35 protein-coding genes (1 of these 35 running past the window's edge) are annotated in these 46,675 nt (G+C 62.1%); 10 read left to right on the top strand and 25 right to left on the bottom strand.

Annotated features, from left to right (window positions below; translation table 11 throughout):
- The 3 genes from mapR to HX869_RS04375 all read right to left on the bottom strand — a co-directional run.
- Positions 1-113, bottom strand: partial view of a GntR family transcriptional regulator MpaR gene (mapR, locus tag HX869_RS04365; protein WP_003207510.1) — the 5' portion only. Its footprint begins 1,297 nt before the window's first position; only the first 113 of its 1,410 coding nucleotides appear in the window; its start codon is at positions 111-113; its stop codon lies beyond the left edge, outside the window.
- Between the two features lie 170 nt (positions 114-283).
- On the bottom strand, positions 284-1,699 hold the full coding sequence (gene ccoG / locus HX869_RS04370) for a cytochrome c oxidase accessory protein CcoG (RefSeq protein WP_178902788.1): 1,416 nt from the start codon (positions 1,697-1,699) through the stop codon (positions 284-286).
- 184 nt (positions 1,700-1,883) lie between these two features.
- Positions 1,884-2,123: a DUF3203 family protein gene (locus tag HX869_RS04375; RefSeq protein WP_003207514.1), complete on the bottom strand. Its 240-nt coding sequence runs from the start codon at positions 2,121-2,123 to the stop codon at positions 1,884-1,886.
- Positions 2,124-2,243: 120 nt separating this feature from the next.
- On the opposite strand from HX869_RS04375, the gene HX869_RS04380 reads away from it, so the two are divergent.
- Positions 2,244-2,738: an MgtC/SapB family protein gene (locus HX869_RS04380; RefSeq protein ID WP_087692384.1), complete on the top strand. Its 495-nt coding sequence runs from the start codon at positions 2,244-2,246 to the stop codon at positions 2,736-2,738.
- 86 nt (positions 2,739-2,824) lie between these two features.
- Here the strand turns inward: HX869_RS04380 and HX869_RS04385 are convergent, their stop codons facing one another.
- Positions 2,825-3,661, bottom strand: coding sequence for a hypothetical protein (locus HX869_RS04385; protein WP_178902789.1), 837 nt, complete (start codon positions 3,659-3,661; stop codon positions 2,825-2,827).
- Positions 3,662-4,220: 559 nt separating this feature from the next.
- Here HX869_RS04385 and HX869_RS04390 point away from each other — a divergent pair.
- From HX869_RS04390 to glgB, 3 genes are all read left to right on the top strand, one after another.
- Positions 4,221-6,218 carry an alpha-1,4-glucan--maltose-1-phosphate maltosyltransferase gene (locus HX869_RS04390; RefSeq protein WP_003207517.1) on the top strand — a complete coding sequence of 666 codons (1,998 nt, stop codon included), beginning with the start codon at positions 4,221-4,223 and terminating at the stop codon, positions 6,216-6,218.
- Between the two features lie 173 nt (positions 6,219-6,391).
- The gene (gene treS / locus HX869_RS04395) at positions 6,392-9,739 is read left to right on the top strand and encodes a maltose alpha-D-glucosyltransferase (RefSeq protein WP_008435160.1); all 3,348 of its coding nucleotides are present in this window, start codon (positions 6,392-6,394) and stop codon (positions 9,737-9,739) included.
- Positions 9,736-11,970, top strand: a complete 2,235-nt coding sequence (gene glgB, locus HX869_RS04400) for a 1,4-alpha-glucan branching protein GlgB (RefSeq protein WP_003207521.1) — start codon at positions 9,736-9,738, stop codon at positions 11,968-11,970. The genes treS and glgB overlap by 4 nt, the downstream gene beginning before the upstream one ends.
- A 129-nt stretch (positions 11,971-12,099) precedes the next feature.
- On the opposite strand, the gene HX869_RS04405 is transcribed toward glgB, so the two are convergent.
- The 19 genes from HX869_RS04405 to HX869_RS04495 form a co-directional block, all read right to left on the bottom strand.
- The gene (locus tag HX869_RS04405) at positions 12,100-14,685 is read right to left on the bottom strand and encodes an autotransporter outer membrane beta-barrel domain-containing protein (protein WP_178902790.1); all 2,586 of its coding nucleotides are present in this window, start codon (positions 14,683-14,685) and stop codon (positions 12,100-12,102) included.
- Between the two features lie 95 nt (positions 14,686-14,780).
- On the bottom strand, positions 14,781-15,542 hold the full coding sequence (locus HX869_RS04410) for a PIG-L deacetylase family protein (protein ID WP_003207524.1): 762 nt from the start codon (positions 15,540-15,542) through the stop codon (positions 14,781-14,783).
- Positions 15,543-15,729: 187 nt separating this feature from the next.
- Positions 15,730-16,389 carry a glycosyltransferase family 2 protein gene (locus HX869_RS04415; protein WP_008435152.1) on the bottom strand — a complete coding sequence of 220 codons (660 nt, stop codon included), beginning with the start codon at positions 16,387-16,389 and terminating at the stop codon, positions 15,730-15,732.
- Entirely contained in the window at positions 16,386-16,985 is a 600-nt protein-coding gene (locus HX869_RS04420) for an SAM-dependent methyltransferase (protein WP_008435150.1), read from the bottom strand. Before HX869_RS04420 ends, HX869_RS04415 begins: the two co-directional genes overlap by 4 nt.
- On the bottom strand, positions 16,982-17,740 hold the full coding sequence (locus HX869_RS04425; RefSeq protein WP_003207531.1) for a PIG-L deacetylase family protein: 759 nt from the start codon (positions 17,738-17,740) through the stop codon (positions 16,982-16,984). The genes HX869_RS04420 and HX869_RS04425 overlap by 4 nt, the downstream gene beginning before the upstream one ends.
- Positions 17,737-18,735 (bottom strand): acyl-CoA dehydrogenase family protein, encoded by a 999-nt coding sequence (locus tag HX869_RS04430; protein ID WP_178902791.1) that lies wholly within the window; start codon positions 18,733-18,735, stop codon positions 17,737-17,739. Before HX869_RS04430 ends, HX869_RS04425 begins: the two co-directional genes overlap by 4 nt.
- 1 nt (position 18,736) lies before the next feature.
- Positions 18,737-20,896 (bottom strand): glycogen debranching protein GlgX, encoded by a 2,160-nt coding sequence (gene glgX, locus HX869_RS04435; protein WP_003207536.1) that lies wholly within the window; start codon positions 20,894-20,896, stop codon positions 18,737-18,739.
- A 123-nt stretch (positions 20,897-21,019) separates the two neighbouring features.
- The gene (locus tag HX869_RS04440; RefSeq protein WP_003207537.1) at positions 21,020-21,286 is read right to left on the bottom strand and encodes a DUF2934 domain-containing protein; all 267 of its coding nucleotides are present in this window, start codon (positions 21,284-21,286) and stop codon (positions 21,020-21,022) included.
- Between the two features lie 23 nt (positions 21,287-21,309).
- Positions 21,310-24,066 carry a malto-oligosyltrehalose synthase gene (locus tag HX869_RS04445; RefSeq protein ID WP_177008558.1) on the bottom strand — a complete coding sequence of 919 codons (2,757 nt, stop codon included), beginning with the start codon at positions 24,064-24,066 and terminating at the stop codon, positions 21,310-21,312.
- A complete protein-coding gene (malQ, locus tag HX869_RS04450; protein WP_178902792.1) occupies positions 24,063-26,147 on the bottom strand; it encodes a 4-alpha-glucanotransferase in 2,085 nt (694 codons plus the stop codon). Before malQ ends, HX869_RS04445 begins: the two co-directional genes overlap by 4 nt.
- The gene (gene treZ / locus HX869_RS04455; protein WP_177028195.1) at positions 26,144-27,895 is read right to left on the bottom strand and encodes a malto-oligosyltrehalose trehalohydrolase; all 1,752 of its coding nucleotides are present in this window, start codon (positions 27,893-27,895) and stop codon (positions 26,144-26,146) included. Before treZ ends, malQ begins: the two co-directional genes overlap by 4 nt.
- Before the next feature lie 16 nt (positions 27,896-27,911).
- Positions 27,912-29,471: a glycogen synthase GlgA gene (glgA, locus tag HX869_RS04460; RefSeq protein ID WP_087692372.1), complete on the bottom strand. Its 1,560-nt coding sequence runs from the start codon at positions 29,469-29,471 to the stop codon at positions 27,912-27,914.
- Between the two features lie 438 nt (positions 29,472-29,909).
- Positions 29,910-30,863, bottom strand: a complete 954-nt coding sequence (locus HX869_RS04465) for a D-2-hydroxyacid dehydrogenase family protein (RefSeq protein WP_178902793.1) — start codon at positions 30,861-30,863, stop codon at positions 29,910-29,912.
- Positions 30,864-30,889: 26 nt separating this feature from the next.
- Positions 30,890-31,903, bottom strand: coding sequence for an alpha/beta fold hydrolase (locus HX869_RS04470; RefSeq protein WP_003207547.1), 1,014 nt, complete (start codon positions 31,901-31,903; stop codon positions 30,890-30,892).
- Between the two features lie 55 nt (positions 31,904-31,958).
- Positions 31,959-32,390, bottom strand: coding sequence for a YqaA family protein (locus HX869_RS04475; RefSeq protein WP_178902794.1), 432 nt, complete (start codon positions 32,388-32,390; stop codon positions 31,959-31,961).
- A gap of 3 nt (positions 32,391-32,393) precedes the next feature.
- Positions 32,394-32,840, bottom strand: a complete 447-nt coding sequence (locus HX869_RS04480; RefSeq protein ID WP_003207550.1) for a DUF411 domain-containing protein — start codon at positions 32,838-32,840, stop codon at positions 32,394-32,396.
- A 154-nt stretch (positions 32,841-32,994) separates the two neighbouring features.
- Positions 32,995-33,450 carry an SRPBCC family protein gene (locus HX869_RS04485; RefSeq protein WP_003207553.1) on the bottom strand — a complete coding sequence of 152 codons (456 nt, stop codon included), beginning with the start codon at positions 33,448-33,450 and terminating at the stop codon, positions 32,995-32,997.
- Positions 33,451-33,531: 81 nt separating this feature from the next.
- Positions 33,532-35,526: a methyl-accepting chemotaxis protein gene (locus tag HX869_RS04490; RefSeq protein ID WP_102368896.1), complete on the bottom strand. Its 1,995-nt coding sequence runs from the start codon at positions 35,524-35,526 to the stop codon at positions 33,532-33,534.
- Positions 35,527-35,691: 165 nt separating this feature from the next.
- Positions 35,692-36,687 carry an aldo/keto reductase gene (locus HX869_RS04495; RefSeq protein WP_102605556.1) on the bottom strand — a complete coding sequence of 332 codons (996 nt, stop codon included), beginning with the start codon at positions 36,685-36,687 and terminating at the stop codon, positions 35,692-35,694.
- 118 nt (positions 36,688-36,805) lie between these two features.
- Here HX869_RS04495 and HX869_RS04500 point away from each other — a divergent pair, with 118 nt between their 5' ends.
- Positions 36,806-37,723 (top strand): LysR family transcriptional regulator, encoded by a 918-nt coding sequence (locus HX869_RS04500; RefSeq protein ID WP_102368898.1) that lies wholly within the window; start codon positions 36,806-36,808, stop codon positions 37,721-37,723.
- Here the strand turns inward: HX869_RS04500 and HX869_RS04505 are convergent.
- Positions 37,714-38,619 carry an AraC family transcriptional regulator gene (locus tag HX869_RS04505; protein WP_178902795.1) on the bottom strand — a complete coding sequence of 302 codons (906 nt, stop codon included), beginning with the start codon at positions 38,617-38,619 and terminating at the stop codon, positions 37,714-37,716. The genes HX869_RS04500 and HX869_RS04505 overlap by 10 nt on opposite strands.
- A 102-nt stretch (positions 38,620-38,721) precedes the next feature.
- Here HX869_RS04505 and HX869_RS04510 point away from each other — a divergent pair, with 102 nt between their 5' ends.
- From HX869_RS04510 to HX869_RS04530, 5 genes are read left to right on the top strand one after another with little or no spacing between them, the layout of a single operon-like run.
- Positions 38,722-39,282, top strand: a complete 561-nt coding sequence (locus HX869_RS04510; RefSeq protein WP_178902796.1) for a carboxymuconolactone decarboxylase family protein — start codon at positions 38,722-38,724, stop codon at positions 39,280-39,282.
- Between the two features lie 52 nt (positions 39,283-39,334).
- Positions 39,335-40,396 (top strand): acyl-CoA dehydrogenase family protein, encoded by a 1,062-nt coding sequence (locus tag HX869_RS04515; RefSeq protein WP_003207563.1) that lies wholly within the window; start codon positions 39,335-39,337, stop codon positions 40,394-40,396.
- A complete protein-coding gene (locus HX869_RS04520; RefSeq protein ID WP_003207565.1) occupies positions 40,393-41,196 on the top strand; it encodes an ABC transporter ATP-binding protein in 804 nt (267 codons plus the stop codon). Before HX869_RS04515 ends, HX869_RS04520 begins: the two co-directional genes overlap by 4 nt.
- On the top strand, positions 41,183-42,382 hold the full coding sequence (locus HX869_RS04525; RefSeq protein ID WP_010171568.1) for an ABC transporter substrate-binding protein: 1,200 nt from the start codon (positions 41,183-41,185) through the stop codon (positions 42,380-42,382). Before HX869_RS04520 ends, HX869_RS04525 begins: the two co-directional genes overlap by 14 nt.
- A gap of 14 nt (positions 42,383-42,396) precedes the next feature.
- Positions 42,397-43,149, top strand: a complete 753-nt coding sequence (locus tag HX869_RS04530) for an ABC transporter permease (protein ID WP_172834573.1) — start codon at positions 42,397-42,399, stop codon at positions 43,147-43,149.
- 47 nt (positions 43,150-43,196) lie between these two features.
- On the opposite strand, the gene HX869_RS04535 is transcribed toward HX869_RS04530, so the two are convergent.
- Entirely contained in the window at positions 43,197-46,559 is a 3,363-nt protein-coding gene (locus HX869_RS04535) for a membrane-targeted effector domain-containing toxin (protein ID WP_256736747.1), read from the bottom strand.
- Between the last annotated feature and the right edge of the window lie 116 nt (positions 46,560-46,675).

Below are 46,675 nucleotides of genomic sequence, written 5' to 3' on the forward strand. Positions count from 1 at the left end.
ACACCGTAGGTCTGGCTGGCATAACGCACCGAAGGCACGCGCTGGCCGGGCCCGAGCACGCCGGAGCGGATCAGTTCTGCGATGTCGTCGGCGAATTTTTCGTAGCGTTTCATTGGGGCTCAGTGCTTTGAACAGATTTTGCTGATTGAACACAGATCAAACGGTGGGAGCGGGCTTGCTCGCGAAAGCAATCTTTCAGTTGATGTATCCATTGACTGGCACACCGCTTTCGCGAGCAAGCCCGCTCCCACATTTTGATCTCCAGTGTTGCTGAAAGCTGGGCTCAGCGATTCAATGGCGCCACAAACCGGCTGTCCGCCGCGCTGTAAATCCACGGCTCATCCACGTCCGAGACCTTGAAGCGGATCGTCTGCGAACTGCTGGCGGGCTTCTCTGCGGTCATCGCCACCGACACCGGCACATCGGTAATCTCACCTGGTGCCAGGCTGATCTCGGTCTTGCCCTGCAGCTGGAAGCCGTCGCCGTCCATCAGCTCCAGGCGGTAATCCTGGCGCTGCTGGGTCTTGTTGATGACCTTGAGGCTGTAGATGTTCTCGATCAAGCCGTCACTGTTCTCGCGAAACATCCCCCGGTCCTTGGTCACGTCCAGCGACACCATCGGGCGTTCTACCAGCGCCACCACCAGCGCGCCGATCATCACCAGCAGCACGGCACTGTAGCCGATCAGGCGTGGCCTGAGCAGATGGGTCTTGCCACCTTGCAACTGATGCTCCGAGGTGTAGCTGACCAGGCCGGGGGCATAGCCCATTTTATCCATGATCGAATCACAGGCATCGATACACGCGGCGCAGCCGATGCATTCCATTTGCAGGCCGTCACGGATGTCGATGCCGGTGGGGCATACCTGCACGCACAGCTGGCAGTCGATGCAATCACCCAGGCCGACGTCCGCCGGTTGCACGTCTCGTTTGCGCGGGCCACGGTTCTCGCCGCGGGCTACGTCGTAGGAAATGGTCAGGGTGTCCTTGTCGAACATCACACTCTGGAAACGCGCATACGGGCACATGTGCATGCACACCGCTTCACGCAGCCAGCCGGCGTTGATGTAGGTGGCGCCGGTGAAGAACAGCACCCAGAACAGGCTTACGCCACCCATCTGCCAGGTCAGCAGCTCCTCGGCCAGCGGCCGGATCGGCGTGAAGTAGCCGACAAATGTCAGCCCGGTCAGCACGCTGATCCCCAGCCACAGCGTGTGCTTGGCCGAGCGCCGCGCCAGCTTGTCCAGGCTCCAGGGCGCAGCTTGCAGCTTGATGCGTTGGTTTCGCTCGCCTTCAGTGACCTTTTCGCACCACATGAACAACCAGGTAAACGAGCTTTGCGGGCAGGTATAGCCACACCACACACGCCCTGCGAATACGGTGATGGCGAACAGGCAGAACGCGCAGATGATCAACAGCGCCGACAGCAGGATGAAATCCTGGGGCCAGAACGTGGCACCGAAGATGTGGAATTTGCTTTCAGCCAGGTCCCATAACACCGCCTGCCGTCCGCCCCAGTTCAGCCACACGGTGCCGAAAAATGCCAGGAACAGAAAGCCTGCGCCTGCCACGCGCAAGGTACGGAACAGGCCGGTAAAACTGCGGGTGTGAATCAGGTTGTCGCTGGATTTGGCCTTCATCTTCTTTGGATGTGCAGGCTCAAACACTTCTACGGTTCGGACGGGGATTCTATCGCTCATGGTCTTTCGCTCATCAGCCTCCATCAGGCAGATGAACTATGACCGGCGCTCTGTTTGCATAACAGACTCAGGTATGGCGATAAAAAGCGGATCAGATGGACCGCCCGTGCATGCCTGCGACAATGTGCTGCACCCGGTGGTGCGCGGGGTGCAGCGCTTTTGAGGCGGGGCTGATCCAGGTCAATCAAATCACCGAATCACCGTCGGTAGCTTTCAAGTGCTTACGGCCGTCTTTGGCACCCGCTACGGTCAATGCGTCGGCTTCGGCTTCGGTGATATAGGTGCGGTCACCGTTCAGCTTCACGAACGACATGGATTTCTCGCTGTCGGTTTCGACCGTGACATGGGTGGCTTCCAGTTGTTTCTCGTGGCCGTCCACATCGACGGTGAAGAAACATTGCTGACCTTCGATACGTACGGGCATATCGATCTCCTTTTTGTGGGCTATTACTGATTAGGGTGGGATGCGCAGGCAATGGTTCTGCGCAACTGACTGACGGTCGATGCTGTCCATGTTCTATCGACCCCCAACAAGGAAACGTCCATGGACGCCTGGTGGCATGAAGTCTGGGTAACCCTGCAAGCGGAATTTGCCGATATCGGCGATGCCCGGCAACTCACGCAAATCACCGTTCGGCTGCTGATTGCGGCGATATTGGGCGGGATCCTGGGTTACGAGCGCGAACAGAAAGGCAAGGCCGCCGGGGTACGCACCCACATGCTCGTGGCCCTGGGCGCCGCGCTGTTCGTGTTGGTGCCGAGCATGTCCGGCTCCCAGGCAGACGCCATGAGCCGTGTGCTGCAGGGCGTGATAGCGGGTATCGGCTTTCTTGGTGCTGGCACCATCCTCAAGGGCAAGGAAGACGAGGAGGGTCAGCACGTCAAAGGGCTGACCACCGCCGCCGGCTTGTGGATGACCGCCGCCATTGGGGTGGCGGCGGGAATGGGGCGGGAATCCACGGCGGTACTCAGCACGTTGTTGGCCTTGGCGGTGTTCAGTGTGATGCCAAGAATCGTCAGGCTATTGGAAAAGAATTAGTCGCCGTATGTTTCATCAGGTCGCGCGTGAATGGGCTGACAGCGTGATATCGAGGCGTGTGCAACTTCACGCTCCTGCTGGACTGATCACTGTACCGGAATGGTGATTTGATCTTCTTTGTGATACGCGAATATGCGTTGGTCTTGAGCGAGCAAGTCAACACGAACCACCGGAAGCAGGCGCTGCGTATAGCCGTAATACTCGCGCTGAAGTTTCTTGGCCGCATCTCTTCCTGGCAAGTTGGCAGCGTTATAGAAGAAAGCCTGGAAGGGGACTTTATCAATCTCGGACACTGTCCAGGCTGAGGTGACGACTTCATTCCAATCTTCAATATAGTTTGCCGGCATCAGTTTTCTGACAGTGATGCTTAGAGAAAACTGCTGCACCGATCCACGAAACGCACACATAAAAAAATAAGCCGGTTTGACTTTGTTGAAGTGGGCCAGCCAGGTGGCGCCATCCACCACGCCTTGCTCATCGCAGTGCCGGCTCCATTCACGCTGGTAGCCTGGCAGCTCCCTGGAAGTTTCGCCGCATCCATCCGGGCGGTCACCTGTCGCACCATTGGTGGGAAAAGAGCAGCGCACGCTGATTGGGCCCGCTGCGGTGGAGGGCAATGCCGACATTATTACGCCAGCGTCCCGTGCAAACAGCTTCCTGATACCCAGGTCGGCTCGCAGGTAAGAGAATGCGGCGGCATTGCGCTCAAGCTCGCCGGGCGATGCTATGAGGCTGTCAGTGACGCGAATAAGCACCCCATTGCAGTGATACAGGGCCAGGCCATCGGCACACTGAGCAGCGGTGTCCTGGTAGCGGTTGTTTAATTTGCTTGCGATTTCCGTATCGAACGGGCCGGAGGGTTCGGTGGTGCAGGCGGTCAAGGTGCAAAGGAAAAGCAGCAGGTAGGCGGCTGTTCTTTTCATGAGGTATCTCCGAGAGGTTTTATTGTTCTGTTGTTCGCGCGTCGCGCACTTTGATCATGGGCGGCGTTCGTCTCGGCTGATACTGTCGGTTTTGACAGTTCTTTATAATTTTTTGTGAATGAAGTTGCAGCTTATAGATTCAAGTAAACGCGGAAGCCTGAAGCTTCCGCTTTTTACTTCCTGTGATCGGTCTCTTCAGACAATCACCGGAGGCATGGTCGTCGGTGGTTCCTCCACCGGTGGTGGCTGTGTGCCTGGCGGTTCCTGCTCGGGAACCGGGTCGGGTTCGGTCGGCGGTAATGTGGGCTTATCTATATTGGGATCAGGCGTTTCAGCCGGAATAGGGATATTCATCGGTGTGGCCTCCTTTGTGCTTTGCTCTATCGGTGGACAATCGCGTGGTGGATTTGATTCCCCGCCCGATGGCGGGATATCCGCCTGAACTTTTCACTCGTCGGCATGCTCGGAACCTAGACGGCCCTGCTCAGGGAGAGTGGCGTCGTTTCAGAATTTGAATCAAGCACAAGAGCGTCCACTGGGCGTTAAGGGGAGATGCTCGATGACTGCTGAAACACTGACTCAAGACGATTCAACCTCCACATTACCGCTGTCCCAGGCACTGTTGCTGCCAAGGATCGCGATTGAAAGCACGACCCCGGTGATCGATGGCGGCGAGTTCGCGGTCAAGGCTGTGGTTGGCCAGCGCGTGCAGGTTGCCAGCAAGGTGTTCGCTGATGGCCACGACAAGCTTGCGGTGATGATCCGCTGGCGCCCGCGCAGTGAAGAAAGCTGGCACAGCGTGGTGATGACCGATGTCGGCAACAACGGCTGGGAGGGCGCATTCACCGTGACCGCCCAGGGCCCGCATGAGTATTGCATCGAAGCCTGGATCGACACGTTTGCCAGCTTTCGCTACGAACTGAGCAAGAAACACGAGGCCGGGGTGCCGGTCAGCCTGGAGTTGCAGGAAGGCCGCAGCCAGGTCCTGCAAGCCGCCGAGCGCAGTGACAATGAGCTGCGTGACCGCTTGATGTTGCTGCACCACGAACTCTCCGGTTTGCTGGAAACCGAGCAGGTTGCGTTGTTCCTGCACGAAGACAGTGCACACCTGATGACCCAGGCCGATCACCGCGCCTATTTGAGCATCAGCCCGGTGTATCCGATTGATGTAGAGCGCGAGGCTGCGCAATTTGCCAGCTGGTACGAGTTGTTTCCCCGCTCGATCACCGACGATCCCGCGCGCCATGGCACATTCAACGATGTGCACTCACGGCTGTCGATGATCCACGACATGGGCTTTGACGTGCTGTACTTCCCGCCGATCCATCCGATCGGTCGCAGCCACCGCAAGGGCAAGAACAATTCCCTGACCGCCGGGCCGGACGACCCGGGCAGCCCGTATGCCATCGGCAGCGAAGAGGGCGGCCACGAGGCGATCCATTCGCAGTTGGGCACCCGTGAAGATTTCCGCAACCTGGTCAAGGCCGCCGCCGACCATGGCCTGGAAATCGCCCTGGATTTTGCCATCCAGTGCTCCCAGGACCACCCGTGGCTCAAACAGCATCCGGGCTGGTTCAACTGGCGGCCCGACGGCACGATCAAATACGCCGAGAACCCGCCGAAGAAATACCAGGACATCGTCAACGTCGACTTCTATGCGGCCGACGCGATTCCCAGCCTGTGGGTCGAGTTGCGCGACATCGTGGTCGGTTGGGTGGAAGAGGGCGTGAAGACCTTTCGCGTCGACAACCCCCACACCAAGCCGCTGCCGTTCTGGCAATGGCTGATCAGCGATGTGCGTTCTAAATACCCCGAAGTGATCTTCCTCGCCGAAGCCTTCACCACCCCGGCGATGATGGCGCGCCTGGGCAAGGTTGGTTACTCCCAGAGCTACACCTACTTCACCTGGCGCAACACCAAGGCAGAGTTGAGCGAGTACCTGAGCGAACTGAACGAGTCGCCGTGGCGCGAGTGCTTCCGGCCGAACTTCTTCGTCAACACCCCGGACATCAACCCCGGCTTCCTGCATGAATCCGGCCGCGCCGGCTTCTTGATCCGCGCCGCGTTGGCCACCATGGGCTCAGGCCTGTGGGGCATGTACTCGGGTTTTGAACTGTGCGAAGCGGCACCGGTGCCGGGCAAGGAAGAGTACCTGGACTCGGAGAAGTACGAGATCCGCCCGCGAGACTTCACGGCGCCGGGCAACATCATTGCCGAGATCGCCCAGCTCAACCGCATCCGCCGGCAGAACCCGGCCTTGCAGACGCACCTGGGGCTCAAACTCTACAACGCGTGGAACGACAACATCCTGTACTTCGGCAAACGCAGCGAGGATGGCAGCAACTTTATCCTGGTGGCCGTGAGTCTCGACCCGTTCAACGCCCAGGAGGCCAATTTCGAGTTGCCGCTGTGGGAGATGGGCCTGCCGGACGACGCCCAGACCCAGGGCGAAGACCTGATGACCGGCCACCGCTGGACGTGGTACGGCAAGACCCAGTGGATGCGCATCGAACCGTGGCATCAGCCGTTTGGCATCTGGCGCATTACCGTTTCCTGAATCGACACCGATCTCCAAACCACTGGAGATCAAAGGTGGGAGCGGGCTTGCTCGCGAAAGCGGAGTGTCAGTCTCCGAATCGGTCCACTGATATACCGCTTTCGCGAGCAAGCCCGCTCCCACATTGACCGAGTTCCTTCAGGCAGAATTTTTCGAATTCCCAGGAGTTTCCAATGGCGAAGAAACCCAAGGCTGCCACCTTTATCAAAGATCCGCTCTGGTACAAAGACGCGGTGATTTATCAGGTTCACGTCAAATCCTATTTCGACTCCAACAACGACGGCATCGGTGATTTTCCCGGGCTGATCGCCAAGCTCGACTACATCGCCGACCTTGGTGTGAACACCATCTGGCTATTACCGTTCTACCCCTCGCCACGCCGTGACGATGGCTACGACATCGCCGAATACCGCGGCGTGCACAGCGACTACGGGACCATGGCCGACGCCAAGCGCTTTATCGCCGAAGCCCATAAACGCGGGCTGCGGGTGATCACCGAGCTGGTGATCAACCACACCTCCGACCAGCACCCATGGTTCCAGCGGGCCCGCAAGGCCAAGCCCGGCTCGGCGGCGCGGGATTTCTATGTATGGTCCGATGACGACCAGAAATACGACGGCACCCGGATCATTTTCCTCGACACCGAAAAGTCCAACTGGACCTGGGACCCGGTCGCCGGCCAGTACTTCTGGCACCGCTTTTACTCCCACCAGCCGGACCTCAACTTCGATAACCCGCAGGTCATGAAAGCCGTCCTGTCGGTGATGCGCTACTGGCTCGACATGGGCATCGACGGCCTGCGCCTGGACGCGATTCCATACCTGATCGAGCGCGACGGCACCAACAACGAAAACCTCCCCGAAACCCACGACGTGCTCAAGCAGATCCGCGCCGAGATCGACGCCAACTACCCCGACCGCATGCTCCTGGCCGAAGCCAACCAATGGCCGGAAGACACCCAGTTGTACTTCGGGGACAAAAAGGGCGACGACGGCGATGAGTGCCACATGGCGTTCCACTTCCCGCTGATGCCGCGCATGTACATGGCGCTGGCCCAGGAAGACCGTTTCCCGATCACCGACATCCTGCGCCAGACCCCGGAGATCCCGGCCAATTGCCAATGGGCAATTTTCCTGCGCAACCACGATGAACTGACCCTGGAAATGGTCACCGACAAAGAGCGCGACTACCTCTGGAACTATTACGCTGCCGACCGCCGTGCACGTATCAACCTGGGGATTCGCCGCCGCCTGGCGCCGCTGATGGAACGCGACCGCCGGCGCATCGAGCTGCTCAACAGCCTGCTGCTGTCGATGCCGGGCACGCCGACCCTGTATTACGGCGATGAAATCGGCATGGGCGACAACATCTACCTCGGTGACCGCGACGGGGTGCGTACGCCGATGCAATGGTCCATCGACCGCAACGGCGGCTTCTCCCGCGCCGACCCGGCCAGCCTGGTATTGCCGCCAATCATGGACCCGCAATACGGCTACCAGTCGGTCAACGTCGAAACCCAGACCCAGGACCCGCACTCGTTGCTGAACTGGACGCGGCGCATGCTCGCGGTGCGTAAACAGTCCAAGGCGTTCGGTCGCGGCAGCCTGAAAATGCTCTCGCCCAGCAACCGCCGCATCCTGGCGTATACCCGCGAATACGCAGGCGCCGATGGCAAGAATGAAATCATCCTGTGCGTGGCCAACGTGTCCCGCAGTGCCCAGGCCGCAGAACTGGACCTCTCGGCGTTTGCCGGCATGGTTCCGGTGGAGATGCTCGGTGGCAATGCCTTCCCACCGATTGGCCAGCTGAATTTCCTGCTGACCCTGGCGCCGTATGGCTTCTACTGGTTCGTGCTGGCGGCGGAAAACCAGATGCCAAGCTGGCACGTGGAACCGGCACAAAGCATCCCGGACTTCACCACCCTGGTGCTGAAGAAACGCATGGAAGAATTGCTCGAAGCACCGTGCCGCACCACCCTGGAACAGAATGCGTTGCCGGCGTGGCTGCCCAAGCGCCGCTGGTTTGCCAGCAAGGATACGGCAATCGACAGCGTGCACATCGCTTATGGCGTGCGCTTCGGCGACCCGCAGCATCCGGTGCTGCTCAGTGAAATCGAAGTCACCAGCGCCGGCCAGGTCAGCCGCTATCAACTGCCGTTCGGCTTCCTTGGCGAAGACCAGTTCACCAGCGCCTTGCCGCAACAACTCGCGCTTGCCCGTGTACGGCGAGTGCGTCAGGTAGGTTTGGTGACCGATGCCTTCAGCCTCGACACTTATATCCGCGGCGTGATCCAAGGCCTGCAGGCCAAAACCGTCCTCGACTCCACCGATGGCGAGATTCGCTTCGAGCCCACGGCGCAGTTGGCCAAACTGGAATTGAACGACGAGTCGGAAGTGCGCTACCTCGCGGCGGAGCAGTCCAACAGTTCCGTGGTGGTGGGCGGCAGCCTGGTGCTCAAGCTGATCCGAAAAGTCAGCGCCGGGGTTCACCCGGAACTGGAAATGGGCGCCTACCTGACCGAAGCCGGCTACGAGCATATCTCGCCGCTGTTGGGCTCGGTGATCCGCCACGATGCCGATGGCCAGGACAACCTGCTGATGATCGCCCAGGGTTACCTGAGCAACCAGGGCGACGCGTGGGGCTGGACCCAGAATAACCTGGAGCGAGCGATTCGCGACGAACTGGCCGAAGCCATGTCCGAGCAGGAACAGCACTACAACGCCCTCGGCGAGCTGGCGGATTTCGCCGGCTTGCTCGGCCAGCGCCTGGGCGAGATGCACCTGGTGCTGGCGGCGCCCACCACTAACAAGGCGTTCAAGCCCGAGGTCACAACCCTCAAGGACAGCCAGGGCTGGGCCAGGCACGTGGGCGCACAAATCGACCACGCCTTGCAGTTGCTCAAACAGCATCAAACCAAGTTGAACCCTGCCGATCAGGCGTTGGTCAGTGCTTTACTGGAGCAGAAAAAGGCCATCGCCAGTCACGTTCAGGACCTGGCGAAAGCCACGGTGGGCGGGTTGCGCATTCGCGTGCACGGCGACCTGCACCTGGGCCAGGTATTGGTGGTCAAGGGCGATGCCTACCTCATCGACTTCGAGGGCGAACCGGCGCGGCCGCTGCCTGAACGTCGCGGCAAACACAGCCCGTACAAGGATGTGAGCGGGGTGCTGCGCTCGTTTGATTACGCGGCGGCCATGGCGGTGAATGTGCAGGGCGTCGACCAGTCGCCCGAGGCCAATGCGTCCCGGCAACGTGTGGCGGATCGCTACTTGCATGAGGCCAGGCAGGCATTTATCCAGGCCTATCACGCTGCCACGACTACACTGGCCCATGACTGGCAGGATGCCAAAGGCCAGGACGCAGCGCTGGCGTTGTTCAGCCTGGAGAAGGCCGCGTACGAAGTGGCCTACGAAGCAGAGAATCGCCCGAGCTGGTTGCCGGTGCCGTTGCAAGGTTTGCACGGGCTGCTCAGCGGGTTGAAACCAATATCGAAAACTGCACGCGGTGGGGAGACGTCATGAGTTTTACAAGCAAAGAACCGCTGCAGGAAAAGTTGAGTGTGATGCCCAAGCCTGCTGATATCGAAGCCCTGGTGCGGGCCGAGCACCATGATCCATTCTCGATCCTGGGTCCCCATGACGACGAGCAGGGCGGCCAGTTCATTCGCGCCTTCCTGCCGGAAGCGCTGAGTGTCCAGGTCCTGGCCCGCGACAGCGGCGAGCACATCGGCAGCCTCGATGCGACTCAGGTGCCGGGCTTGTTTGTCGGGCATTTCGGCAGCCGTCAGGCGTACTTGCTGAAGATCCAGTGGGCCGGTGGCGAACAGATCACCGAAGACCCTTACAGCTTCCAGCAACTGCTGCTGGGGGAGATGGACCTGTATCTGTTTGCCGAAGGCAATCACCGCGACCTGAGCAGTTGCCTCGGGGCACAAGTGACCAGCGTCGACGGCGTCCAGGGCGTGCGTTTTGCGGTATGGGCACCGAATGCCCGCCGGGTCTCGGTGGTGGGCGACTTCAATATCTGGGACGGGCGCCGTCATCCGATGCGCCTGCGCCATCCGTCCGGTGTGTGGGAGATTTTCATCCCGCGCCTGCAACCCGGCGCGGCCTACAAGTATGAAATCCTCGGTGCCCACGGCATTCTGCCGCTCAAGGCCGACCCCATGGCCCTGGCCACGCAGTTGCCGCCGGATACTGCGTCCAAGGTCGCTTCGCCGCTGCAGGTCGACTGGCAGGACCACGACTGGATGCAATCGCGCAGCGAGCGACAAAAGCCTAGCGCACCCTTGTCGATCTACGAGTTGCATGCCGGTTCCTGGCAGTGCGAGCTGGATGAAGTCGGCGAGGTGTCCCGCCAGTACAGTTGGCGCGAGCTGACCGAGCGGTTGATCCCTTATGTACAGCAGTTGGGCTTCACCCATATCGAACTGATGCCGATCATGGAGCACCCGTTCGGCGGCTCATGGGGTTATCAGGCGCTGTCGCAATTTGCCCCGACGGCACGTTTCGGCTCGCCGGAGGATTTCGCGTTTTTCGTCAACGCCTGCCATCAGGCCGACATCGGCGTGATCCTGGATTGGGTGCCGGCGCATTTCCCCACCGACACCCACGGCCTGGCGCAATTCGACGGCACCGCGCTGTACGAATACGCCAACCCGCTGGAAGGCTTCCACCAGGATTGGGACACCCTGATCTACAACCTCGGCCGCACCGAAGTCCACGGCTTCATGCTGGCGTCGGCGTTGCACTGGCTCAAGCATTTCCATATCGATGGCCTGCGGGTGGATGCGGTGGCCTCGATGCTGTACCGCGACTATTCGCGCAAGGCCGGTGAATGGGTACCCAACCGCCACGGCGGGCGGGAAAACCTTGAGGCCATCGACTTCCTGCGCCACCTCAACGATGTCGTTGCCCTTGAGGCTCCCGGCGCGCTGGTGATCGCCGAGGAGTCCACCGCATGGCCGGGCGTAAGCCAGCCGACCCAACAGGGCGGCCTGGGCTTCAACTACAAGTGGAACATGGGCTGGATGCACGATTCGCTGCACTACATCCAGCAAGACCCGGTGTACCGTGCCCATCACCACAACGAGCTGAGTTTCGGCCTGGTGTATGCCTGGTCCGAGCGGTTTATCCTGCCGATTTCCCACGATGAAGTGGTGCACGGCAAACACTCGTTGATCGACAAGATGCCCGGCGACCGCTGGCAGAAATTTGCCAACCTGCGGGCGTACCTGAGCTTCATGTGGATGCACCCGGGCAAGAAGCTGCTGTTCATGGGCTGCGAGTTCGGCCAATGGCGCGAGTGGAACCACGATCAGCAACTGGACTGGTACCTGCTGCAATACCCCGAACACCGGGGCGTGCAGAAACTGGTGGGCGACCTCAACCGTCTGTACCGCGAAGAGCCGGCGCTGCATGACCAGGACGACGCACCACAGGGCTTCCAGTGGTTGATTGGGGATGACGCGATCAACAGCGTCTACGCCTGGTTGCGCTGGAGCAAGGATGGCAGGCCGGTGCTGGTGGTGGCCAACTTCACGCCGGTGCCGCGTGAGGCCTACAAGGTCGGCGTGCCGTTTGCCGGGCGCTGGAGCGAGGTGATCAACAGCGATGCCGACACCTATGCCGGTTCCAACTTCGGCAACGGTGGCGGGGCGTTTACGGAGGAGGAGCCCAGGCATGGGCAGCCGTTGTCGCTGTCGTTGAACCTGCCGCCATTGGGCGTGCTGATCCTGCGACCGGACGCCTGACTTCCAGACGATGAAGACCCCATGTGGGAGCGGGCTTGCTCGCGAATGCGCAGTACCAGTGCCAGATTTTTTGGCTGACACACTGCATTCGCGAGCAAGCCCGCTCCCACAGTGGGGATGTGTTGTGGCTTAGAAGTCGACCCTTATGCCAATCGTGCCTTTTCGCCCATTCAGCTGATTACTGTCCAGATTGCTGTTGTACCCCACCTCGCCATACACACTGACCGTACTCGATACCTGCAGCGTTGCCCCGGTGCTGACGTCCAGCGTGGTGGACTTCTGTTCGGTGTTGATGTCCGTGCTGTTATTGAACGTGACGGTGTTATTCCCGGCGCTGGCGTGCCACACGTTGGTACGCACATAAGGCAGCAGGGGCATGCCGCTCACGCTGTAGCTGCCCTTGAGGCGGACACCGAGACGGGTCACGACGTTAGTGTCGGCGCGGAATGAGACATCCGAGATTCCGTCGTTCTGGCTGTCCACATAGCTTCTATCGACAATCACCTGGGCCTGCGGCTCAACCTCCCACTGTTCCGACACCGCAAACGGCATTCCCACCTCCACAGACCCCAGCACGTTGTGGCCCTTGGTTGGGAGTTTGACGCCCCGGTCGGATTCACTGTGGCCATCGAACCGCGTGCCCATCAGCACGACATCGATATAGGCGCGGTTGGCGCCGATGAGCGTCCAATACGCGCCCAGGCTGTCACCGCGCAGGGTGGTGTTGCCGGCGTCCTTGCCCTGAAAACCGCCATTGAAACCCGCCACATTGCCGGTCAGGCGGCTGTGGCCGACAAAGAAGCCGAAGCGTTGGGTCAGGCCAGCGTCGTTGGTCCAGGCATACAGGTCAGTGCCAACCTGGAAACCGGACAGGGAGCTGTCCAGCGACGGGCTGACGGTGCCGGCGAATGATTGCCGCGTGCTGCTGCCATACACCCGGCCCCAACCGGCCGCTAAAGCGCCAGGTTGACGTTGCAGGCTTTGATCGCCCGTGCGTTCGTGGTAGGTGCCCAGCATGCCCTGGACCATCTGCTGCACGGCGGGAAACAACACGGCATATACCGGGACTTCCGGGCGATAGATGGGTATGGGTTCTTCTCCCGGGAAAATCCCCGGGAGGTCCGGCGTGCCATCGGCGGGGACGGGGGGGAGAATGCCCACTGGGTCGTCAGGATCCTCAGGGTTGGGTAGCGGCGGCGCCACCACCGAGGACCGCAGGAACCAGTTTTGCCCGGTGCCCGGCGTTACGCCTCCTTTGAACAGGTAGTACTCATAGGCGCCTGCGGAAACGGATCCACCGCGCAGGGTAAACGCCAGGTCGCTGCTCGTGGCACCGTTAAGCGCTTCAACCACCTGGATGCCGTTCTGCAGGGTCATGGCACCGGGGCCGGCAAGGTTGGTGACGGTGATGGTGGTGCCGCCTTGCAGCGTGCCCTGGCTGACTACCAGCTTGTCACTGGCCGAGCCGTCGGCGCCGAGTACCGATTGCAGCGCCAGTTCGCCACCATTGCCGGTGTAGTTGCCGTTGACCGTCAGGCTGTCGGTGGCGCTGGAACTGCCGGTGGTCATGTCGATCAGGCCGCCGTTGTTCAGGTTGGCTTGTTGCCCGGCCGTAAAGGGGCTGATGCTGCCCTGTGTTACCTGCAGGGCGGCGCTGCCAAAAATATTCAGGGTACCGGTGGCCGTAGCGCTGTCACCGAGCTTGAAGTCGCCGCCCAGGGTCAGGCGCGAATTGTTGTCCAGGTTGACGGTTTCCCAGTTGACATAGCGGGTTGGCGTGGCGGATCGGGTGTTGTCGAAGGTCAGGTTGTCGTTACCCAAACCACCATCCAGAAGCGGAGTGGAAGCCAGGGTGGTTTCGGTCAGGTTGAGCAGGAAACCCCTGTCAGCGCCATCACCCATGAGGATTTCCTTATGGATCAGACCGCCGCCTTCCCAAGTGAACTCATCGTTGCCAAAGCTGGCGAGGATCTGCCCACCTACTTCCCCTCCGCTGACGTTGATGATGTCGTCGCCGCCGCTGACGCTGATGTTGCCACCAACCGTTCCTCCGGAAACCAGGATGGTGTCGTTTCCGAAGCCAGTAACGAGGTTGCCGATGATCGCTCCACCCCGCAGGTCAAACAGGTTGTTGTCGAGCTTCATGTCGACCCGCCCGATGCTGCCACCGGTCATCAGCGCTACATCTCCATCTTCAAAGGCGCCGACAATCCTGCCACTGCTCATGGTGAACTCGTCACGGCCGTCGCCCTGAGCCAGTGAGGCGACGGTGCCACCGCTCTGGAAGTACTGGTCTACCCCGTCACCCTGGGAGATTGCACCGGAGCTGCCGCCGCTGATTTGCGCAATATCACCGCCCGCGCCTTGCGTCACCGTGCCGGAGATATTGCCATTGAACAGCTGGAAAATATTTCTTCCGTCACCTTGATTGATCGCACCGTTGATCGCGCCGGAATCCATCGTGACCCGATCATCTCCCGCGCCATAAGTCACGTTACCGACGATGATGCCGGTGCCGCCGACGGGGAACTCCAGGACGTTGCTTCCTTGTAAATCCGTCAGCGCGCCAGCACTGCCATCGCTGCACAGGGTGGTGTCGTTGCCTGCGGTTATGACCAACGTACAGGCGGCCTGCGCGGGGAGAGGCCAATTGAGCAACAGCGTCGTCACGCTGCAGACGCTCAGATACGTCACTGATGAAAACCGCGTGCTCATGATTCGCCCTCCCTGCAAGCCGGTGTTCCAAGCTAGCCACACAGAGAGAGCGTTCGCTACTGTCAGAAGTTACAGGTATAGACGAGTGGGTGCGCCTACAAAAATACAATCTCATAGGGCTCGCGCATGCGCTCCAGCAGCACCTGCGCCAGGATCGGCGCCAGGCCGATTTCCGGGTCGCCTGCCAGTTGGCTGGCATAGGCGTGGGCGGCGTGCAGCTTGCGGGCGACGCTCCAGGTGTCGAGCCGCACCTTGCGCGCGCGCTGCCAGGGGATGGCGGCGGTTTCCCGAAGCGGCCAGTGCCACGCCCAGATCGGCAGTTCGTGCAAGCGCACGCCCTTGACTGCGCAGGCTTTGGCAGCGGCACGGCCGACGGCGTCGTGGTCGTCATTGCCGTCGTTGCGCCAGGTGGTGAACACCACGTCGCCGGGTTGCAGGTAGCGCGCAATGAACTGGCTCATTTGCTGTTCCCGCGCGGCCAGGGCGTTGTCGGCGAAACCGCCGCGTATCCATTTCAGGCTGTGCAGGGGCACGCCCAGGCGGCGCAGGGCTTCGACACTTTCCTGGGGCCGCACCACGCTCAAGCGTTTGGCCGGCCACACGGCAGACCCCGGATGGCTGGCGCTGCCGTCGGTGATGGAGATCAGTTGCAGGGAGTATTCAAGGGTGCTGAGCAATTGCAGCAGACCGCCGCAGGCGATCACTTCATCGCCGGGATGCGGGGCGATGATCACCACGCGGGCGCCCTTGGGCACCAGGGTTGCGGGGTTGATGGCAGGGATTTGCGCGAGTTGCGGGGCGCTGTTCCAGATTTGCGCGGGGCCCCGGCGGTTGTCACTTAACAGTGCAGGCTTCATGGGTGTCACGTCCTTGTTTATCGGTGGTGCAGGCCGTACCCCGTTGACGGGACGGCTCTTGTGGTACGCGAGCGTCAGGTACTGCACGCTCGCGGCGCGACGGCGTTCCAACCCTGGATTGCCGTGCAAGGAATAGTGATGATAGTTATGAATCGCCGCTTTAACACCGCCGGGTGTCGCAATTTTTTCAGGAGGCCTGCATCAGGCTCTTCAGGTAATCACCGAAGCCGCCCTGGGCGCGACAATCCAGGCGGGCACTGGTAATCACCTGGGGCGAGTGGCTCCAGGCAATGGAAGCCCCGCAGCGCTCCAACTGGCGCACCAGCTCCACGTCTTCATGGCAGGGCAGGGGCTCGAAACCGCCGGCCCGCACGTAGGCGCCGGCACTGACGCCCAGGTTGGCGCCGTGGATATGCCGATGCCCGTCCCGGGCGGTGTAGGCCTGGTGATAACGGATCTGCGCCGCCGGGTCGAAGCCCTCGCTCCAGGCGTCCACCGTCACCGTGCCGCACACCGCATCCACGCCCAGGGCCAGTTGCGCCACCAGCCAATCGGGAGCGACGCGGCTGTCGGCGTCGGTGCAGGAAATCCAGCGCGCGCCGTTATTAAGCAGGTGCCGCGCACCCACGCCGCGCACGTGGCCCACGTTTCGCGCCTGCACTTCCAGGCTGTGCACCTGGTATTCGCGGGCGATCATGGCGCTGCGGTCGCTGCAGCTGTCGAGCACTGTCAGAATCTGCACCTCTTCACCCAGCAGGCCCGGATGACTGGCGGCGACCATCGCAGCTTTCAGGCATTCGGGCAGCAGATTTTCTTCGTTATGCACGGGTATCAGGATGCCGATCATCGCAGTCCCTCCAGGGTCGCAACCGTGGTGCCGTCGCGGCTCCACAAATCCAGTAGAAAATCGCTTTCGTGATGCTGCGCCAGATGTGGCATGCCCAGGCGCTGGCCGAGGCGCGCATGCACCTGTTCGGCGGTCTGCGGGCAGCCTTCGATGATCGGGCGCCAGTGGCAGGCGAGGATTTGTCCATCAGGCGTCAGGGAGGCGAGCGCGCGATCGATCAGCCCATCGAAATCCTTCGGGTCCAGGTAGTAGCAAAGCTCGCTGAGCACGATCAGCTCGAAGGTATCGCTGGGCCATTGCTGCGGCAGGCGGCTCTGCTGCACGGTGGCATGGCTGAAACCCCGCAGCCGCGCCTGTGCCAGGCTGACCGCCGCTTGTGCCGTGTCACAGCAGAGCAGGCGGTCACAGCGCGGGGCCAGCTCGAAGCTCAGTTCGCCATTGGCGCAGCCGGGTTCAAAGATCGAGGCATAGCGCGGCCGGGTCAGCAGCGCCAGGGTCAGGGCCCGCTTGCGCTGTTCATACCAGCGTTGCCGAAAGGCCCAAGGATCGTCGTTGCCGGCAAACAGCTCGTCGAAATAGGGCGTGGCGACACTCATACGAACACCACTTCAAAAGGTTGCAGCAGGCGCTCCAGCACATAGGGCGCGAGCACCGGCGGCAGGCCGATCTGCGGGTCGCCTTCCAACTGGCTGGCGAAGGCATGGATGGCGTGCCGTTTACGGGCCACGGCTTCAGGTGTCAGGGGGATTTTACGAGCGCGATCCCAGGGCACCTGGCTGTCTTCCGGGGTTGCCCAATGCCAGGTCCACACGGGCAGCTCGAGCAAGGTGGCGCCCACCGCCCGGGTCGCCTTGGCACTGGCACGACCCACGGCCTCGTGGTCGCAATGGCCGTCTTCGCGCCAGGTGGTGAAGACCACGTCGCCGGGCTTGAGGTAACGCTCGATGAAGCGGCTCAGGTCTTCTTCACCTGCGGCGACCTGGCTGTCGCTGAACCCGGCCCGCAACCATTTCAGGCTGTGCAACGGCAATCCCAGCCGGTGCAGGGCCTGCGCCGACTCTTGCGGCCGCACCACGCTCAGGCGTTCCACCGGCCAGCGGCGCGAGCCGGGATGACTGGCGCTGCCGTCGGTGACGGAGATCAGCAGGATAGGGCGATCCAGCGCGGCAAGGCCTTGCAACAGGCCGCCGCAGCCCAGGACTTCGTCATCCGGATGTGGCGCGATGATCACGGCGCGGCTGCCTTCAGGCACCAGTTCGGCAATGTCTACGCAAGGCAGCTCGGCCAGTCGCGACGAGCTTTGCCACACATGCAAGGGCGTGCCCTGGCCGACGATTGGATTGATCTTCATAGTTCCCATCTCCCTGGGCGCTCATCGGCGACTTGTTGACCAAGGGCGGCCAGGTCGCGCTCGGCGTGACTTTGCCGCAGGTACACCGGCAAGTCGGCCATCAACTGGGCAAAATGCGGGTCCTTGCAATACGGCCCGGCGCCCAGTGCTCGGCCGACATGGTGAATCACCTGGTCGACGGTTTCTTCGATACAGGCCCGTGCCTGTTGTGCCAACAGCCGGGCATCTGCCTTGGGCTGCCGGTCGATATGGGTGGAGCTGTCGCGCAGCACACAGGCCGCGCTGTGCAAGGCACTGTCGACGCTGCCAAGGTGCGCCAGGGCGTGGGGCTCCGGGCGTTTTGCGCACTGCTCGCGCAAGGCCTCCGCCAGGCGTTGTGCCGCGCCGTACCAGCAGGCGGCGATGCCGATGCCGCCTTGCCAGAAGCCGGGGCGCGCCAAATAGTCCCCAGGCTTGCCGATGGCCAGGCCAACGGCGTCGTGGAAAAGCACTTCAACGCTGCCCGTAGCGGCCATGCCCACGGCGGCCCAGCCCTCATCGGTGACGGTTACGCCGGGCTGGTGCATTTGCACTGCAACCAGTTGCTGGCGATCCTCTTCATCCCACGCCGTGAGCAAGCCGTGGCTGACCACCGCCGCGCCCGAGCACCAGGCCTTGCGGCCCTCCAGCCGCACACGTTGGCCGTCACGCCGGATCCGCACCTTGGCGGTGGGCGGCTCGGCCGCCCACATGCCCCACGTGCTGCCAACCGGCGGCAAGGGGCTGTCGAGTTCAGCGATGATCGCCAGGGCGTCCGTGTGGCCTTCAAACAACTTGCACAACCGCAGGTCATGGCCGGCGACTTGCGCCAGCCGGCTGAAGCGTTCCAACGTTTGCCCGCTGCCCGGCAAGGGCAACTGGTCCAGGCCTTCCTCCACCAAAGCCCTCAGCGCAGCGCCAAGGGCCTGGGTGTCCGGGTAATCCCGGTAGCCGCGAAGAAACTCATGCAAGGCCATGTCACACCTCGTCCTCATGCTGCAATTCAAACAGCAGCAGCGAACGCCCGGTGACCGCGTATTCGTGATCGAAATCGAAGCGTTCCTGGCCACGCACCGCTGGCTGGTTGGTGTCGAGCATGCAGGTCCAGAAGCCGCCATCCGGCACCGGTGGCAGGCGGAAATTGACCATGTCGTGGTGGGCATTGACCACCAGCAACAACGTGGCATCGGCCCCCGGGCGGCGAATCCCGGTTTCCTGGGCGCGGCCATCCATCAGCATGCCCAGGCAACGGCCATGGCTGTCCTGCCATTGCTCGATGGTCATTTCATCGCCGCTCGGCGCGAGCCAGGTGACGTCCTTGACCCCGATATCTTCGTTGTAGTCGCCCACCAGGAAGCGCCCGCGACGCAGGATCGGGTACGCCAGGCGCAACTTGATCAGGCGCTTGACGAACTTGAGCAGGGCCTTGCCGTCTTCATCCAGTTCCCAATTGATCCAGCCGATCTCGCTGTCCTGGCAGTAGGCGTTGTTGTTGCCGTGCTGGGTCCGGGCGAACTCGTCACCGGCTACCAGCATTGGCGTGCCCTGGGCCAGCAGCAGGGTGGCGAAGAAATTGCGCATCTGGCGCAGGCGCAGCGCGTTGATTTCCGGGTCGTCGGTAGGGCCTTCGACACCGTGGTTCCACGACAGGTTGTTGTTGCTGCCGTCCTGGTTGTTCTCGTCGTTGGCTTCGTTGTGTTTGTCGTTGTAGGACACCAGGTCGTGCAGGGTGAAACCGTCGTGGGCGGTGATGAAGTTCACCGAGCTGTACGGCCGGCGGCCGCGCTGGTTGAACATCTCGCCCGAGGCGGTCATGCGTCCGGCGAAGTCGGCCAGTTGGCCGTCGTCACCTTTCCAGAACGAGCGCACGGTGTCGCGGAAACGGTCGTTCCATTCCACCCAGCCCGGCGGGAAACCGCCGACCTGATAGCCGCCGGGTCCACAGTCCCAAGGCTCGGCAATCATTTTCACCTGGCGCAGCACCGGGTCCTGGCGGCAGGCCACGAGGAAGCTGTGGCGCTCGTCGAAACCGTCGCGGTAGCGGCCAAGGATGGTCGCCAGGTCGAAGCGGAAACCGTCGACATGCATCTCGGTCGCCCAGTAGCGCAACGAGTCGGTGACCATTTGCAGCACGCACGGGTGGCTCAGGTCGAGGGTGTTGCCGGTGCCGGAATCGTTGATGTAGAAGCGCTTGTCATCGGGCATCAGGCGATAGTACGAGGCGTTGTCGATGCCGCGCATGGACAGCGTCGGGCCTTGCTCGTTGCCTTCGGCGGTGTGGTTGTAGACCACGTCCAGGATCACTTCCAGCTTGGCTTCGTGCAGGTGCGCGACCATTTCCTTGAACTCGGCGATCTTGCCGCTGGCCAGGTAGCGCGGGTCCGGGGCGAAGAAGGCGATGCTGTTGTAGCCCCAGTAGTTGGTCATGCCTTTTTGCAGCAGGTGCTGGTCGTTGACGAAGGCGTGCACCGGCAGCAACTCGACCGATGACACACCCAACTGGCGAATGTGCTTGAGCACATCGTCGACCATCAGCCCGGCGCAGGTGCCGCGCACTTCCTCAGGCACCGAAGGATGGCGCATGGTGATGCCGCGCAGGTGGGTTTCATAAATGATCGTGCGATCCCACGGCGTGCGCACTGGCTGGTCGTTGCCCCAGGTGTGGGCCGGGTCGATGACTTTGCACTTGGGCACGAAGGGCGCGCTGTCGCGTTCGTCGAAACTGAGGTCGGCGTCCGGATGGCCGATGGTGTAGCCAAACAGGGCCTCGGACCATTTGAGCTCGCCCACCAGCTGTTTGGCGTAGGGGTCGATCAGCAATTTGTTGTGGTTGAAGCGATGACCGTTGGCCGGGTCATAGGGACCGTACACGCGGTAGCCGTAGATCAGCCCGGGGTGGGCGTCGGGCAGGTAGCCGTGGAAGGTCTCGTCGGTGTATTCCGGCAGTTCGATGCGCTCCAGCTCGACTTCGCCGCTGTCGTCGAAGATGCACAGTTCGACTTTGGTGGCGTTGGCCGAGAACAGCGCAAAGTTCACCCCCAGACCGTCCCAGGTCGCGCCGAGAGGGAAGGGCAAACCTTCACGAATCCGCGACGGCTCGTTTTCCGGCGTCGAGTTGGGCTTGTTGGGTTTGCTCATTGAGATGCTCCTGCAAAAGGTTTTTTCCGGGCCGAACGGGGCCATTCCGGCGTGATGCCGGGTAGATATCGGTAGTTGGATAGCCTCCTGCGGTGCGGGCGCACCTGCAGGAGGATCTTTGGGTCAGGGGGCCTTGGGCTTCTTCGCAGCAGGCTTCTTCGCCGCCGGCACTGCGCTTGGCTTGGCTGCCGGTTTGGGCGCTGCCGCTGCGGGCTTGGCTTTTGGCTTGGCCTTGGCGGCGGCCTTCGGTGCCTTGGATGGCGTCAGCGCTTCGGCTTCCGCCAGTTTGCGCGCCATTTCCCAGTGTCGTGCGTCCTCGCCATGGGGTTTACCTTCAGATTCCCAGATCTGATGTGCCAATTCGCGGATGCGTTTGTCTTCAGTACTCATCGCAATGCTCCTCACAGAAAATTTCAGCTTTCTTGATCATCAGGATTGATAAAGACATTGACCGGGAAATCCCCCAGGGCAGCGCTGATCATGAGCTCCTTGTTTGGTGTGACTGCGCCTGTTCGGAAAAGTCCCTTCCAATTTTGGGTTGGAGCGGCGAACGGTAATCGGACCCGGGTATCGCCCCAAATCTGCGCGTTGATCAGGGGATACACACCGTTTTCAAGCAGCCGGTGAGGCCAGCGTGGCACCACCACCAGCAGCTGTTTGCCCTGGTATTCGCGGTAGAAAGCGACCACCCGCTCGGCGTGTTCGCCCACCACTTCCAGAGGCTCGTACGTGCCCTGGCGAAACAGTTGCGGATGCGCCTTGCGCAACCCCAGGACCTGGCTGATCAACGCCTGTTTTATACGCCCGTCATGCCAGTTGAACATCAGCTCGCCGATGTCCGGCGGCGTGTGCAGCCCCTGTTGCCGTGCGGGGTAGTCCACCGGGCGGCGGTTGTCAGGGTCTACCAATGTGAAGTCCCAGAACTCATCGCCCTGGTACAGGTCCGGCACGCCCGGCACGGTGAGGCGAAGCAAGGATTGCGCCAGCCCGTTGAGCGCGCCGGCCGGGGCGATGGCCTGGGCGGCCTCGCCGATGGCATCGCGCAGGGTCTTGCCGGCGTCCTCCAGCAGCAGCCGTGACAGGAACGCTTCGACACCTTGCTCGTACAACTCGTTGGGTGCGCTCCAGCTGCTGTTGAGCTTGGCTTCACGCAGGGCTTTCTGCTGCCACTGCCACAGGCGCTGGTGATAGTCCGCCAGGCCCTCGGTATCGTCGCGGTGCAGGTCCAGCGGCCAACTGCCCAGCAGCACCTGATAGAGGATCAGTTCGTCACCCGCGGACGGCGTGTTGGCATCGCTGCGCAGGCGGGCGGCGAGGGGGCGCCATTGCTCCACCTGCTCGGCATACCAGTCGGCGGCCTCGCTGAGCACGGCCAGGCGCGCACGGGTATCTTCGCCGCGCTTGTGGTCGTGGGTGGCGGTGGCCAGCAGGTTGTCGGGGAAGGTGCGCAGTCGTTGCTGATTGACCGCGTGGAAGTCTTCCAGCGGGGCGCTGAATTGTTCGGTGCTGAAACCCACGTCATTGCGCGACAACAACACACCCGAGCGGTAGAACGCAGTGTCTTCCACGGCCTTGGCCGCCGCCGGCGAGGTCAGTTGCTGGAAGCGTACGCAGGCGTGCTTGAGCATCTTGCGTTTGCGGCCCAGGGGGCGGTCGCGCCAGGGTTGGCCGCCGAGCCATTTTTCCAGGTAGTCGAGCACCGGCCAGTCGCCTTCGCTCAAGGTGCTGCGGGCACCGGCCAGGGCTTGCAGGAAAAACACGTCATCCAGTTCGCTGCGGCCCCGGGCGCTGATGTAGGTGCGGTACACCGGGAAATGCACGATCAGTTCCTGCAACGCGCGGCGAATTGCACCCAGGGTCAGGTCGCGGCTCATCACATCGTCCCGAGCCACTTGCAGCAGGGCCTGGGCCACACTTTCAAAATCCCCGGCCAGGGAACCGTTGAGGATCTGCTGCCGGGCCAGCCAGGCTTCTTCGATAAATGAAGACGGGCGTTCGGTGTGGCGGGTCCATAACTCGGCCAGGGGTTCGAAGCCCTTCGGGTCATGTTGCAGCAATGACAGCTGGTTCATGAATTCGTAGCCGGTGGTGCCGTCCACGCGCCAGTCTTCACGCAAGGTTTCGCCTTCGCCGAGAATCTTCTCGACGAAGATCGGCAAGTGCCGCCCACTCGCCAGCGAGTCCACCCGGCGGCGCAGCTTGCGGCAGTAACCGCGCGGGTCGGCGAGGCCGTCGATGTGGTCGATGCGCAGGCCGTCGATCAGGCCTTCGCTGATCAGCTGGAAGATCTTGCCGTGGGTCGCTTCGAACACCGCGCTGCGTTCAACCCGCAGGCCGCCCAGCTCGTTGACGTCGAAGAACCGCCGCCAGTTGATATCGTCCGCTGCCGTGCGCCAGCTGGCCAGGCGATAGCTTTGTTGTTCCAGCAGGTGGTGCAGGCGGGCGAAACCTTCGGGCTGGCGGGCGTCGTAGAGGTCGAGGTTCGCTTCGATGGCCTTCAGGGTTTCGGGGTCGCGGGCGGCCTCGATCAGTTCCTGTTTCAGCGCGGCGGCCTGGGGATAGGCGTCCGGCTGGTAGGCCAGGCTGCTGAAGCGATCGGCCAGTGACTTGACGGGCACCAGCTCGCCATATTCCCGCGGGCAGATCGGGAAGCGATGTTCGTAATGCTCGACGTAGAAGCTGCCGTGCTGCGGGTCGAAGCGCAGCGGCAGGGCACCCGATTGCAGGGCTTCGCCGTAGTCGCTGCCCAGGAACGGCATCAGCAGTTGGCCCTTGAGCAGCGGGTCTGGCGAGTGCCATTGAATGTCGAAGAATTCGCTGTAGGGACTCAGGCGACCCCATTCCAGCAAGTCCAGCCACCACAGATTATCGGCACCGCCGACGGCCATGTGGTTGGACACGATATCGAGGATCAGCCCCATGTCATGTTCGCGCAACGCCGCAACCAATCGCCGCAGCGCCGGTTCGCCGCCCAGCTCGGGATTGACGGTGGTGGGATCGACCACGTCATAGCCGTGCATCGAACCGGCGCGGGCGCTCAGCAATGGCGAGGCGTAGAGGTGGCTGATGCCCAGTTCGGCGAAGTACGGCACCAGCGGCACGGCGTCGTCGAGGGTGAAGCCCTTATGAAATTGCAGGCGCTGGGTAGCCCGAAGCGTCAATGCTTTCATCGGTCACGCTCTTGGGCCTGGATGCGCGCCACGGCCAGCAGCTCAAGGCGGCGGGCGGCATTGTCGTCATCGAGCAGGGTGGCGGCATCGCCCGGCAGGCGGCGGCGCCAGTTCGGGTGGGTGTCGGTGGTGCCGGGCAGGTTGGATTGTTCCTCGACCCCCAGGGCGTCCTCCAGCGGCAGCAATACCAAGGGTGCGCGGGTGTGGCCCAGGTAGCGCACGCTGGCGTCGATGACGTGGTCGGTTTCGTTGCGCACTTCGTCGATGAAGTTCTGCGGGTCCTGGCTCAAGGCCTGGCGCAGTGCCTGGCGTTCCCGCAGGCGGTGTTCGCTCCATTGCTCGACGGTGGGTGCATCGATCAGGCCCAGCTGGACATTCCAGTCGATATCGCGGCTGTGCCACCAACCGTTGAGGGTCGGCAGGTCGTGGGTGCTGGTGGTGGCCAGCGCGTTGTCCGGCCAATCGAGGATCGGCTTGAACTGGCCGCCGTGGTCTTGTTCGAACAGCAGCACGCGCATCCCAAGGATCGAGCGCGCGATGAGTTTTTCCCGCAGGCCGTCGGGTACGGTGCCGAGGTCTTCACCGAGGACGATCGCCTGGTGGCGGCTCGACTCCAGGGCCAACAGCCGCAGCAGGTCATCCACCGGGTAATACAGGTAGGCGCCGTCCCGTGGCGAGGCGTCCATCGGGATCACCCACAGGCGTTGCAGGCCCATCACATGGTCGATGCGCAAGCCGCCGGCGTGGGCGAAGTTGGCCCGCAGCATTTCGATAAACGCGCGAAAGCCGTTGCGCTTGAGGCCTTCAGGGGAAAACGCGGAAATACCCCAGCCCTGGCCGGCACGGTTGAGGATGTCAGGTGGCGCACCCACGGTCAGTTCCGCCAACAGTTCATCCTGGCGGCTCCAGGCCTGGCTGCCGCCGCCGTCGGCGCCCACTGCGAGGTCGGCGATCAGGCCGACACCCATGCCGCTGCCGCGCGCCGCTTGTTGCGCGCGTTCCAGGCACCGGGCAATCAGCCATTGGCTGAAGGCGTAAAAGCCGATTTCGTCCCGATTAGCTTCGGCAAATTGCACCAGGGCCGGGCTTTGCGGGCTGTGCCAGTCCTCTGGCCAGTGGCGCCAGTCGAGGCTCTCGCCGTTGGCCGCGCGTTCGGCTTGTACGGCTTCGAAGCGGCAGTGGTTTTCCAGGGCTTCACCGCCAGCCTGGCGGAAGCTCAGGAAGTCGGCATGTTGCGGGTGGTCGCCCTGGCGGAAGTCGTCATACAGGGTGCGCAACAGGCGCTGCTTGGCTTTGGCCGCGGCCGGCCAGTCGATCAGGCTTTGTTGCTCAAGGTCATACAATTCGTCGGCCAGCCCGCTGGCTTCGATGGCACTTTGCACGGCACGTTCGCCGAGTATGCAGCCGGGGGAGGCGTACAAACTGTTGAGGAACAGGCGGCTGGACGGGGAATAGGGGCTGAAGCGCTCGGTGTCGGCGCTGAACATCGCGTGCATCGGGCTGATGGCCAGGGCGTCGGCGCCGCGTTCGGCGGCGGCGCGGGCCAGTTGTTCCAGGGCCTGGGTATCGCCAAAGCCGCCGTCGCCGCTGCGGCGCAGGGAATACAGCTGGGCGCTCAGGCCCCAGGCGCGGGCGGTCTGGGTGTCGACCGCTTCTGCAACGGTGTAGCAATGCGTCGGTGCCACGGCCAGGGTGAAATGCTGGTCGGCAATATGCACTTGTTGGTAGCCGACCGGAATCGAGCCGGGCAACACCGCGTTATCGTCCAGGCTCAGGTCCAGCACGCTGGAATCCTCGAGGTGAACCTGGCACGGCGTACCGGGGGCGAAGTAGCGCGCCAGGTCCAGGCCGGCGCCGCTGTCGACGGTCATCAGGGGCGGCAGGTGCTTGTCTTGTTGCACGCGTTCGAGGTCCAGCAGGCTGGCTTCGATCTCGGCGTCGCTGTCGGCCGGGTGGCCCAGGCCTTTGAGCACGGCGCGCAGGGCGTCGGGCTTTACATGTTGCGGGCGGCCATTCGCGTCGATCCAATCGACGGCCAGGCCCGCTCGGCTGGCGAGTATTTCCAATTGCGCGTCGCTCAAGGGTGCTCTCCAACAGGGGAATGGGTGAGGCTGACGCGGGCGCTGAGGGGAGCCAATTGTTCGGCCCCGCTGGCCTGCGTCACAAATAGGAGGTGCTCGGCAGCCGGGTAGTTCAGAGAATCGGCGCTCAGGTTGAGGTCGATCTGCAACAGGCTGCCATTGCCCAGGCGCCAGCGCGCCGTGACCGCGCCCTCCGCCAGCACGTGCGCACCCAGGGCCATGCTGCCGGGCAGGTGCGGCACGATATGTTGGTGGCGCAGGCTCAACAGGTGCCGGTAGAGCTGCGAGTCGCCGCAGTCGGCGAGGGCGGGTGCCGAGCGGCGGAAGGTCTGCAGGGAGTTGGGGTCGGGAATGCGTTCGCGGCGTTCGGGGTCGCTGAACGCGGCGAAGTCGGCAAACTCATTGCGCCGGCCTTCACGTACCGCCTCGGCCAGTTCGCCGTGATGGTCGGTGAAGAACAGGAACGGCTCCTCGGCGTTGACTTCATCGCCCATGAACATCAGCGGGATCATCGGCGACATCAGCAGCAAGGTCGTCGCGGCGCTCAGGGCCTGGGGCAAACACAGTTGATGCAGGCGTTCGCCCAGGGCGCGGTTGCCGATCTGGTCGTGGTTCTGCAGGAACAGCACAAAGGCGCTGGGCGGCAGGTGCCCGCTGGGCTCGCCGCGCGTGTGGCCGTGGCGCGTGGTGTGGCCCTGGTAGATAAATCCTTCGCTCAGGCAGCGCGCCAGTTTTCCCGTGGGGTCCTGGGCGAAATCGCTGTAGTAGGCGTCGGTTTCGCCGGTGAGCAGCACGTGCAGGGCGTTGTGGCCGTCATCGTTCCACTGGGCGTCGAAACCGCTTTCCAGCAGGCTGGCCTGGTTGAATTCGTTTTCCAGCACCAGCCACACATGCCGCCCCGTGTCGACTTGCTGGCGTACTTTTTGCGCCAGCTCCTGCAGAAATTCGGGATCGTTGATGGCGTGCACGGCGTCCAGGCGCAGGCCGTCGAAGCGGTATTCCAGCAGCCACATCAGGGCGTTGTCGATGAAGAAATCCCGGACCTCCCGGCGATCAAAGTCGATGCCCGCGCCCCAGGGCGTGTGCACGTCTTCGCGAAAGAAACCCTTGGCGTAGGTGCCGAGGTAGTTGCCGTCGGGGCCGAAGTGGTTGTAGACCACATCGAGGATTACCGCGAGGCCATAGTGGTGCGCACTGTCGATCAGCTGTTTGAGCTGCTCGGGCGAACCGTAGGAGGATTGGGGAGCGTAGGGCAGGACACCGTCGTAACCCCAGTTACGTTCGCCGGGGAACTGCGCGATGGGCATCAGCTCAATGGCGGTGACCCCCAGTTCGGCGAGGCGCGGCAGTTGTTTCTCGACCTCGGCGTAGCCCCCCAGTACGCCCACGTGTATCTCGTAGATCACCGCTTCGTGCCACGGCCGGCCTTGCCAGTGGCTTTGGCGCCACTGATAGGCCAGGGGGTCGACCACCACGCTGAAGCCGTGAACGTCCGTGGCCTGTGCCCGGGAAGCCGGGTCGGGAACGTCCTGTTCGCCGTCGATGTTGTAGCGGTAGCGGGTGCCCGGCGGGCATTGCAGCTGCACCACAAACCAGCCATCGGCCTGGGGCAGCATCGCTACCGATTTTCCTTCCTCAAATTCAACGCTGACATAAAACGCGTCTGGCGCCCATAACGCGAAGCGGGTGTGTTCCGCATCCAGCATGATCGCGCCGTGGGGCCAGGTTTCCAGAGTCCGTGACGGCATCTATGAAGACCTCTTTTTACTGTTTCCCCGATCTTCCCAGCGCTTTCGCTACCAGTTGCTCATAAAGTTCGGCATAGGGTTCCACTGCCTGGCACCAGTTGAACGGTGCGGCCATAGCCCGGCAACGCATGGCGTTGAGCAAGCCTGGGAAGGCGAAGACCTTGAACGCGCGGCTCAGGGCCGCTTCGTAGCTTTCGACAGTGGATTCGTTGAACAGGAAGCCGGTGACGCCATCCTCGATGGTGTCGGCCAGGCCGCCGGTGTTGCGAGCGACCGGCAACGAGCCGAAGCGCTGGGCATACATCTGGCTCAGGCCGCACGGTTCATAACGGGACGGCATCAGCAGGAAGTCGCTGCCGGCGAACATGCGGCGCGCGTCGGTCTCGTTGAAGCCGATGCGCACGCCGATCTGGCCGGGAAAGCGCAGGGCCAGGGCACGCATGGCTTGTTCTTCTTCCGGCTCGCCGCGACCGATGATCGCGATCTGGCCGCCATTTTCGACGATGAAACTGGCGACCGCCTCGGTCAGGTCCAGGCCTTTCTGGTAGACCAGGCGCGATACCACGGCGAACAGCGGGCCGGTGGAGTCGTGCAAGCCAAACAGGTTGCGCACATGGGCGGCGTTCTGTGCCTTGCCTTCCCAGTCACCAATGTTGAAAGGGTGGGTCAGGTGCGGGTCGGTGGACGACTCCCAGCTTTCATCAATGCCGTTAGGAATGCCGCTGAGCAAGCCTTGCTGGGTCTTGCTGGCGAGGAAGCCATCCAGACCGCAGCCAAATTCGGGGGTGGTGATTTCCTGGGCGTAGGTGGCGCTGACCGTGGTGATATGGCTGGAATACGCCATGCCGGCCTTGAGGAATGACAGCTTGCCGTAGAACTCCATGCCTTCTTGCTGCAAGGCGTGTTCGGGAATGCCCAGCTCCGGGCACGAGGCGAGGCTGACCACGCCCTGGTAGGCGAGGTTATGAATGGTGAACAGCGTTGGAGTGCGTGACCCACGCCAGTGCATATAGGCTGGCGCCAGGCCTGCTGGCCAGTCATGGGCGTGCACCAGGTCCGGGCACCAGTGGATCTGCGCCAGGTTGGCGGCAATATCGGCGGCGGCCAGGCCCAGGCGGGCGAAGCGGATATGGTTGTCGGGCCAGTCGCGGCCGTTGTTGGCGCCGTAGGGCGTACCTTCGCGCTCGTAAAGCTCGGGGCAGATCAGCACGTAGATAACCAAGCCGTCCTTGAGGTCCATGCGCCCGATCTTGCACGGTGGCAGCGCGGCGTGGCCCCCCAGCTCACCGATGATATGAATCGGGTTGTCGCTGTCCAGCACCTGCGGGTAGCCGGGGATCAGCACGCGCACATCGTGCAGGTGCGCCATGGCGCGGGGCAGTGCGGCGGAAACGTCGCCCAGGCCGCCGGTTTTCACCAGGTCGGCCAGTTCGGAAGTGACAAACAGCACTTTTTTGCGATTGGGGTTCACACGTGGGACCGGCCGCACCGTGTTGGGAAGGTCGGCCAATGAGGTCGGCCCGCCAACCGGCTGACTAAAACGCTCTCCCTGAGTATCTACAGCGGCACTGATCATAGTTCTCTCCCGAGTTCTGGTCGGCTGATGGCATATGGCAATCAGCGAAGGTTGACCGCGTCCTGCGGCCAGGCGCACAAGCGCTACACAGACTGGCAAGCCTTATGCCAGTTGTGCTGGAGTCTTAAATAGAGTGGATGGACGGGCGTTCGGTGGGAACCGTCAGCACTCGCCTTACCTTAAACCTGACCTGTGGCAGAGTTGGAAAGTTTCGATTTTTTGCGGGGTTTTTGTTTTGGATCGGACCCATCGGTCATGAGTCTAGGACAGATCCCAGAGCCTGTGGGGTCTGTGGGGTATTTTTGTAGGACAAATTTTTTTCATGAGCCCGGTAGCAGCTGTCGAGCGCGCTCCGGTTCAGGATCGGCAGTGCGCCCGACGCAGCCTCGCTGGGGCTCGACAGCTGCTACGGGGGGAGTGGGAGGTGAAATGTGTGCACTAGCTTAGTGCGCGAAGGGGCACTCCTTTGGACCAGGCTTGGATGTCTTCGATCATTTGCTGGTAGAACTGGCGGTAGTTCTGCTCGCTGACGTACCCCACATGAGGGGTGGCCAATACGTTGGGCAACTGGCGGAATGGATGCCCGGCTGGCAGCGGCTCCTGGGCGTACACGTCCAGTGCCGCGCCCGCCAGCCGGCCATTGGCCAGGGCGTCAATCAAGGCGGCCTCATCGACAATCGGCCCGCGTGCCGTGTTCACCAAATGCGCCGTAGGTTTCATCCAGCCCAACGCTTCGGCGTCCACCAGCCCGCGGCTGCGGTCGCTGAGCACCAGGTGAATCGACAACACGTCCGCCTGTTCAAACAACTCGCGCTTGCTGACCCAGGTCACGCCGCTTTCGGCAGCGCGCTCTGGGGTAAGGTTTTCGCTCCAGACAATTACGCGCATGCCGAAAGCCTGGCCAAATTTGGCGACCTTCTGGCCAATGCTGCCCAGCCCGAGAATCCCCAGGGTCTTGCCGTACAAATCGCCGCCCAGGCCCACTTGCCAACCCCCGGCGCGCAGGGAATTGGCTTCGGCCAGCAGGTTGCGGGTGGACGCCATGATCAGTGCCCAGGTCAGTTCCGGGGCGGCGTGCTTGTAACTGTCAGTGCCGCCTACCTGGATACCCAGGGCCTTGGCCGCAGGAATGTCGATGGCGGCGTTGCGCATGCCGCCGGTCACCAGCAACTTGAGCCTGGGCAAGCCTTGCAACAGAGCCTGGTCGAAGGTGGTGCGTTCGCGCATCACGCAGATCACCTCGAAGCCCTGCAAGCGTTCGATCAGCGTGGCGGTGTCCGCCGGGTAATCGTGGAGGAAGTGCACCTGGCCGACCGACGCCAGGACTGACCAGTCCACCACGCCACTGGCCACATTCTGCCAATCATCAATCACTGCGATCTGTACCGACATTCACGCATGCCTCGAAAAAGGTTGGATTAAAGGGCGTTCAGCCCTTGCAACAGTGCCTTGTGAAACTGTGCCGGCTCTTCCATTTGCGGTGCATGGCCCAGGCCCGGGAACTCCACCAGGGTAGCGTGGGGAATCAACTTGGCCACTTGCTTGCCCAGCACCGCGTAGTTGCCGAGCTTCGCCTTGACCGCCGGTGGCGCCAGGTCTTTGCCAATGGCGGTGTTGTCGGAAGTGCCGATCAGCAGCAGGGTGGGCATCTGCAGGTCCTTGAACTCGTAGTACACCGGCTGGGTGAAGATCATGTCGTAAATCAGCGCCGAGTTCCACGCCACCTGGGTGTGGCCGGGGCCTTTGTTCATGCCGGCGAGCATATCGACCCAGCGGTCGTATTCAGGCTTCCAGCGGCCGACGTAGTAGGTGTCGAGCTCGTATTTGCGGATGCCTTCGGCGGTCAGTTTCAACTCGCGCTCGTACCATTGGTCAACGCTGCGGTAGGGCACGCCGATGGCCTTCCAGTCTTCCAGGCCAATCGGGTTTACCAGTGCAAGTTGTTCGGTTTGCTGCGGATAGAGCAGGGCGTAGCGTGTGGCAAGCATGCCGCCAGTGGAATGGCCGAGCAGGGTAGCCTTCTGAATACCGAGTTTTTCCAGGAGTTGATGGGTGTTGATCGCCAGTTGCTGGAAGCTGTACTGGTAATTGTCCGGCTTGCTGGAGGTGCAGAAACCGATCTGGTCGGGAGCGATCACCCGGTAACCGGCGTCGCTCAGGGCTTTGATCGATTCATCCCAGGTGGCGCCGCAGAAGTTCTTGCCGTGCATCAGCACGATGCTGCGCCCATTGGCCTTGCCCTTGGCCGGTACGTCCATATAGCCCATCTGCAGGGATTTGCCCTGGGACTGGAAGGTGAAGTGCTCTACCGGGTACGGGTATTTGAAGCCTTGCAGCTCGGGGCCGTAGGTCGGACCTTCTTCGGCGGCGAAGGCGGGCAGGGCGCTGCCGAGCAACAGGCTGGCGACGCACAGAGAGCGGATCTTGGACATGGTTAGAGCTCCGGGAACAGTGCCCGGATGCTGTGGCGAGGGGATTAACGGGAGATTAAATCCAGTGCAGGGTGAGCATGGCCAGTCCCCCGTAGCGCGCCCCTTTGGCCAGGGTCACCAGCACCAGGAACCGCCAGAACGGTTCGCGCATGACCCCGGCCACCAGGGTCAGCGGGTCACCAATGATCGGCACCCAACTGAGCAGCAACGACCAATGGCCCCAGCGCTGGTAATGGGTACGGGCCTTTTCCAGGTGCCTGGGGCTGACCGGAAACCAGCGTCGATCCTTGAAGCGCTCGACCGAGCGGCCCAGCAGCCAGTTCACCACCGAGCCCACTACGTTGCCGGCCGTTGCAACCCCGAGCAGCAGCCACAGGCTGTAGTGCCCGCTGATCAACAGCCCCACCAGCACCGCCTCCGATTGCATCGGCAACAGCGTGGCGGCGCCGAAGGCGGCGAAAAACAGTCCCAGGTAACCGGCAAGCATCAATCAGCGTGCCGGATAGTCAGCCACTACCACGTCTTTGCCATCGCGAGTCAGGCCGATGACCTGATAGGCATCGCTGCTGCCGTCCATCTCCATGCCTGGCGAGCCCATGGGCATGCCCGGTGCTGCAATGCCCAGCAAGTCGTCGCGCTTGCGCAGGGCCAAGACCTGGTCGGCTGGCACATGGCCTTCGACGAACTTGCCGTCGATCACGCCGGTATGGCAAGACGCCAGGCGTGGCGCCACGCCCAGGCGCTGCTTGACCTCGCTCATGTTGCTTTCCACATGGTCGTTGACCTTGAACCCGTTGCTTTCCAGGTGGGCAATCCACTTTTTGCAGCAACCGCAGTTGGCATCACGGTGCACGTCAATCGGGATCAGCTCGGCAGCCTGGGCCAGGGTGCTCATGAGCAGGGCCGACAGTGCGGCCAGTCGCAGGGTGGTTTTCATCGTCATCTCGTCGGATAAAGGGCAACAGCGGGGCATTCTCCCTGCTTTTTGGAAAAGGGTTTCCCGGGAGTGTTACGAGGTTTTACGAAAAACCGACAGCACCAGAATAACCGCCTGGTGCTGTCGGAAAACTGAGAGGGATATGACGGTTTTGTCAGGCTGGCGGGGATTCCAGGCGCTGCTTGAGCTGATCAAGGGCCTGGTTGGACAGTGCGATCATGCGCTCATGCAGGGTGGTCAGTTGCAGTTCGGTTTCATAGGTGAGGATGCGCTTGAACAGCGTGCCGTTGCCCTGTACTTGCAGCAGATAATGAATACAGCCATCTACCGCCAATGAGGTGAACGCGGTCTTGAACTCCCGCGGTCGCTGCGCAATCTGCACGCGATAGCTCATGGGAACCCGCACACCCAGCAGGTCGATGGTTTCAGTGAAACGATGACCGGCAGGCAATGAGCCGGCGATACCGGTGTCGGCGCCCAGGGATGTCGGATGCCATTCATGCCAGCGATCCGGTTGGGTAACGTAGTCGTAAACATCGTCGATAGAGGCTTGTATATAGCGTTCCTGACTGATCCGCTCCAGACGGATCGGGTGCTCAACTGCGTGCATGACACACCTCCTGTGTGGCGGAGCGAACTGTCAGAATAGTCCGGCTCCCGCGCATTGCACGGGAGCTTTCAGGCTATTTTTTCAACGCACCTTGAAGCGACCCATCAATGCAATAACCCGGCCATTGGCATCCAGCAGGCTCTGGGTGTTGTGCTCCGTGGCGTGGCCGCTTTGCACCAGCTCTTCGACCATGTGGCGGATGTGCACCATGCTGCGGTTGATTTCCTCGGTCACTGCGCTTTGCTGTTCGGCGGCGGTGGCGATCTGGGTGCTGAGGTTGTTGATATGGCTGACGGAGCCGGCCATCTCGTCCAATCCCGTGTTCACCCGGGCCGTGGCGTCAGCCGCAGACTGGCAGCTGGCCTGGGTGGCTTCCATGGCCGTCACCGAGGAACTCACGCCCGTGGTCAGGCGCGCCAGCATCTCATTGATCTGCGAGGTGCTGGCCTGGGTGCGGGCGGCGAGGGCGCGGACTTCGTCGGCCACCACCGCAAAACCCCGGCCTTGTTCGCCGGCCCGGGCGGCTTCGATGGCCGCGTTGAGTGCCAGCAGGTTGGTCTGGCCCGCGATGGCGCCGATCACGCCGAGGGTTTCGGTGATGCGGGCGGCATCCTGGCGCATGTTTTCCACGGTGTGGGTGGCGCTGGAGACCTCGCCGATCAACGCGCTGACGCTGCGGGAAGCTTCGCCGACCACCACCCGCGAACGGTCGGCGTGCTCGTTGGCGCGCTGGGTGAACGCAGCCGTTTCGGCGGCGTTCTCGGCCACGGTGTCGGCGGTGGAACTCATCTCGGTGATGGCCGTGACGGTCTGGTCGGTTTCCGAGGCATGGCGGACCAGGATCTGGTTGGTCTGGGCCGACGTCTGCTGCAATTGCGCCAGGCTCGACGACATGGCGCCGGTGGCCAGGGTCACTTCTCCAATCATGTTTTGCAGGTAGACGATAAAGCGGTTCACCGAATGGCCAATCGCCCCCAGTTCATCCTCGGCGCGAATGGTGATGCGCCGGGTCAGGTCGGCATCGCCGTTGGACAGTGCGTCGATATTGGTCTTCAGCGCGGTCATCCGGTGCACCAGCTGGCGGATGGCGTACACCGCCAACAGCACCAACAGCAGGATCATCGGGATTTGCAGCATCGCCAACGTGCCCAGTACGTCATCACGTTGGGCGGTGATCAGCGAGGTCGGCAGCGCAGTGGCGAGGAACCACGGGGTGCCTTCGATCGGGCGCATGAAGAACGTGCTGGCCACGCCCTGGTTGTCGAACTCGCTGCGTTGCAGGGTTTGATCACGATGAGCCAGGCCGGCGCTGACCTGGGCGGCAAAGGCCGAGGTGCCGACCAATTCGCTGATGTTCTTCAACACCACGGGGCCGCTGATGCGCGTGCTGTTGCTGATGATCTTGCCGTCGCCTTCGACGATCAGCATTTGCCCGCCGAGGTCTTTTTCCTTGCTGGCCACCAGGTCGTTGAAGAAGCCCAGGGTCACGTCGATGGTGGCGACGCCATAGGCTGCGCCGTCACGCTGGATCGCCATCGCGCAGTTGGTGCGTGGCTCCTGGCTGGCGTCATCCTTGTAGGCCGCCGCCCAGGCGCACTGGCCGCGGGGCGAAGCGAGGCCGCCCTTGTACCAGCTCTGGTCGTAGTAGTTGGGGGCCGCGTCGCTGTTCCAGAAGGTGTTCACCGCCAGCTTGCCCGAGGCATCGCGGTGCCAGAAGGTGCTGTGCTTGTTGCGTCCCGGGGTGCGTTGGTTGGGCAGGGGCCAGATGCCGCCGCCAAACACTTTCAATTCGCCGTACTGGTCCACCAGGCCTGGCAGCACCTTGTCGATGGCGTCGCTGTCCAGCAGCGGGATGGTTTGGGTGATGCTGCGTTGCTGGGCCTGAACCTTGTTCAGTTCGCCCTGGATCTGCTCGGCCACTTCGGCAATGCGATTGAGGGCCACCTGTTCTTCGGTGTGGCGCAGCTTGGGGGCCACCAACTGTCCGATGCCCACCACCGTCAAGACGAATAACAACAGGACGAACAGCACCAGGAACAGGGTGTAGCGGGCTTGGATAGAGCGCAATGAGGGCATGGGGTCGTCCTTACGAAGCGTTTATTGTGCGACGCGGCTTTGTTAGAGCTTCGAAGGGCTATCGGCTTGGGACGGGCGAGCTTGAGGCACTATCGTGCAAGAAAACCCAGGGCAGGGATTTAAGGGGCGGAGCTGGCGAACCAGCCCCGATCCGGCGTGGCAGGATTATTTGTCCAGCATCTGCATGACCGCTTCCGGGTAGCGCAGCCCGGCTGTGGCGTTGGCCGGGAATATGGCCTCCAGCGCCGCCAACTCGGTCGGGCTGAGCTTGACCTCCAGTGCCGCGACGTTCTCTTCCAGGTACTTGCGTTGCTTGGTCCCCGGGATCGGGATCAGGTAATCCCCTTGCGCCAGCACCCAGGCCAACGCCAGTTGCCCGGCGGTCACGCCCTTGTCGGCAGCCAGGGCTTGTACCTGTTTCACCAGCAGCAGGTTCTTCGCAAAGTTTTCACCCTGGAAACGCGGGCTGAACCGGCGATAGTCATCCGCCGCAAAGTCATCCGGGCTTTTCAGCGCGCCGGTCAGGAAGCCGCGGCCCAGTGGGCTGTAGGGCACAAACGCGATTCCCAGGCGTTGGCAGGCCGCGAGGCAACCGTTGTCTTCCTGGTCGCGGCTCCATAGCGAATATTCGCTTTGCAGGGCGCTGATGGGATGCACTTTATGGGCGCGCTCCAGGGTGGCCGCCGACGCTTCACTCAAGCCCAGGTAACGCACCTTGCCTTGCTTGACCAGTTCGGCCATGGCGCCAACGGTTTCTTCAATCGCCACTTCGGGGTCGATGCGGTGCTGGTAATACAGGTCCAGGGTTTCCACGCCCAGGCGCTTCAAGGTGCCGTCGATGGCCTCGCGAATGTATTCCGGGCGGCCGTTGACGCCACGCAGTGCCGGGTTCGCCGGGTCGCGCACGATGCCGAACTTGCTGGCGAGGAACACCTGGTCGCGCTTGCCGGCGATGGCCTTGCCAATCAGTTCTTCGTTGGTATGGGGGCCGTACATGTCGGCGGTGTCCAGCAGGTTGATCCCCAGTTCCAGGGCGCGGTGCAGAGTGGCGATGGCTTCGGTGGTATCGGTGCCGGTGGTGTAGAAATCGGTCATGCCCATGCAGCCGAGGCCGATGGCGGACACCTGGGGACCATTTTTACCGAGTTGACGTGTGTGCATGGGTCCAGCTCCTGTGTGGGAAGGCCTCCATTGTTGCCCTCGACAAAAGCGGGATAAACCGGCTAAAACCGCTATCACTATTATGAAATTCTAAATAATCCCTGAAGGAAACCGGCCCGTGGACCGTTTTAATGCGATGCGAGTGTTCGTGCGGATTGTCGAACTGGGCGGGTTTGCCAAGGCGGCTGACAGCCTGCAACTGCCGCGTGCCTCGGTGACCATCCTGATCAAGCAACTGGAGGCGCACCTGGGGGTGCAACTGTTGCAGCGCACCACACGCCAGGTCAGCCCGACCCTGGACGGCGCCGCTTACTACCAGCGTTGCGTGAGCCTGTTGGCGGACCTTGAGGAAACCGAGGCGGTGTTCTCCACCAGCCGGCGCAACCCGCGCGGCACGTTGCGCATTGATATGCCGTCGGGGATCGGGCGCTTCCTGGTAATTCCGGCAATGCCCGAGTTCACCACGCGTTACCCGCAGATCGATCTGGAAATCGGCCTCAATGACCGCCCGGTGGACCTGATCCGCGAAGGCGTGGATTGCGTGTTGCGCGGCGGCCTGGCGCTGGACGAGTCGCTGGTGGCCCGGCCGCTGGCGATGATGGATCAGGTGACCTGCGCCAGCCCCGGCTACTTGCAGCAGTTCGGCGTGCCATCGACGCTGGATGAGTTGGCCGGCCATCAAGTGGTGGAGTATTTCTCCAGCACCAGCGGCAAACGCTATGGCCTGGAGTTTCAGATCGGCAGCGACATCCGCTTGGTCGACCTGCCCAAGCAAGTGGCGGTCAACAGTGCCGATGGTTACCTGGCGGCCTGTGAGGCAGGTTACGGCCTGGTACAGACGCCGTACTACCACGCCGTTCGCCAGTTGGAAGCGGGCACGCTGGTGGAGGTGCTGGCGCATCAGCCGCCGCCCAGGTTACCGCTGACGGCGCTGTACCCGCCGCATCGCCAGCTGTCGCAACGGGTGCGGGTGTTTGTCGATTGGCTGGTGGAGTTGTGTGCCCGGCCGGGCAATGGGTTGCAGCGTCAACCTTGAGCCTTGCGGTAGGCGCCGGGCTGGAAGCCGGTGACCTTATGGAAGGCCCGGGTAAATGCTGCCACCGATTGATAACCCACGGCGAGGGACACGTCCGCTACGGTCTGGTCCTGCTTGAACAGTTGGCAGGCGTGGCGCACACGCATCATCAGCAGCACTTGCCCCGGCGACTGCCCGCACAGTTCATTGAAGCGCTTGAAGAACGCCGAGCGCGACAGGCCGGTGCAGGCGGCCATGCTTTCCAGGGTCCAGGGCACGGCCGGGCGCGCGATCAACTGCTCCAGCAGGTTGGCAAATGCCGGTTGCCGAGCCAGCGCCGCCAGGCCGCCGAGGTCGGTGTTGTCCAGCACCTGTTGGCGCAGCACATACAGGAACAGCAGGTGGCACAGGCGCTCCAGCAGGGCGGGCGAGGGCGCCGGCGTGCGCTCGCATTCCTGCAGGATCAGTTCGAACAGGTTGCGCGCGGCGGTCAGCGATGGGTCACCGGCCCGCAGGATGATCCAGGCGGGCAGGGTGTCGACAATCATCGCCGACAGCCCGGACTGGAAGTGAAAGAACCCGCACACCAGGCCCACGCCGTCACTGGCCTGGCTGTCCAGTGGCAGCATCGGTTTGCGCGGGCATTCCTGGGCGCCAGTGGCGGTGCCATCGCTGGACAAGCGGTACGCCAGGTCTCGCAGCAGGAAGACTGCATCGCCGTTGTTCAATGGGTAAGGGGTCGAGTCGCCGTCGATGTGCATCCAGCACTGCCCTTGCACCACCAGATGAAAACTCGCGCTTGCCAGGCCATGGGTGCTGGCGTGCCAGTCGCCGCAGTAACGCCCGACGTGAAACAGGCTGGTGTTGAGTTCAAGGCTATCTAATAACCAATCGACGAGTGAACTGGACGAATTCATCTAACGGAAAGACTCTAGAGCAAGTAATCGCTACTTTAGACTATTGAGCGGATTTTTTATAACCAACAGACTTGGTACACGAATCCATGAGGAGACCACTCCATGTCCCGCGTACCGATGCTAACCCTGGAAACCGCTCCTGAGGCGGCCAAGCCCTTTCTGGAAAATGCCCTGAAGGGTTCCGGGTTCATCCCCAATCTGTTGGCGGTGCTGGCCAACGCCCCGGCAGCCCTGGAAACCTACATCACCGTGTCGGGCCTGAACGCCAAGTCTGACCTGAGCCTGGCCGACCGCGAAGTGGTGCAACTGATTGCCGCCACCAACCACGGTTGCGATTTCTGCGTCGCCGGGCACACTGCCGTAGCGCGCAACAAGGCCAAGCTGCCGCAAGACGTGATCGACGCCCTGCGCCAGCGCGGTGAACTGCCCAACGAGCGTTATGAGACACTGGCAGCGTTCACCCGTGAAGTGATCGCCACCCGCGGTGATGTCAGCGACGCCGGCTACACCGCGTTCCGTGAGGCAGGCTACACCGACGGTCATGCCCTTGAGGTTATTCTGGGTGTGAGCCTGGCCACCCTGTGCAACTTCGCCAACGTGTTTGCCCGTACCCCGTTGAATCCGGAACTGGCGCAATACCGTTGGGAAAAACCGGCTAGCTGAAGGCGCGCAAGCGTTCGCGATGGTAAACATGCTGCAACAAGGAGAAACATGAATGCTTGACCCAATCTTGAGCCGTTGGCTCGATGTTCAAGCGCAGGCCCTGGATGTGGGCAGTTGCGATCCGCAGGAAGTGCTGCCACGGCTGGCAGAGGCCAATGTATTACGTATCGGTGTGCCCAAGGACCTCGGTGGCCTGGGCGGCGATGTCACCGGCGCGGTGGAAGCTATCGCCGATGTGGCGAGCCATTCCCTGGCGTCGGCGTTTGTGTGCTGGGGCCAACGCTCGTTTATCGAATACTTGCTGCAAAGCCCGAACCAGCGCCTGCGCGAGCAACTGCTGCCGGACCTGCTGAGCGGCAAGCTGGCCGGGGCGACCGGGCTGTCCAACGCGATGAAGTTTTTGTCTGGCATCGAGTCGCTGCAAATCAGCGCCGAGCCGACCGACGACGGCTGGAACCTCAATGGCCGCCTGCACTGGGTGACCAATCTGCGCAAGAACGGGTTTGTGGTGGCCGCCGCCATCGAGCATGCCCAGGGCGGCGCGCCGTTTATCCTGGCGATCCCGGACTCGGTGTCCGGCCTGCAACGTTCCCGCGACCTGGAACTGCTGGGCCTGCAATCCAGCAATACCGCGGCCCTCGGCTTTGAAGCCGTGGAGCTGAGCCGCGACTGGTTGCTGCATGAGGATGCGCGCAAGTTCCTGCCGGCCGTGCGCCCGGCGTTTCTCGGCCTGCAATGCGGCATGTCCATCGGCCTGGCGCGGCGCTCGCTGGCGGAAGTGGCCAATCACCTGGGCTCCAGCCGCACCGTATTGCGTGAAGAGCTGGAAGTGTTGCGTACCTCCCTGGAACAGGCGGTCAACGACCTGAAGAAAGGCCTGCTGGCCGGCCGCTTCGGCACCGAGCCGGTACCGTTGTTCCGCCTGCGCATCGCCCTCGCGGAAATCGCTGCCAGCGCTGTGCAACTGGAGCTGCAAGCCAGCGGCGGCAAGGCCTACCTGACGGCCCACGGCAGCGGTTTTGCCCGGCGCTGGCGCGAGTCGGCGTTTGTGCCGATCGTGACCCCGAGCCTGGTGCAGTTGCGCACCGAGTTGAACCGTCAGGCCAATCTATGAGCCAGGCGGTATTGCACGCCCAGGGAATTTGCCTGGGCTATGCGGGCAACTCGGTGCTGGAAGGTTTCGACCTGCAATTGCAGCCCGGCGAAGTGGTGTCGATCCTCGGCCCCAGCGGCGTTGGCAAGTCCAGCCTGCTGCGGGTGCTCGCCGGTTTGCAAGCGCCCCAGGGCGGCAGCATCCGCCTGTTGGGCGAGCCGTTGAATGGCCCGCACCCGCGGGTGGCGGTGGCGTTCCAGGACCCCAGCCTGCTGCCGTGGCTGAGCCTGGAAAAGAACGTCGCCTTCGGCCTGGACTTTGCCCGCCAGCCGCACCTCAGCCCTGAAGAACGTCGCAGCCGCGTCGACCATGCGATCCACGCCGTAGGCCTGGAACACGCCCGCCAGCAATTCCCGGCGGCGCTGTCCGGCGGCATGGCCCAGCGCACGGCGCTGGCCCGTTGCCTGGCCCGCCAGCCGCAGGTATTGCTGCTGGACGAGCCCTTCGGTGCCCTGGATGAAGTGACCCGTGCCGACATGCAGCACCTGCTGCTCAAGGTCAATCGCGAGCAAGGTTCGGCGGCGGTGCTGATCACCCACGATATCGACGAAGCGCTGCTGTTGTCCGACCGGATTCTGCTACTGGGTAACCGCCCGGCGCGGACCCTCGGCGAATGGCGCATCGACTTGCCGCAACCGCGGGAAGAACAGGTGGAAGCCATCGGCACCCTGCGCATCGAAATTCTCAAAACCCTACGGCGGGCGAGCCGCACTGACCCCCAACCCCCTGAACTGCTGGAGCCTTGCCATGTGTCTGGATGACCTCACTCACTCGCGCCGTGACTTTCTCAAACTCTCGGCCGTGCTCAGTGCCGCCGGAGCCTTGCCATTGCTGAGCAGCTTGCAGGCCCGGGCGGCCAGTGAGCCGGACGCACCGGTACGCATCGGCTATTTGCCGATCACCGACGCCACGCCGTTGCTGGTGGCCCACAACAATGGCCTGTTCGAGGCCGAAGGCATCAAGGCCGAGCGCCCGGTGCTGCTGCGCAGTTGGGCCCAGGTGATCGAGGCGTTCATTTCCGGGCAGGTCAACGTGATTCACCTGCTGTCGCCGATGACCGTATGGGCGCGGTATGGCAGCAAGGTCCCGGCCAAGGTCGTGGCCTGGAACCATGTGGGTGGCTCGGGCTTGACCGTGTCGCCGGGCATTACCGACGTGAAGCAACTGGGCGGCAAGTCGGTGGCGATTCCGTTCTGGTACTCGATTCACAACGTGGTGGTGCAGCAGCTGTTCCGCGACAACGGCCTGACCCCGGTGGCCCGCGCCGCCGGGAGTGCGATTGCCGCCAACGAGGTCAACCTGATCGTGTTGCCGCCCTCGGACATGCCGCCGGCCCTGGCCAGCAAGCGCATCGACGGCTACATCGTCGCCGAGCCGTTCAACGCCCTGGCGGAAAACCTCAACGTGGGCCGCGTACAGCGCTTTACCGGCGATGTGTGGCGCAACCATGCGTGCTGCGTGGTGTTCATGCACGAGCACGACCTGACCAACCGCCCGGAATGGTCGCAGAAGGTGGTGAATGCGATCGTCAAGGCCCAGGTCTGGACCCGCGACAACCGTGAAGAGGCGGTGAAGCTGCTGTCCAAGGACGGCGAGAACCGCTACACCCCGCATGCCGAACCAGTGCTGCGCAAAGTCCTGGCGCCGGCTGCCAGCGACCGTGCGGCGTACCTGGCTGACGGCGCGATCCAGCACGCCAACTGGGACGAGCACCGCATCGACTTCCAGCCGTATCCATTCCCCAGCTACACCGAGGAACTGGTACGCCGCCTGAAAGACACGCTGATCGAGGGCGACAAGAAATTCCTCGCCGACCTGGATCCGGCGTTTGTCGCCAAGGACCTGGTGGACGACCGCTTCGTGCGCAATGCGATCGCGGCGGTGGGCGGCATGAAGACCTTCGGCTTGCCTGAGGGCTTTGAGCGAAACGAGGAGATTGGCGTTTGAACAACGGCAAAACCTTGGGGTTGCCGGGCTGGTTGCTTGGCTTGAGCGGTTTGGCGGGGTTGTTGTTGCTCTGGTGGCTGGGGGTGAAGGTCTTTGGCAGCGCGGACGGTTTGTCTGCGCGGTTTTCGCTGTCGGCGACCCTCGCCAGCCTGTGGGAGTTGCTGGGCCGCAGCGAGCTGTACCTGAACATCGCCGTGAGCCTCAAGCGGATCTTCGTCGGGCTGTTCCTGGCATTGCTGATTGGTGTACCGCTGGGCTTGCTGGTGGGCAGTTCGCGCAAGCTGGAGGCGGCAACCACGCCGGCGTTCCAGTTTCTGCGGATGATCTCGCCGCTGTCGTGGATGCCCATCGTGGTGATGTTGATGGGCGTGGGCGACCAGCCGATCTACTTCCTGCTGGCGTTCGCAGCGGTGTGGCCGATTCTGCTGAATACGGCGGCGGGTGTGCGTCAGCTCGATCCGCGCTGGTTGCAACTGAGCAAGAGCCTGAGCGCCACGCGCTGGGAAACCTTGCGCCGGGTGATTATTCCCGGGGTGATGGGGCACGTGCTGACCGGCGTGCGCCTGGCCATCGGGATCCTGTGGATCGTGCTGGTGCCGTGCGAGATGCTCGGGGTCAGTGCCGGGCTGGGTTATTACATCCTCGACACTCGCGACCGGCTGGCCTACTCGGAGCTGATGGCGATGGTGCTGCTGATCGGCTTGTTGGGGTTTGCCCTGGATGCGTTTGCGCGCTGGTTGCATCAGCGCTGGGTGCATGGAGGGTGAACACCTCATGCAAAGGCTCGGAGGCTTTCCGGGCCTTTGCGATGTGCTCAGGGTTTCACGTAGATGCGCAGGTCGCCTGGAATATCGTTGGGCTGTAATGGCCGGTTCGGGTCTGGCGCAGGGTTTTTTGCTTTAAGCCCGATGCTGCTGTGGGTCATGTTCCGGTTGTCAAAAACCCCGATGCCGATGCTTTCCGTCAGTTCCGCCAAGCCCGGAACACCTTCGGAGGTGTTCATGTGCGCGCTTCCCACTAACGCGACCCACTTTTCGGTGCCGGAGTTTGCCTGGATGGTTTCCGCAGCGTAGTAGTTGAACTCCTTGAGCCGCTTTTCAGAGTTGACGCCAGTGCGGGTGCGATCACGGGATTTGTCGTGTCTATGTCGCGTCAGGTAATAGTGATCGAGGGGTAAAAGCTCTATTCCATTGTCTTCAAATTTTTTCTTGAGTTGCTCCAGTGTTGGATTCGTGCGGCGAGTGTTGCTGTTTCCGAGCATTCCGATTCCATCATCAACGGGGCCACCGATGTAGTCGATATACCCTTCGAAATAGACTTTTTTGACACCCTGGCTTTTTAGCGTATCGACGTTGTCGAACAGCATTTTAAAGCTGGCCATTTGCGAGTGAGACTCTCCAAACACCACGCCGTTTGATGCTTTCAATGCCTCCGTGATCAGATCGGCTGCGGGGACCGGTACGGGGATATCGGGGATTGTAGGGCGCGGCGGAAGGCCTCCATCCTTGATCGCCTCATAATAGTCCTCCATTTCCACCCGAAACTTATCCAGCGTTGCCTGGCGGGTGTCGAGCTTGAAATGGTCGACTTCGAGCCTTCCTTTCAAACTTTCCACGTATTGGCCCTCGGGTAACGGCTTCCTGATTCGAGGTGGGCGGTTGACGGTGTTTATCGGGTTAAACCGGTGAGTGCTCTTGCTCGAAGCGGCATAGGCGTTGGGGGAGGGCTCCAGCGTATCAGCGCTACTGAACGCTTGCAGGGGGCTGCCGTACGGCTGGTGCGTTTGTGCGTCGAAAGCGTACCACTTGCCCTTGATCTGCACCGCGCTGCCCTCGACCGTCTGCTCGCCCATCTGGAATGAGCCGGTAGCGGCTGCGTCATATCGAGTGCCGGCGGCGGCAAGCTCGCTGTTGCTCGCTGTACCCTTGAGCGTTTTCAAGCCCTGGGTGGCTGCGTTTGCGCCGTCGATGGCGAGTTTTCCCGCGCCGACTACCAGGTCGCCAAGTCCGCTCAGCGGATTGAGTTCCGAGAGTGCGGTAACCCCGAAAATCTTGCTCAGCTTGAGGGCTTTGCTGGCCGCGCTGCTGGCAGTGCTCAGGGTTTTTCCGACCTTCGCGGCGACGCCTGCACCTGCCGTGAGAAAGCCGAACGCATCAAATGCCAGGTCAGAGAACCCATCTTTAAAGTTGCCATTACTGAAGTTGACGATGGCCGACCTGAGCGGAACAAGGTCGAGAAAAAAGTTGCCGATGGTGCTGGCGACCGTCCTTCTATGCTCATCCGGCGTACTTCCGGCCGCTTGTTGCCTGAAGGTTTCCAGATCGAGCCCCTCGACGATTGAATCCGCAAGGTACTCCGCCCGGAAATTCCTGAACAGGTTGGGATTGGATCCCTCGAGCGGGTTCTCTTGCTTTATATAGTCGCGCTTGGCATCGAAGGTGGAGAACTCTTCTATTCGGGTTACTTCGTTGGCGATCTTCTGGTCCTGGCGAGTGATAATTGCGTTGCTGACTTTCCTGATGCTGCCTTTTTCGGTATCGAACTCATAGGTGGACGGCTTGTTCTGGTGTTTTGTGGTGACGAGTATTTTTTTGCTTGTATGGAAGAGGGTTTCTCCCGCGAATGGTGTCCAGCTGACTCTGTAGGATTTTTCTTTGTAGAAGTTCAGCTTTCCTAACCGCAAGTTTTCTTTGTCCTCCGGTGGAAGGTTGGCGAGGGCATTCAAGATGGAATATTTCTTGACGGTTTTATAGTCGCTTATGGTCTGGCTAATGGCTTTGTCAAAGGTGTCGGGGACTTTAAAGCCGGGGCCATGGGTAAAGGCGGCGAAGGCATCAAGATCGACGCCATGCGTCCCAGGTTTGAGCTCCCAGTCTGATGCCGTTATTTTCTCGCCTTGCATGGTCAGGTCCAGCATGGAATAAGGGCCGCGAGTGGAGATCGTCTTGTTGGCGGTTTTGTTGGGCTTGAGCAACACCTTCTCTTCAAAGGGGACGCCTTCGCCAAATTTTTCCTTGAGCAGGTCCAGCGCTATCTGCTTGCGGCTGGGCATCGGGGTGTCAAGCAAGCCGGAGGCGTGTTTCAGCTTGCCCAATTGATAGTTGAACGCGTCCATGGCGGTATCAATGTCTGGTTTTTCGTAAAGCGTGTCGTCTTTCGCCTCAAGCACCCCATTGACCACGGCCCAGTCCAACAATGCCGCAGTTTGGGCAGCTTCGGGCGCGGGCCCACTTGAGTCGGCGGCGATCATCACTTCGGCAAAACTCATGTTCGCTACGCTGCCAGGGGACCTGGCTTCGATGGCGGCCGCCGCGATGCACAGGTTGGCCCAGGCCAGGCTGCCGTGGACCACGCTGTCGGGAATATCCTTGATCAGCAACTGCGGTGCCGCCCGCATCAACAGCAGATGCGTACCCAGCGAGGCGTTGGCAGGTGAGGTTTTGCCGGTATCACTCAAGTGCTCGCGCAGGCCGGCGACGATCGCCGAGGTGGGTTTGCCCCAATATTGTTTATGTGACAGGTCGAATCCGGCCACTTTGTTGCGATGCGGTTGGGTGATGGATTCCTGATCCAGATCGAGGTTGATGGCCGCCAGTACGTGATCATTCACACTGCTATCAGTCGGAATGCTCTCCAGGTTGGTCTGCAAGGCCTCTCCCAGCGCCTGGCCTCGGGGGGAACGGATGAGGGCTTCCAGCGTTTTGGCCGGATCGCTCGAGGCGTCGCTGGAGAGCGGCAGGTTACCGTTCAGAAACTCCAGGAGCCCCCGCTGCTGGCTTGCTTGCTGAACATCCGGAGCGCCAGCGGCATGTTCTCTGGCGGCGGTGAGCAGTTCGTTCTGCTGAGGTGTGCTCAAGGGCAGGGGCCAGGACAAGGCGCCGCCCAGATTTCCCCATGGATGGGGGTGGGAACGTGTCAGCGATGTGCGCGCCAGGGTCAGCAGCTCATCATGGGTGGTTGGCTCGGGCAGGCCCATAGCCTTGAGAAAGTTTGCAAGACTCACGGCGTTAGCACTATTTGGGGGGTAAGAAGAGTTGGGCGCGAGGTCCATCAGCGTGCTTCCCAGCGCAGATCGCACCACCAGAAACGGCGCGTTCGGTCCTGCCAACGTGGCGACATGAGTGAGCTGCTGCGCCAGTGCCTGCCAGTTTTTTCGGTCAGCCAGCGCGGTCTCCAAGGGTTTCGGGCCATTGGGGGGCGGTGTGTCAGCCGCGGGGTCCGGAATGTCCGTTGCGCTTTGCAATATTTCATCGGGGTATGACGGTATATCGGGGAGTGGTATCGGAGGAGGGG

Source organism: Pseudomonas sp. P7779, assembly GCF_013386315.1.
Taxonomy (GTDB): Bacteria; Pseudomonadota; Gammaproteobacteria; order Pseudomonadales; family Pseudomonadaceae; genus Aquipseudomonas.

Coding starts and splice junctions, on each gene's coding strand:
- ccoG (WP_178902788.1), bottom strand. CDS start 1,699: ATGAGCGATAGAATCCCCGTCCGAACCGTAGAAGTGTTTGAGCCTGCA.
- HX869_RS04375 (WP_003207514.1), bottom strand. CDS start 2,123: ATGCCCGTACGTATCGAAGGTCAGCAATGTTTCTTCACCGTCGATGTG.
- HX869_RS04380 (WP_087692384.1), top strand. CDS start 2,244: ATGGACGCCTGGTGGCATGAAGTCTGGGTAACCCTGCAAGCGGAATTT.
- HX869_RS04385 (WP_178902789.1), bottom strand. CDS start 3,661: ATGAAAAGAACAGCCGCCTACCTGCTGCTTTTCCTTTGCACCTTGACC.
- HX869_RS04390 (WP_003207517.1), top strand. CDS start 4,221: ATGACTGCTGAAACACTGACTCAAGACGATTCAACCTCCACATTACCG.
- treS (WP_008435160.1), top strand. CDS start 6,392: ATGGCGAAGAAACCCAAGGCTGCCACCTTTATCAAAGATCCGCTCTGG.
- glgB (WP_003207521.1), top strand. CDS start 9,736: ATGAGTTTTACAAGCAAAGAACCGCTGCAGGAAAAGTTGAGTGTGATG.
- HX869_RS04405 (WP_178902790.1), bottom strand. CDS start 14,685: ATGAGCACGCGGTTTTCATCAGTGACGTATCTGAGCGTCTGCAGCGTG.
- HX869_RS04410 (WP_003207524.1), bottom strand. CDS start 15,542: ATGAAGCCTGCACTGTTAAGTGACAACCGCCGGGGCCCCGCGCAAATC.
- HX869_RS04415 (WP_008435152.1), bottom strand. CDS start 16,389: ATGATCGGCATCCTGATACCCGTGCATAACGAAGAAAATCTGCTGCCC.
- HX869_RS04420 (WP_008435150.1), bottom strand. CDS start 16,985: ATGAGTGTCGCCACGCCCTATTTCGACGAGCTGTTTGCCGGCAACGAC.
- HX869_RS04425 (WP_003207531.1), bottom strand. CDS start 17,740: ATGAAGATCAATCCAATCGTCGGCCAGGGCACGCCCTTGCATGTGTGG.
- HX869_RS04430 (WP_178902791.1), bottom strand. CDS start 18,735: ATGGCCTTGCATGAGTTTCTTCGCGGCTACCGGGATTACCCGGACACC.
- glgX (WP_003207536.1), bottom strand. CDS start 20,896: ATGAGCAAACCCAACAAGCCCAACTCGACGCCGGAAAACGAGCCGTCG.
- HX869_RS04440 (WP_003207537.1), bottom strand. CDS start 21,286: ATGAGTACTGAAGACAAACGCATCCGCGAATTGGCACATCAGATCTGG.
- HX869_RS04445 (WP_177008558.1), bottom strand. CDS start 24,066: ATGAAAGCATTGACGCTTCGGGCTACCCAGCGCCTGCAATTTCATAAG.
- treZ (WP_177028195.1), bottom strand. CDS start 27,895: ATGCCGTCACGGACTCTGGAAACCTGGCCCCACGGCGCGATCATGCTG.
- glgA (WP_087692372.1), bottom strand. CDS start 29,471: ATGATCAGTGCCGCTGTAGATACTCAGGGAGAGCGTTTTAGTCAGCCG.
- HX869_RS04465 (WP_178902793.1), bottom strand. CDS start 30,863: ATGTCGGTACAGATCGCAGTGATTGATGATTGGCAGAATGTGGCCAGT.
- HX869_RS04470 (WP_003207547.1), bottom strand. CDS start 31,903: ATGTCCAAGATCCGCTCTCTGTGCGTCGCCAGCCTGTTGCTCGGCAGC.
- HX869_RS04475 (WP_178902794.1), bottom strand. CDS start 32,390: ATGCTTGCCGGTTACCTGGGACTGTTTTTCGCCGCCTTCGGCGCCGCC.
- HX869_RS04480 (WP_003207550.1), bottom strand. CDS start 32,840: ATGAAAACCACCCTGCGACTGGCCGCACTGTCGGCCCTGCTCATGAGC.
- HX869_RS04485 (WP_003207553.1), bottom strand. CDS start 33,450: ATGCACGCAGTTGAGCACCCGATCCGTCTGGAGCGGATCAGTCAGGAA.
- HX869_RS04490 (WP_102368896.1), bottom strand. CDS start 35,526: ATGCCCTCATTGCGCTCTATCCAAGCCCGCTACACCCTGTTCCTGGTG.
- HX869_RS04495 (WP_102605556.1), bottom strand. CDS start 36,687: ATGCACACACGTCAACTCGGTAAAAATGGTCCCCAGGTGTCCGCCATC.
- HX869_RS04505 (WP_178902795.1), bottom strand. CDS start 38,619: ATGAATTCGTCCAGTTCACTCGTCGATTGGTTATTAGATAGCCTTGAA.
- HX869_RS04510 (WP_178902796.1), top strand. CDS start 38,722: ATGTCCCGCGTACCGATGCTAACCCTGGAAACCGCTCCTGAGGCGGCC.
- HX869_RS04515 (WP_003207563.1), top strand. CDS start 39,335: ATGCTTGACCCAATCTTGAGCCGTTGGCTCGATGTTCAAGCGCAGGCC.
- HX869_RS04520 (WP_003207565.1), top strand. CDS start 40,393: ATGAGCCAGGCGGTATTGCACGCCCAGGGAATTTGCCTGGGCTATGCG.
- HX869_RS04525 (WP_010171568.1), top strand. CDS start 41,183: ATGTGTCTGGATGACCTCACTCACTCGCGCCGTGACTTTCTCAAACTC.